49 protein-coding genes and 2 pseudogenes (1 of these 51 running past the window's edge) are annotated in these 57,671 nt (G+C 65.9%); 25 read left to right on the plus strand and 26 right to left on the minus strand.

Features of this window, described 5'->3' with window-relative positions; genetic code table 11:
- The 4 genes from OZ10_RS05780 to OZ10_RS05795 form a co-directional block, all read left to right on the plus strand.
- Positions 1-269: energy transducer TonB (locus OZ10_RS05780; protein WP_039564131.1), on the plus strand; the 269-nt coding region annotated here is incomplete at its 5' end.
- Positions 270-354: 85 nt separating this feature from the next.
- A complete protein-coding gene (exbB, locus tag OZ10_RS05785; RefSeq protein WP_005912445.1) occupies positions 355-1,116 on the plus strand; it encodes a TonB-system energizer ExbB in 762 nt (253 codons plus the stop codon).
- A gap of 46 nt (positions 1,117-1,162) precedes the next feature.
- The gene (locus OZ10_RS05790; protein WP_005912447.1) at positions 1,163-1,585 is read left to right on the plus strand and encodes an ExbD/TolR family protein; all 423 of its coding nucleotides are present in this window, start codon (positions 1,163-1,165) and stop codon (positions 1,583-1,585) included.
- A 3-nt stretch (positions 1,586-1,588) separates the two neighbouring features.
- Entirely contained in the window at positions 1,589-2,002 is a 414-nt protein-coding gene (locus OZ10_RS05795; protein WP_039411682.1) for an ExbD/TolR family protein, read from the plus strand.
- A 171-nt stretch (positions 2,003-2,173) separates the two neighbouring features.
- Here OZ10_RS05795 and OZ10_RS05800 read toward each other — a convergent pair whose 3' ends face one another.
- From OZ10_RS05800 to cls, 3 genes are all read right to left on the minus strand, one after another.
- Positions 2,174-2,941, minus strand: a complete 768-nt coding sequence (locus tag OZ10_RS05800) for a pyridoxine 5'-phosphate synthase (RefSeq protein ID WP_039564149.1) — start codon at positions 2,939-2,941, stop codon at positions 2,174-2,176.
- 10 nt (positions 2,942-2,951) lie between these two features.
- On the minus strand, positions 2,952-3,221 hold the full coding sequence (locus tag OZ10_RS05805; protein ID WP_039411678.1) for a hypothetical protein: 270 nt from the start codon (positions 3,219-3,221) through the stop codon (positions 2,952-2,954).
- Between the two features lie 72 nt (positions 3,222-3,293).
- A complete protein-coding gene (cls, locus tag OZ10_RS05810) occupies positions 3,294-4,754 on the minus strand; it encodes a cardiolipin synthase (protein WP_039411675.1) in 1,461 nt (486 codons plus the stop codon).
- Positions 4,755-4,890: 136 nt separating this feature from the next.
- Between cls and OZ10_RS05815 the strand changes: the two genes are divergently transcribed.
- Positions 4,891-5,985, plus strand: coding sequence for a PA0069 family radical SAM protein (locus OZ10_RS05815; RefSeq protein ID WP_039564133.1), 1,095 nt, complete (start codon positions 4,891-4,893; stop codon positions 5,983-5,985).
- A gap of 97 nt (positions 5,986-6,082) precedes the next feature.
- On the opposite strand, the gene OZ10_RS05820 is transcribed toward OZ10_RS05815, so the two are convergent.
- Both OZ10_RS05820 and OZ10_RS05825 read right to left on the minus strand, forming a co-directional pair.
- A complete protein-coding gene (locus tag OZ10_RS05820) occupies positions 6,083-6,784 on the minus strand; it encodes a 2OG-Fe(II) oxygenase (protein WP_039411715.1) in 702 nt (233 codons plus the stop codon).
- Between the two features lie 193 nt (positions 6,785-6,977).
- A complete protein-coding gene (locus OZ10_RS05825; protein WP_039411670.1) occupies positions 6,978-8,318 on the minus strand; it encodes an outer membrane protein transport protein in 1,341 nt (446 codons plus the stop codon).
- Positions 8,319-8,536: 218 nt separating this feature from the next.
- On the opposite strand from OZ10_RS05825, the gene OZ10_RS05830 reads away from it, so the two are divergent.
- From OZ10_RS05830 to OZ10_RS05840, 3 genes are all read left to right on the plus strand, one after another.
- Positions 8,537-9,229 (plus strand): rhomboid family intramembrane serine protease, encoded by a 693-nt coding sequence (locus tag OZ10_RS05830; protein ID WP_039411667.1) that lies wholly within the window; start codon positions 8,537-8,539, stop codon positions 9,227-9,229.
- Positions 9,230-9,326: 97 nt separating this feature from the next.
- A complete protein-coding gene (locus OZ10_RS05835; RefSeq protein ID WP_039411665.1) occupies positions 9,327-9,647 on the plus strand; it encodes a DUF1820 family protein in 321 nt (106 codons plus the stop codon).
- Positions 9,647-10,633 carry a D-2-hydroxyacid dehydrogenase family protein gene (locus tag OZ10_RS05840; RefSeq protein WP_039411662.1) on the plus strand — a complete coding sequence of 329 codons (987 nt, stop codon included), beginning with the start codon at positions 9,647-9,649 and terminating at the stop codon, positions 10,631-10,633. Before OZ10_RS05835 ends, OZ10_RS05840 begins: the two co-directional genes overlap by 1 nt.
- Positions 10,634-10,927: 294 nt before the next feature.
- On the opposite strand, the gene OZ10_RS05845 is transcribed toward OZ10_RS05840, so the two are convergent.
- A complete protein-coding gene (locus OZ10_RS05845) occupies positions 10,928-12,442 on the minus strand; it encodes a S41 family peptidase (protein ID WP_039411712.1) in 1,515 nt (504 codons plus the stop codon).
- A gap of 334 nt (positions 12,443-12,776) precedes the next feature.
- On the minus strand, positions 12,777-14,075 hold the full coding sequence (locus OZ10_RS05850; RefSeq protein ID WP_039411659.1) for a murein hydrolase activator EnvC family protein: 1,299 nt from the start codon (positions 14,073-14,075) through the stop codon (positions 12,777-12,779).
- A 97-nt stretch (positions 14,076-14,172) separates the two neighbouring features.
- Between OZ10_RS05850 and OZ10_RS05855 the strand changes: the two genes are divergently transcribed.
- Both OZ10_RS05855 and OZ10_RS05860 read left to right on the plus strand, forming a co-directional pair.
- Positions 14,173-14,829: a DUF4097 family beta strand repeat-containing protein gene (locus OZ10_RS05855; protein ID WP_039564134.1), complete on the plus strand. Its 657-nt coding sequence runs from the start codon at positions 14,173-14,175 to the stop codon at positions 14,827-14,829.
- A gap of 55 nt (positions 14,830-14,884) precedes the next feature.
- Complete coding sequence (locus tag OZ10_RS05860) at positions 14,885-16,705, plus strand: M28 family metallopeptidase (RefSeq protein WP_039411653.1); 1,821 nt, start codon at positions 14,885-14,887, stop codon at positions 16,703-16,705.
- A gap of 283 nt (positions 16,706-16,988) precedes the next feature.
- Here OZ10_RS05860 and OZ10_RS05865 read toward each other — a convergent pair whose 3' ends face one another.
- The 4 genes from OZ10_RS05865 to OZ10_RS05880 all read right to left on the minus strand — a co-directional run bounded on the left by OZ10_RS05865 (position 16,989) and on the right by OZ10_RS05880 (position 21,743).
- The gene (locus tag OZ10_RS05865) at positions 16,989-17,432 is read right to left on the minus strand and encodes a PepSY domain-containing protein (RefSeq protein ID WP_039411651.1); all 444 of its coding nucleotides are present in this window, start codon (positions 17,430-17,432) and stop codon (positions 16,989-16,991) included.
- Positions 17,433-17,667: 235 nt separating this feature from the next.
- Positions 17,668-18,765, minus strand: a complete 1,098-nt coding sequence (locus tag OZ10_RS05870; RefSeq protein ID WP_039411648.1) for a glycoside hydrolase family 5 protein — start codon at positions 18,763-18,765, stop codon at positions 17,668-17,670.
- 403 nt (positions 18,766-19,168) lie between these two features.
- Positions 19,169-20,227, minus strand: coding sequence for a glycoside hydrolase family 5 protein (locus OZ10_RS05875; protein WP_039564135.1), 1,059 nt, complete (start codon positions 20,225-20,227; stop codon positions 19,169-19,171).
- Positions 20,228-20,669: 442 nt separating this feature from the next.
- On the minus strand, positions 20,670-21,743 hold the full coding sequence (locus OZ10_RS05880) for a glycoside hydrolase family 5 protein (protein WP_039564136.1): 1,074 nt from the start codon (positions 21,741-21,743) through the stop codon (positions 20,670-20,672).
- A gap of 307 nt (positions 21,744-22,050) precedes the next feature.
- Between OZ10_RS05880 and OZ10_RS05885 the strand changes: the two genes are divergently transcribed.
- Positions 22,051-23,109, plus strand: a complete 1,059-nt coding sequence (locus tag OZ10_RS05885; RefSeq protein ID WP_039411639.1) for an NAD(P)-dependent alcohol dehydrogenase — start codon at positions 22,051-22,053, stop codon at positions 23,107-23,109.
- A 351-nt stretch (positions 23,110-23,460) separates the two neighbouring features.
- On the opposite strand, the gene OZ10_RS05890 is transcribed toward OZ10_RS05885, so the two are convergent.
- The 3 genes from OZ10_RS05890 to OZ10_RS05900 form a co-directional block, all read right to left on the minus strand.
- Positions 23,461-24,942: an FAD-dependent oxidoreductase gene (locus tag OZ10_RS05890; RefSeq protein ID WP_039411636.1), complete on the minus strand. Its 1,482-nt coding sequence runs from the start codon at positions 24,940-24,942 to the stop codon at positions 23,461-23,463.
- A 426-nt stretch (positions 24,943-25,368) separates the two neighbouring features.
- Complete coding sequence (gene gltB, locus OZ10_RS05895; protein ID WP_039564137.1) at positions 25,369-29,841, minus strand: glutamate synthase large subunit; 4,473 nt, start codon at positions 29,839-29,841, stop codon at positions 25,369-25,371.
- Positions 29,842-30,043: 202 nt separating this feature from the next.
- Entirely contained in the window at positions 30,044-30,424 is a 381-nt protein-coding gene (locus tag OZ10_RS05900; protein ID WP_039414956.1) for an I78 family peptidase inhibitor, read from the minus strand.
- A 57-nt stretch (positions 30,425-30,481) separates the two neighbouring features.
- Between OZ10_RS05900 and OZ10_RS05905 the strand changes: the two genes are divergently transcribed.
- Entirely contained in the window at positions 30,482-31,753 is a 1,272-nt protein-coding gene (locus OZ10_RS05905; protein WP_202902984.1) for a DNA topoisomerase IB, read from the plus strand.
- 80 nt (positions 31,754-31,833) lie between these two features.
- Here the strand turns inward: OZ10_RS05905 and OZ10_RS05910 are convergent, their stop codons facing one another.
- Positions 31,834-32,178 (minus strand): hypothetical protein, encoded by a 345-nt coding sequence (locus tag OZ10_RS05910; protein WP_039414950.1) that lies wholly within the window; start codon positions 32,176-32,178, stop codon positions 31,834-31,836.
- Positions 32,179-32,424: 246 nt separating this feature from the next.
- Between OZ10_RS05910 and OZ10_RS05915 the strand changes: the two are divergent.
- Positions 32,425-34,827 (plus strand): annotated as a pseudogene (locus OZ10_RS05915) (penicillin acylase family protein).
- 157 nt (positions 34,828-34,984) lie between these two features.
- Here the strand turns inward: OZ10_RS05915 and OZ10_RS05920 are convergent.
- Positions 34,985-35,854 (minus strand): NmrA/HSCARG family protein, encoded by an 870-nt coding sequence (locus tag OZ10_RS05920; RefSeq protein WP_039564139.1) that lies wholly within the window; start codon positions 35,852-35,854, stop codon positions 34,985-34,987.
- 173 nt (positions 35,855-36,027) lie between these two features.
- Between OZ10_RS05920 and OZ10_RS05925 the strand changes: the two genes are divergently transcribed.
- On the plus strand, positions 36,028-36,903 hold the full coding sequence (locus tag OZ10_RS05925) for a LysR family transcriptional regulator (protein WP_039564152.1): 876 nt from the start codon (positions 36,028-36,030) through the stop codon (positions 36,901-36,903).
- Positions 36,904-36,988: 85 nt separating this feature from the next.
- On the opposite strand, the gene OZ10_RS05930 is transcribed toward OZ10_RS05925, so the two are convergent.
- Positions 36,989-37,861 (minus strand): LysR family transcriptional regulator, encoded by an 873-nt coding sequence (locus OZ10_RS05930; RefSeq protein WP_039414104.1) that lies wholly within the window; start codon positions 37,859-37,861, stop codon positions 36,989-36,991.
- A gap of 191 nt (positions 37,862-38,052) precedes the next feature.
- Between OZ10_RS05930 and OZ10_RS05935 the strand changes: the two genes are divergently transcribed.
- The 6 genes from OZ10_RS05935 to OZ10_RS05960 all read left to right on the plus strand — a co-directional run bounded on the left by OZ10_RS05935 (position 38,053) and on the right by OZ10_RS05960 (position 44,674).
- On the plus strand, positions 38,053-38,463 hold the full coding sequence (locus OZ10_RS05935; protein WP_039414107.1) for a DoxX family protein: 411 nt from the start codon (positions 38,053-38,055) through the stop codon (positions 38,461-38,463).
- A 13-nt stretch (positions 38,464-38,476) separates the two neighbouring features.
- Positions 38,477-39,403: a pirin family protein gene (locus tag OZ10_RS05940; RefSeq protein ID WP_039564140.1), complete on the plus strand. Its 927-nt coding sequence runs from the start codon at positions 38,477-38,479 to the stop codon at positions 39,401-39,403.
- A 352-nt stretch (positions 39,404-39,755) separates the two neighbouring features.
- Positions 39,756-40,142: a BlaI/MecI/CopY family transcriptional regulator gene (locus OZ10_RS05945; RefSeq protein ID WP_039564141.1), complete on the plus strand. Its 387-nt coding sequence runs from the start codon at positions 39,756-39,758 to the stop codon at positions 40,140-40,142.
- A gap of 3 nt (positions 40,143-40,145) precedes the next feature.
- Entirely contained in the window at positions 40,146-41,873 is a 1,728-nt protein-coding gene (locus OZ10_RS05950) for a M56 family metallopeptidase (protein WP_039564142.1), read from the plus strand.
- A gap of 999 nt (positions 41,874-42,872) precedes the next feature.
- Entirely contained in the window at positions 42,873-43,439 is a 567-nt protein-coding gene (locus OZ10_RS05955) for a hypothetical protein (protein ID WP_039414115.1), read from the plus strand.
- Between the two features lie 92 nt (positions 43,440-43,531).
- A complete protein-coding gene (locus OZ10_RS05960; protein WP_039564143.1) occupies positions 43,532-44,674 on the plus strand; it encodes a saccharopine dehydrogenase family protein in 1,143 nt (380 codons plus the stop codon).
- Positions 44,675-44,935: 261 nt separating this feature from the next.
- On the opposite strand, the pseudogene OZ10_RS20555 reads toward OZ10_RS05960, so the two are convergent.
- From OZ10_RS20555 to OZ10_RS05970, 3 genes and pseudogenes are all read right to left on the minus strand, one after another.
- A pseudogene (locus OZ10_RS20555) lies at positions 44,936-45,249 on the minus strand (DUF1868 domain-containing protein); the annotation flags it as partial.
- A gap of 42 nt (positions 45,250-45,291) precedes the next feature.
- A complete protein-coding gene (locus OZ10_RS05965; protein ID WP_039564144.1) occupies positions 45,292-46,749 on the minus strand; it encodes a ribonuclease H-like domain-containing protein in 1,458 nt (485 codons plus the stop codon).
- The gene (locus OZ10_RS05970; RefSeq protein WP_039564145.1) at positions 46,746-49,241 is read right to left on the minus strand and encodes a DEAD/DEAH box helicase; all 2,496 of its coding nucleotides are present in this window, start codon (positions 49,239-49,241) and stop codon (positions 46,746-46,748) included. The genes OZ10_RS05965 and OZ10_RS05970 overlap by 4 nt, the downstream gene beginning before the upstream one ends.
- 178 nt (positions 49,242-49,419) lie before the next feature.
- Here OZ10_RS05970 and trhA point away from each other — a divergent pair, with 178 nt between their 5' ends.
- Positions 49,420-50,082, plus strand: coding sequence for a PAQR family membrane homeostasis protein TrhA (trhA, locus tag OZ10_RS05975; protein WP_039411581.1), 663 nt, complete (start codon positions 49,420-49,422; stop codon positions 50,080-50,082).
- Between the two features lie 81 nt (positions 50,083-50,163).
- Here trhA and OZ10_RS05980 read toward each other — a convergent pair whose 3' ends face one another.
- The 4 genes from OZ10_RS05980 to OZ10_RS05995 all read right to left on the minus strand — a co-directional run bounded on the left by OZ10_RS05980 (position 50,164) and on the right by OZ10_RS05995 (position 52,151).
- Positions 50,164-50,466 carry a plasmid stabilization protein gene (locus OZ10_RS05980; protein WP_039411584.1) on the minus strand — a complete coding sequence of 101 codons (303 nt, stop codon included), beginning with the start codon at positions 50,464-50,466 and terminating at the stop codon, positions 50,164-50,166.
- Positions 50,463-50,936 (minus strand): hypothetical protein, encoded by a 474-nt coding sequence (locus OZ10_RS05985; RefSeq protein WP_230582055.1) that lies wholly within the window; start codon positions 50,934-50,936, stop codon positions 50,463-50,465. Before OZ10_RS05985 ends, OZ10_RS05980 begins: the two co-directional genes overlap by 4 nt.
- An 86-nt stretch (positions 50,937-51,022) precedes the next feature.
- Entirely contained in the window at positions 51,023-51,544 is a 522-nt protein-coding gene (locus OZ10_RS05990) for a hypothetical protein (protein ID WP_052209972.1), read from the minus strand.
- 169 nt (positions 51,545-51,713) lie between these two features.
- Positions 51,714-52,151, minus strand: coding sequence for a winged helix-turn-helix transcriptional regulator (locus OZ10_RS05995; RefSeq protein WP_039411587.1), 438 nt, complete (start codon positions 52,149-52,151; stop codon positions 51,714-51,716).
- Positions 52,152-52,384: 233 nt separating this feature from the next.
- Here OZ10_RS05995 and OZ10_RS06000 point away from each other — a divergent pair, with 233 nt between their 5' ends.
- Complete coding sequence (locus OZ10_RS06000; protein ID WP_039411590.1) at positions 52,385-53,188, plus strand: SDR family NAD(P)-dependent oxidoreductase; 804 nt, start codon at positions 52,385-52,387, stop codon at positions 53,186-53,188.
- A 134-nt stretch (positions 53,189-53,322) separates the two neighbouring features.
- Positions 53,323-53,619, plus strand: coding sequence for a YciI family protein (locus OZ10_RS06005; protein ID WP_039411594.1), 297 nt, complete (start codon positions 53,323-53,325; stop codon positions 53,617-53,619).
- A 158-nt stretch (positions 53,620-53,777) separates the two neighbouring features.
- Here the strand turns inward: OZ10_RS06005 and OZ10_RS06010 are convergent, their stop codons facing one another.
- The gene (locus OZ10_RS06010) at positions 53,778-54,869 is read right to left on the minus strand and encodes an ATP-grasp fold amidoligase family protein (protein WP_039411597.1); all 1,092 of its coding nucleotides are present in this window, start codon (positions 54,867-54,869) and stop codon (positions 53,778-53,780) included.
- Between the two features lie 707 nt (positions 54,870-55,576).
- Between OZ10_RS06010 and OZ10_RS22815 the strand changes: the two genes are divergently transcribed.
- Entirely contained in the window at positions 55,577-56,035 is a 459-nt protein-coding gene (locus tag OZ10_RS22815) for a hypothetical protein (protein WP_236726830.1), read from the plus strand.
- 53 nt (positions 56,036-56,088) lie between these two features.
- On the opposite strand, the gene OZ10_RS06020 is transcribed toward OZ10_RS22815, so the two are convergent.
- A complete protein-coding gene (locus tag OZ10_RS06020; protein ID WP_039411600.1) occupies positions 56,089-57,051 on the minus strand; it encodes an aldo/keto reductase in 963 nt (320 codons plus the stop codon).
- A gap of 141 nt (positions 57,052-57,192) precedes the next feature.
- Between OZ10_RS06020 and OZ10_RS06025 the strand changes: the two genes are divergently transcribed.
- A protein-coding gene (locus OZ10_RS06025) for an AraC family transcriptional regulator (protein ID WP_039564156.1) crosses the window boundary here: on the plus strand, positions 57,193-57,671 show its 5' portion. Its footprint extends 421 nt past the window's final position; only the first 479 of its 900 coding nucleotides appear in the window; the start codon lies at positions 57,193-57,195; the stop codon falls past the right edge of the window.

Consider the following 57,671-nt stretch of genomic DNA (forward strand, 5'->3'; position numbering starts at 1 on the left):
GTGTCGATATCTCGTCCAAGAACATGAACCCGCCGAAGTACCCACCGGCTGCATTCCGTGCCGGCGTCCAAGGTGAGGTCATCCTGATCGTGGATGTGGATGCCAGCGGCAACGTGACCAACGTGTCGGTCGAAAAGTCCAGCCGCAACCGCGACCTTGACCGTGCCGCGATGGACGCAGCACGCAAGTGGAAGTTCAACGCCTCCACTGTCAACGGGCAGAAAGCCGCCGGACGTGTCCGCGTCCCGGTCAACTTTGCTCTGAACTGATCCCACGGGCCGGTCACGGCCGGCCCAGGATCCTGTCTTCCTTTCGCTCCACCCTTCATCACCACACACAACAAAGGTAAGCGTCATGCTGCAGGAATTCTTTATCGCCGCCGCTGCAGGGGGCTCCAATCCGTCGGCCGCTCTGTCGCAGATGGGCTTCGAGCACTTGATCACCGAAATGACCTCCAGCCCCGGCGACTTCGCCGTGTCGTGGGTCGTGTTGATCACCCTGATCGCCATGTCCGCCGCTTCCTGGTACTGGACTGTCATCAACATCTTCCGCGCCACCCGCCTGAAGAGCGCGGCTGACCGCGTCACCACCGCGTTCTGGGATGCCCCGAATGCACAGGACGCCATCCGTGCGATGGAAGAACAGCCGGCTTCCGAGCCGTTCTCCAAAATCGCACTGGACGCAGCCCAGGCTGCTGCTCACCACCAGCGCGCCGAAGGCAGCACCGGTGGCCTGGGTGAGAGCCTGAGCCGTTCGGAGTTCGTCGACCGCGCCCTGCGTCAGGCCGTGACCCGCGAAAGCACCAAGCTGCAGTCGGGCATGACCCTGCTGGCCACCGTCGGTGCGACCGCGCCGTTCGTCGGTCTGCTCGGTACCGTGTGGGGCATCTACGGCGCGCTGATCAAGATCGGTGCAACCGGTTCGGCCTCCATCGATGCCGTTGCCGGCCCGGTGGGTGAAGCGCTGATCATGACCGCGATCGGTCTGTTCGTCGCCATCCCGGCCGTGTTCGCGTTCAACTTCTTCTCCAAGGTCAACAGCTCGGTGATCGCCAAGTTCGACACCTTTGCCCATGACCTGCACGACTTCTTCGCCACCGGTTCGCGCGTTCGCTAATCCGGTTGTAAAGAACGCCTTCGCAACGATTTAGACGGAGCCCGTTATGGCCTTCAGTAGTGGAAACAGCGGCGGCCCGATGGCCGACATCAATGTGACGCCCCTCGTGGACGTGATGTTGGTGCTGCTGATCATCTTCATCATTACGGCACCGCTGATGTCCCACAAGGTCAAGGTGGAGCTGCCAGAGGCCAACTTGATCCAGAAGGAAGATGCGGAGAAACGCGCCGCGCCGATCACCCTGGCCGTCAAGGAAGACGGGTCGCTGTACTGGAACGACGAGCCGATCTCCAAGGAAGCCCTGGAGTCGCGCCTGTCCACCGCCGCACAGCAGACCCCGCAACCGCCGCTCAACCTGCGCGGCGACCGCACGACCAAGATGCGTACGATCAACGAGATCACCAAGATCGCGCAGGGTCAGGGCATGCTGGACGTCGGTTTCGTTGCAACCAAAGTGAAGGGGCAGTAAGCCATGGCATTTAGTACTGGTGGAAGCCGTGGGCCGATGGCCGACATCAACGTCACGCCCCTGGTGGACGTGATGCTGGTGCTGTTGATCATCTTCATCGTGACCGCGCCGATCATGACGTATCCGATCGCCGTGGATCTGCCGCAGCGGGTTCTGAACCCGCCACCGCAGACGACCGAACCGCCGCCGCCGATCGAGCTGCGTATCGACGCCAGCAACCAGGTGTTCTGGAACAATAGCCCGACGCCGGTGGATCAGCTGCAGCAGAAGATGGAAGAAGTGGTACAGGCCGATCCGACCAATCAGCCCGAACTGCGCATCGATGCAAATCAGGATGCGGAGTACGAGGTGATGGCGAAGGTGCTGGCCGCTGCGAAGAACTCGCAGATGAAGAAAATCGGCTTCATGCAGCAGTAAACGCATCCGCAAGACCGCAACACAACAGTCATGACGCGACTGCAACGCCACCGGAAACGGTGGCGTTTTTTTTATGCCTGCTGCGTGACCCGACGTGCTTGCCGCCCATCCGGCAGATTGCCCACTGATCGATCCGGGTGATGATCGAATGCCGGCATCACCCGGCAAAACTCAGGCGCTAGCGCGGGCGGTATCCAGGAGCCCGACGTAGGCGCGCACGGTCGCATCCAATCCTTGATACAGCGCTTCGCTGATCAGGGCGTGGCCGATGGACACTTCCAGCACGCCCGGGACAGCGGCGAGAAAATCGCCAAGGTTGGCTTGCGACAAGTCATGCCCGGCATTGATGCCCAGCCCGGCGGCGCTGGCGCGCTGCGCGGCACCGGCGAACAGTGCGAGTGCTGCGTCCGCCTGCCCGGCCGCATGCGCGGACGCGTACGGGCCGGTATACAACTCGATGCGGTCTGCACCGAGCATGGCGGCGCGTGCGATGTCCGGGTTACCCGCGTCGACGAACAGGCTGACGCGGCTACCGAGATCCTTGAACGCGGCGATCAACGCGGCAAGTTGGGTGGTGTCCTGCGCGAAGTCGAAGCCATGGTCGGAGGTCAGCTGCCCGTCGCCATCGGGCACCAGCGTGACCTGTTGCGGCCGCGTGGCACGGCACAGCTCCAGCAGCCCCGGATAGCCGGCGCGCGGAGGGGCAAACGGGTTGCCTTCGATATTGAATTCCACGCCGTGCGCGCGCGTGAGTGCGCTCAACGCCAGGACATCGTCGGAGCGGATGTGGCGTTGATCCGGCCGTGGATGCACGGTAATGCCGTGTGCGCCGGCTCCCAGGCAGGTGCGGGCGGCCTGCACCACGTCCGGGTCGGTGCCGCCGCGCGAATTGCGCAGGACCGCGATCTTGTTGACGTTGACGCTGAGCTGGGTGGTCACGGTCGTGCGCTCAGGCCTGCGGCTCGCCATCGCGGGCGGCGGCCAGTGCTGCGGCCTTGCGAGCCTCGGCCACCTCGCGCAGCCGTCGCAGTTCGGCCGGGTCGATCATGCTGCTGGTATCGCGCTGGGTGTCGTCCATGCGCGAGGCGAACCAGCCACGTGTCCACAACAGCAAGAGCACCAGTGCCACCAACAGCGACACCACCAGCAACCACACGTGCGGCGTACTGAACGCCAGCACCAGCGCACCTAGTGCCATAAGCAGAAACAGCCAGTGCATGACGAGCTCCCCCGATGAGTGGCGGCAGTGTAGCGCTGCGCCCGGTTCGGTTCCACGTGAGCCGGGGGCGTTTCAGAGCAGTGGCGACAGCAGCCGCGCAAAGGCTTCGGGCAGGCGCGAACGCAGCAGCGGCCGATGGCGCGCAAAGCGCACCTCCTGGGCATGTTGCAGGTCGGTGCCGATCAGGCCGGCCAGCTCGGCGGCCACTGCCTGGTCGCGGAACAGCATCGACAGTTCGAAGTTGAGGCGGAAGCTGCGGCTGTCGAAATTGGCGCTGCCGACGATGCTGACATCGTCGTCGGCCAGCAGTGCCTTGGTATGCAGCATGCGCGGGCCGTACTCGTAGATGCGCACGCCGGCTTCGAGCAGCTCATCGAAATACGAGCGCGCCGCATAGGTCACCAGGCGCGAGTCGCTGACCCGCGGCACCAGCAGGCGCACATCCAGACCGCCCAGCGCAGCCGAGGTCAGCGCCATGCGCGCGGCTTCGCCCGGAACGAAGTACGGCGTCACCAGCCAGACCCGATGCCTGGCCTCGTGGATGGCGGCGACCATCAGCCGGTGGATGGATTCCCAGGAGGAATCCGGGCCGGACACCAGCACCTGTGCATCGACCGTGCCCTGGGCGCGCGTGGGCATGTCCTCCGGCCACAACTGCTGGTCCTGGAAGGCGGCGCGCTCCTGCCGGGTGGCATAGAGCCAGTCTTCCAGAAACACCAGTTGCAGGCTGCGCACCACGTGGCCCTGCAGCCGCACATGCAGGTCGCGATAGGCATCGCCGCGCACCTGCTCGTTCTCTTCGTCGGTGACATTGATGCCGCCGGTGAAACCGACCCGGCCATCGATGACGATCACCTTGCGATGGGTGCGCAGATTCAGCCACGGCCGTTTGAACGGCTTGAGAAATTGCGAGGGATGGAACCAGGCGGTTTCCACGCCGGCCTCGCGCAGGCTGCGCAGCGCCCGGCGCGTCATGGCCGACGAGCCGATCGCATCCAGCAGCAGGCGGACCTTGACCCCGGCGCGTGCACGCTCCATCAGCGCGGCGCAGATCGCGGTGCCGCTGTGGTCGGGCTGGAAGATGTAGTACTCCAGGTGGATGTGGTCGCGGGCGCTGCGGATCGCCTCGATGATGGCGGCATAGGTTGCCGCGCCATCCACCAGCCAATGCACTTCGGTGGCGCTGCTTGGCGCAAGCCCGGTGGTGGACTGGGCGATCTTGGCCAGCTCGGTGCAGTCGGCATCCGGCGGGCAGACGCTGCTGTAGCTTTCCATGCCCGAGCGCGAGCGGCCGCGACGCAGGCGCTGCCGCTTCACCTTCTGCGGGCCGAGCCAGTAATAGATCAGCAGCCCCAGGTACGGCAGCGCAGCCAGCGACAATACCCAGCTCAGCGTGGCCACCGGCTCACGCTTTTGCAGCACGATCCAGCCGGCGATCCACAGCAGGTAGAGCACGTAGGCGGCGAGGAGGAGCGCTTCGAGGTGGGGAATGGTGGCCAGCCAATCCCACGCGCCCTGGACCAGTGCGAGCATGTGCGGATTCTACGGGGCGTACGCTGCGCTGCGCTGACCGCGGCGCCAACGCACCGTGCGGGCAGTGGTCTGAAAGCTTCATCGTGTTGAACGCCCGGTCGCGGCGGATGAGACACGACCGCCCTACGATGGCGCGATGGCAAGCGCAATCAAGGGCCGCGGTGCGACCGGCCACCTGCCCGGACGGTTCGAGGTCACCACACCGCAGGCCGTGGACGACGGTTGGCACGTGGACGACAGCGAAGAGTTCGCTGCCGGCGTGTTGCGCACGCAGGTCACCGAGGAAACCGCGCGCAGCATCATCAGCCGCAACCAGTCGCCGGACATCGGGTTCTCGCAATCGGTCAATCCGTATCGGGGGTGCGAGCACGGCTGCAGTTACTGCTTTGCGCGACCCTCGCACGCGTACCTCAATCTATCGCCCGGGCTGGATTTCGAGACCAGGCTGTTCGCCAAGACCAATGCGCCGGATCTGCTGCGGCGCGAGTTGTCGCGACCGAGTTATGTGCCCAGCCCGATCGCGCTGGGCATCAACACCGATGCGTACCAGCCGATCGAGCGCAAACGCGCGTTGACGCGCCGGTTGATCGAGGTGCTGTGGGAGACGCGGCATCCGTTCACGCTGATCACCAAGAACGCCTTGGTCACCCGCGACCTGGACCTGCTGGCCCCGTTGGCGCGCGAGAACCTGGTCAACGTGCATTTCTCGGTGACCACGCTGGACCCGCATCTGTCGGCCAAACTCGAACCGCGTGCGTCCGCGCCGCATGCACGTCTGCGTGCGATGCGCACGTTGCACGAGGCGGGCGTGCCGGTGGGGGTGATGGCAGCGCCAGTGATCCCGTGGATCAACGACCATGAGCTGGAAGCGATTCTGCAGGCCGCCGCCGAGGCCGGCGCCAGCAGTGCCGGCTACGTGCTGCTGCGGCTGCCACACGAAGTGGCGCCGTTGTTTCGCGACTGGCTGCAGACCCATCACCCGCAGCGCGCGGCGCACGTGATGAGCACCATCCAGCAGCTGCGCGGCGGCAAGGACTACGACAGCAGCTTCGGTACCCGCCTGCGTGGGCAGGGCGTGTATGCGGACCTGCTGGCGCGCCGTTTTGCGCTGGCCCACCGTCGCGCCGGTTTCGATACGCGTGAGATGCCGGCGCTGGACTGCAGCGCCTTCCGCCGCCCCGCTCCACCGGCCAAGCCGGTGCCGCAATCGCCGCAAGGCAGTCTGTTCTAGGGGCGGGGAATCGGGATTGGGGAATCGAGAATCGGAACAGCAAGAGCCGCGCTGCTGCGAATTGCTGTTGCGGTTGCGATTCCCTACTCCCGATTCCCTATTCCCCGCCGTACAAGGCCCCCGCCGACTGGAACAGGATCCAGCTGGTGGCGATGAACTTGTCGCCGCCGACCGGGCGGTTGCCACGGTGGGTATGGGTGAAGGCGGTGGGAGCGATCAACAGGCTGCCGGTGCGCGGGCGCGCCTTGCGCTGCTGGAACAGGAATTCGGTTTCGCCCTGCTCGAATTCGTCGTTGAGGTACAGCGTCCACAGCAGGTGCCGGTGCAATGTGTCGGCACTGGCATCGCGTGGATACAGCTCGCAATGCCAGTACGGGTAGCCGCCCTGATCGGCGGCATACCACTGCAGATTGATCGCGCCCGGACGCAGGCAGGTGCGTGCCAGGTCGCCCAGCGCCTGGTCGCTCATTTGCGCGATGTCTTCGGCCACCAATCGATGCGGGGTGCCGTCGGCGGTGGTGACCTGCAGCATCAACGGCGAGATCAAGGCCTGTGGATAGTGCCGCAGATAGCTCAGCACCCCGTCGAAGACCGCCTGTTGAAGGCGCGCTTCGACGTCTGCCCATTCGGCGATGCCGCTGATGCGCAGGTCGCGGCTGTGCTTGAGGTCTGGAAACACGCCGCCACCGATGCGCCCGGGATGCAGCTGCTGGCTGTCGCGCATGCGGTGCACGATGGCCGCGCAATCGGCGCGCGAAACGGCGTTGTCGGTGACCTGGATGAAGTCGGGTTGGCTCATGCGCACGACCATAGCAATCTGCAGGACCCCTGCACAGCTCGCCTGTCCCCCCTGCGCTGCCGCTACGTGTGTCGTGTTGTATTCGTGGACGAATGACACCGGCGCACGGCCTGACGCCGCGTATGCGCGCGCATCGCGACAAAAAAAACCCCGCCGAAGCGGGGTTTTTAGCATCCAACGCGGGTTGCGACGATCAGAACTTGTAGTTGACCGATGCAGCCAGGATGTTGCCCTGCACATCATAGGTACCGGCCAGACGGTCGCCGGTGGCGCTGACCGTGTCGCTGGTCGGGTCGCTGACGAACAGGTGGGTGTAGCCGAAGTTGTACTCGGCCTGCTGCGACGGACGCCAGCTCAGACCCACCGACAGCCACTTGCGGCTGTTGTCGGGCACGCGCACGTCGCGGTGTTCGGCAGTGGTCGGGGTCTGGTCGAACGCTACGCCGCCACGCAGGGTCAGCGTCTCGCTCATGCGGTAATCGGCACCGATCGAGGCGAAGGTGGTGTCGCGGTACGAGAAGTCCAGCACGGTGTTGGGCTGGTTGGAGGCGAAGTCCAGCGTCACCTGGTCGAACTTGCTCCAGGCGGTGCGGGTGACGTCGGCCATGATCGACCACTGCTCATTCACGTTGTGCGTGAAGCTGGCGGTGGCGCTGGCCGGCAGCTTGACGGTGGCGCGGCCACTGGTGTCGATGAAGGTGCCTGGGGCGGCACGTGCGAACACGGCCGACGCATTCGGCGGAATGGTGAAGTCGACATCCGCGCCGGTGATCTTGTGCTCTACCTGCGAGCGGTAGCTGAAACCGAGGTGGGTGTTCTCGTCGATGCTGAACAGGCCACCGAGGGTGAAGCCCACTTCGGTGCTGTGGCCCTTCATCCTCAGCGAGCCGTCGGCGTTGCCCGGTGCAAAGCCCGGAACGCGCGAACGCGCCAGGATCGAGCCGGCATCCACTGCGTTGCCCAGTTCGATATCCAGGCGCTCGGCGAACACCGACGCACCGAAGGACACGTACGGGTTCACGTCGTAGGAGAACGCCACGTTGAAGTCGATTGCCTGCAGCTCGGTCTTGGTGCCGTGGTAGCGGCCGACCCAGTCACGGTCGTAGTCGGTCTTGAAGCCGAACGGCACGGTAAGCGAAGTGCCCAGGTGCATATTGTCGTTCTCGCCGAACGGCACGTGGAAGTACATCGCCGGGACCGGCGCGATCATGCCGGCATCGCCGCCGTTGCCGCCGGACACCGGGGCGCCGTTGGCGTAGGTCGCGGTGTCGGGCTGGAACTTGGCCGAGAACTGGATGGCGCTGACGTCGGCCTGGAACAGGCGGCCGTCGAGCTGGCGCATGCCGGCCGGGTTGTTGACGATGATCGAAGCATCGTCCGCGGCGCTGCCCGAGCCTGCAAAGGCGCGGCCCAGGCCCTTGGCGCTGTTTTCCTTCAGCTGAAATGCGGCGCCGTGCGCCTGGCCAACGGCCAGCACACCGGCAATCCCAACGGCCAGCAAGGTGGCGCGGCTAAGAGTGGAAGCGGTAGACATAAGTTGTAGCTCTCCGGATAAGGACTGCAATGGTCGGTTCAGCGCCCGCGCCCAGCACCAATCCAGTGCCTGGAGCGCGCCGGAGACCCCCCCCCGACATACGACGCCGTACGCAGTATACCCACGACGATTAACCGAACAATAACGACCGGCACGCTGAACGCGCCGGTGGGTTAGGGCTGGGTTCAGGACGATGGACCGGCTATTGTGCGTCTCCGATGTTCGTCTCCCTCCCCTCCCGCAAGAAACCCACCCCACGCTGGGCGGTGCCTTTGCTGTTCGCCGCGGTATGGCTGGCCTATCTGTGGTCGATCAGCCGCCCCGGTGAAGCGCGCAATACGCTGTGGCTGGACTGGGGCGCATTGTCCAGTGGCGTCTCCAACCTGGGCGACTGGTGGGCGACCCTGCGCGACGGCAGCGTGCTGCGGCTGTTCACGGCGCTGTTCCTGCATGCGGACTGGTCGCATCTGCTCGGCAACCTGGTGTTCCTGTTGATCTTCGGGCTGCCGGCCGAGCGCATCCTGGGGCCGTGGCGATTGCTGCTGCTGTTCCTGCTCGGCGGGGCCGCGTCCAACCTGGCGGCGATCTTTGCGATCGGCACGCCGGACCGGGTGATCATCGGCGCTTCCGGCGCAGTTTCGGCGCTGATCGGCACCTATCTGGCGCTGTTTCCCGGCGCCAAGCTCGGCGTGGTGCTGCCGCTGGGCGTGTTCCTGGAATTCATCCGCGTGCCGGCACCCCTGTTGATCGGGGCGTGGGCGCTGCTGCAGGTGGTGTTTGCCTACATCGGCCCGGCCTTCGGCATGGTGGCGTGGTCGGCACACATCGCCGGCTTCGTGTTCGGCATCGTCTACGGGCTGTACGTGCGTGCGGCAATTGCGCGCCGCCTGCGCAAGCGCCACGGGTTCTAGCGCAACGCGCCCCCACGTGCGTGTCGGCGCGCTCAGCGCACGGTTGCCGACCACCTGGCGCTGCATGCACTGCAATGGCGCGCCTATAATCGGGCGCATGCCCAAGCCTCTGTACAAAGTCACCTTCCTCAATCACGGCAAGGTGTACGAGCTCTATGCGCGTGAGGTCACCGGCAGCCATCTGTGGGGCTTCAACCAGGTCGGCGAGCTGGTGTTCGACGTACACGACGGGCTGGTGGTGGACCCCACCGAAGAACGCCTGCGCGAAGAGTTCGGCAACACCAAGACGCTGCACCTGCCGATGCAGAGCATCGTGCGGATCGAAGAAGTGGAGAAGAAGGGCCAGTCGGTGATCCGCGACGCGGCCACCGGCGACAAGGTGGTCACTCCGTTCCCACTGCCGGGTAAACCGCGCTGATGCGCATCCTGGTGCCCGACGACTATCAGGGCGCCGTGTGCCGACTGCCCTGCCTGCAGCGGATGCAGGGCCATGATGTGCAGGTGCTGGGGGCGCTGGCCACCGATCCCGACGAGCGCGCCGAGCAGCTGGCCGACGCCGATGCGCTGGTGCTGATCCGCGAGCGCACCGGCATGGATGCGGCGCTGCTGCGGCGCCTGCCGCGGCTGAAGCTGATCAGCCAGACCGGGCGCGTGGGCGCGCACGTGGATGTGGCTGCATGCACGCAGTCTGGCGTCGCGGTAGCCGAAGGCGTCGGCTCGCCGGTGGCCCCGGCCGAGCTGACCTGGGCCTTGATCCTTGCGGCCAGCCGCCGATTGGGCGAGTACCAGCGTGCCCTGCATCAGGGCCGTTGGCAGGCGCTGGGCGACCCTGGCTTGGGCCGTGTGCTGCACGGCCGCACCCTCGGTCTCTGGAGTTACGGACGCATCGGCCAACGCGTGGCCGGGTTCGGACGCGCATTCGGCATGCAGGTGCTGGTGTGGGGCGGCGATGCGTCCTGCGCGCAGGCTGCGCGCGATGGCTTTGCGATCGCGGGCAGCCGCCAGGAATTGTTTGAACGTAGCGATGTGCTGTCGCTGCATCGGCGCCTGACGGCGCAAACGCGTCACGATGTCACTGCGCAGGATCTGGCGCACATGCGTGGCGATGCGCTGCTGGTCAACACCAGCCGCGCCGAACTGATCGCCCCCGGCGCCCTGTTGGCCGCGCTGGATGCTGGCCGGCCCGGGCAGGCGGCGGTGGATGTGTTCGAGCACGAGCCGGTGCTCGACCCGCGCGATGCGCTGCTGCGACACCCGCGGGTGCTCGCCACCCCGCACCTGGGCTATGTGGAACGCGACAGCTACGCGCTGTATTTCGAAGCGGCATTCGACAACGTGCTGGCGTTTGCGGCCGGCACGCCGCGCAATCTGGTCAATCCGGACGCGCTGGCCATCGCGCGCTGATGCGGTTCATGCGTGGCGAGTGGGCTCACGTCAGCCGATGACACCGGCCCATGAGATCGGGCGGCGCAGACAGAGCGGCAGGTCTACGGGGACGTTGAGCGCGCATGACGTTCAGGCGGCGCTGTACCCATGCCGCTGGTCATCCGCGCACCATGGGGCACGCTACGAACCGGAGTGATCGCGCGAGTTGCGTGCATGTCCGGGCAGGTGACGTGACGATGCATGACATGTGCGCATTGCAGATTCCAGGCGCAGGCGGGCATCAGCCGACCTGCGCTTGCACCCGCTTGCCGCTTACTTGGCCGGTTCGACCGGAGCCGGCGTGTCTGCCGGCGGCGCGGGGTCCGCGAAGGGAACGGGCTTGGCTTTCTCGGCGGGTTCTGCCGGCTTGGCCTTGTCGGTCGCCGCCGGGCGCGGCGCTGCCGGCTTCGCCTCGGAGGCGGGCTTGGTCGCTGCCTTGGCCTTCTGGGCGGCCTGGGCCTTGGCCTTGCGGGCCGCTTGCGCCTTGGCCGCCGAGCCGGGCTGCTTGAGTTCGGCCAGCGCCGCGGTGATCGGGCCGTCGCCCGGCAACACATCGCCGGCGCTGTAGCCTTCTTCGCCCTCGTCGTCGCCACGCAAATGGCCGGGCAAGGTGGCTTCGCTGTAGTCGGTCAGGCTGGCCGGCACATCGGCGTCGCCCGGCTGCGGCTCGGGGGTCAGGAGCACTTCCGGCACGATGCCGCTGGCCTGGATCGACTTGCCGCTGGGCGTGTAATAGCGCGCGGTGGTGAGCTTGACCGAATCGCCGTTATCCAGCGGCAGCACGGTTTGCACCGAGCCCTTGCCGAAGGTGCGGCTGCCGATGATGCGCGCGCGCTGGTTGTCGCGCAGCGCGCCGGCCAACACTTCCGAAGCGCTGGCCGAGCCGGCGTCCACCAGCACCACCACGGGTGCGCCGCCGAGCAGATCGCCCGGGGTGGCGTCGAACTTGGCATCGCTGATGGAGATGCGCCCGCGCGTGCTGACGATGTTGCCCTTGTCGAGCAGGTCGTCGGCCACCTGCACCGCCGAGGTCAGCAGGCCGCCCGGGTTGCTGCGCAGGTCCAGCACCAGGCCACGCAACTTGCCGCCGGCCTGCAGTTGCTTGAGGTTCTTCTGGAAGTCGGCACCCGTATCGGCCTGGAAGGTGCTGATGCGGATGTAGCCATAGCCCGGCTCCAGCAGCTTGCTGCGCACGCTGGCCACACGGATGGTCTGGCGCTGCAGGGTCACGTCGAAGGGCTTGGGCGCCTTGTCGCGCACGATGGTCAGGGTGACCTTGCTGCCGGATTCGCCGCGCAGCGGCTCCATGGCCTTGCTGGCATCGATCGGCTTGCCGTCGATGGCCACGATGACATCGCCGGCACGGATACCCGCACGTGCGGCCGGGGTGTCATCGATCGGTGCGATCACCTTGAGCGTGTTGTCCTGCTGCTGCAGCAGCTCCACGCCGATGCCGTCGTAGGCGCCGCTGGCCTGCTCGTCGAAGGCCTCGGCGTCTTCCTTGTCGAAGTAGGTGCTGTGCGGGTCGAGATCCGACAGCAGGCCACGCACGGCGGCGTGCATCAGCTTCTTGTCTTCGACCGGGTCCACGTAGGCCTGCTTGACCGCGTTGTACACCGCCACAAAGCGGCGGATCTCGTCCAGCGGCACCTTGGAGACGGCGGCTTCATTGGCTTCCGGGTCGTCCGCAGTGGCCTGGGCAGCGGCGGCGGGACGGGCGGTCTGCGCCCAACCAGGCGACGCGAACAAGGCCAGCGACAAGGCAACGGACAGGACGGCTACGCGCATGAAGCACTCCGACAAAGAAATAAGACGCCCCGCACGACGGAGCTGACCGGATTATGCGCGAAGCAGCGGTAAATCCGCGTTGAATCGCGCGCCGGCCACGCCGGCAGTTCGACAGCCGCCAGCGGGCAAGGCAGCGCAGCATCGGAGGACGTCGGCACCATCGTGGAGACCACGGCATCCGACTGGCGCGGTGAACCTGGACACGCCGACACGCCGACACGCCGACACGCCGACACGCCAGGCACGTTGCCCGCAACAGCGATGTGTCGGTAAGCGATGTCCCGGCGAACGCCTGGCTAACGTCGTGCGTCGCGTGCTGCTGCACGCGCAAGCACTACCGCCGTTGCAACCAGCTCGAAGGATCGACCGGCTGGCCATTGCGCCGCAATTCGAAGTACAGCGCCGGCACGCCCTGCCCGCCCGAGCTGCCGACCTTGGCCACCGCCTCGCCGCGCTTGATCGCTGCGCCGGCGTCGCGCAACAAGGTGTCGTTATGCGCATACAGGCTCATGTAGCCGTTGCCATGGTCCACGATCAGGATCATGCCGTAGCCGGTCATCCAGTCGGAAAACACCACGGTGCCGTCGGCCACTGCGGTCACCGTGGTGCCCTTGGGCGCGCCGATCAGCACGCCCTTGCTGGTGTGGCCATCGGGCAAGGTGGCGTTGAAGCGCGCCAGCAGGTTGCCCGCCACCGGCCAGCTCAGTCCTCCGACCTTGGGGGCCGGTGCGGTGGCGACGACCTTGGGCGGTGTCTTGCCGGGGCGCTCGGGGCGATCGGATTTGCCACGCTTGGCCTGCGCGGCGGCGTCGGCAGCCGCGCGCCTGGCGGCGGCGCGACGTTCGGCCTCGGCCTTGGCGGCAGCCGCGCGCAGGTTGGCCAGCAGCTGTTCCAGCGATTTGGCGTCCTGGCCCAGTGCCTTTTCGCGTTCGGCGCGCTGTTTGTAGCGATCGTCCAGCTGCGCGACCGTGGCCGCCTGCTGCGAGCGGTCCTTCTGCAAGGTGGCGGCCTGGGCCTTTTGTTGCGCGCGCGCGGCATCCAGTGCCTGGCGCCGGGCGGCGATGTCCTGCTCCACCCTGGCCAGGGCATCCAGCTGCGTGGCCAGCGCCTGGATGCGCTGTGCGCGGGCGTTCTGCACGTAGCGGTGATCGGCCAGCATGCGGTTGGCATCGCCCACCGTGTCCTGCGACAGCAACACCTTCAGCGGCGCGTTGCGACCGACCTGGTCGGCTGCGCGCAGCAGCGCCGCCAGCTGCGCGCGCTGCGTCTGCAGGCCACGCTGCAACTGCGTGCGGTCCTGCTGCAGCGTGGACAGGCGCTGCTCCTGTGCGCGCATTGCCGCTTCGGTGTCGCTCAGGGCACGCGCGGTCTTTGCCACCTTTTCGTCGGCCTGGCGCAGTTGCTGGGCCGCGGTGCCGCGCTTGCCTTCCAGCGCGCGCCGATCGGCGCTGATGGTCTTGAGTTCATCGCGCAGCTGTCGCAGCTTGCGCTCGGTCTCGCGCTGGCTTTGCGCCGCCACTGCGCCGCTGCCCAGCAGCGTGCACGCCACCAGCGCGGCTGCCAGCCAATGGCGCGCGCAGCCAATGGCTGGGGCAAGCGATGGGCGCGGCAGCGGGATGGGCAACGGGGGCAACGAAAGTTCCAGTGACTTCAGGCAGGTGCGCGATTGTAGCCACCCATGGTGTGATCACCGCCACGCCCCAGACAGCCGCCACCGCGCGAGGTTCAGCATGAAGCCCCAATCTCTTCTCCTGGCGTTGTCCCTGCTCAGTACGAGCGCCTGGGCCGACGAGGACATCAGCAAGGTCAATGGCCGCATCAGCGCCGAGCCTGGCCGCAGCTACGGCGATCTGGAAACGGTCAACGGTTCCATCGAGGTGGGCGCCGGTGCGCAGACCAGGGACGTGGAGACCGTCAACGGCGGCATCCGCATCGGCGAGAACGCGCGCACCGGCGGCGTGGAAACGGTCAACGGCTCGATCACCGTGGGCCAGAAAGTGACCGTGTCCGGCGGGCTGGAAACGGTCAACGGCAGCATCCTCACCGAACGCGGCAGCCAGATCAGCGCTGGGGTGGAAACCGTCAACGGCAGCATCGGCCTGGTGGCAACCGAACTCGGCAAGGGGATCGAGACGGTCAACGGCGACATCACCGTCGGGGTGGATTCGCATGTACGCGGCGGCATCAAGGTGACCAAGCCGAACTTCGGCTTTTCCTTCAAGCCGGCGCGCAAGCCGCGGGTGGTGATCGGCCCCAAGGCCGTGGTCGACGGACCGCTGGAGTTCGAGCGCGAGGTCGACCTGTACGTGCATCGCACCGCCAAGGTCGGCGCGGTCACCGGCGCCACCGCGCGCAGCTTCGATTCGGGCGTGGCGCCCAAGGACTGACACGCTCACCACGCGCACGCTCTAAGATCGGACCTCCGTCGCACGAGGAGTTCCGATGCCCCGCAAGATCCTGTTGTGCCTGGCCGCAACCCTGGCCCTGGCCGGTTGCAAGCGCGACGCCGCCGACACGCCGGCCACACCGGCGACGCAAGCGCCGGTGGACACCGCACCCAGCGCACCGGTCAGCCGGCACGCGTTCTCGCCGGAGCTGACCGCCGGCGACTTTGCCGAGCTGGTCAAGACGCTGGCCTCGGACGACTTCGAAGGCCGCGGCCCGGGCACGCCCGGCGAAGAAAAGACCGTGACCTACATCCGCGACCAGATGCAGCGCATCGGCCTGCAGCCGGGCAATGGCGACAGCTGGTTCCAGGATGTGCCGATGGTGGAAACCACCGCCGATGCGGCCACCGCACCGAGCCTGCGCAGCGGCGAGCAGAGCCGCACCCTCGCCTTCGGCACCGACATCGTGGTCGGCACGCGCACCGGCCAGCCGGGGGTCAAGCTGGACAACAGCGAGCTGGTGTTCGTCGGCTACGGCGTGGATGCGCCTGAGCAGCAGTGGAACGATTACGCCGGCCAGGACTGGAAGGGCAAGACGGTGGTGATGTTCGTCAACGACCCCGGCTTCCACACCGGCGATGCCAAGCTGTTCGACGGCAAGCGCATGACCTACTACGGGCGCTGGACCTACAAGTTCGAGGAAGCCGCGCGCAAGGGCGCGGCCGCCGCGTTGATCGTGCACGACACGCCTGGTGCCAGCTACGGCTGGGACGTGGTGAAAAATTCCTGGTCCGGCCCGCAATACGACCTGCCGGCCAAGGACGACCCGGACCCGCGCCTGCCGGTGCAGGGCTGGATCAGCGCCGACACCGCCAAGCAGGTATTCGCCAATGCCGGTCTGGATCTGGCGCAGGCCTACAAGGACGCCAGCAAGCGCGGCTTCAAGCCGGTGCCGTTGAAGGCCAGCTGGTCGGTGGACCTGAAGAGCACCATCGCGCAGAAGACCTCGCGCAACGTGGTCGGCGTGCTGCCCGGCAGCAGCCATGCCGACGAGGCGGTGCTGTACATGGCGCACTGGGATCACCTGGGCAAGCATCCGGGCGAAAGCGGCGACAACATCTACAACGGCGCGGTGGACAACGCCACCGGCGTGGCCGGCATCCTGGAAATTGCAGATGCCTTCGCGCACCAGGACCCCAAGCCGGCGCGCTCGGTGGTGTTCGTGGCGGTGACGCTGGAAGAATCCGGTCTGCTCGGTTCCAAGTACTACGTGGCCAACCCGAGCTTCCCGCTGGACAAGATTGCCGCGGTGATCAACCTGGATGCGATGTCGGTGGCCGGGCGCGCGCGCGATGTCACCGTGGTCGGCATGGGCAGCTCGGAGCTGGAAGACATCCTCAAGCCGATCGCCGCGATGCAGGGCCGCACCCTGCACGCCGAGGCCACCCCGGAAAGCGGCTCGTACTTCCGCTCGGACCACTTCAACTTCGCCAAGGCCGGCGTGCCGGCGCTGTATGCCGATGGCGGCGAAGACCTGCGCGAGGGCGGCACCGCTGCCGGACGTGCCGCGGCCGAGGACTATGGCCGCCACCGCTATCATGCCCCCGGCGACGAATACGACGCAGCCACCTGGAAACTCGACGGCACCATCGAAGATCTCCAGGCGGTCTACGGCGTCGGCAAGGAGGTCGCCGCCGGCGAGCGTTGGCCCAACTGGTATCCCGGCAACCCGTTCAAGGCCGCCCGCGACCGCATGATGGCCGGCAAGCCAGCTGCAGGCACGGCTGCGGCGGCCGAGCAGGCCGATAGCAACGCGGACCCGACGCGCATGAGCACGCCGGGCGCGAAATCGAACGACACCGCGCCTGCCCGCTGAGTCATGCGGATGCGCTGCCGGCCCCACGGCGGCGCATGGGTGGCAAGGATCTGTGCGGCAAATGGCCAGTGTGTGCCGCCAACGCAAAGGGCCTCCCGATCGGGAGGCCCTTTTTTTACAGCGACTGCGCGCGCATTCGTCGCAACCGTTCGCAGGCTGGCGGCTCAGTCGCCGCTAACAAAGCAGCTAGGCGGCATGGCTGTCGCCTCGTGCACGCTGCACCTTGCAACACCGCACCGCCCTACCCGCTCAAACGCCTACGCGTCGATGCACATTGAAGTGCTCAGTCGTTATCCACACTGACCACATGCCCATCGTCGGGGTCGACGTGCAGCTCGACCTTCTGCCCATTGCGCTTGGCGTCGGCCTTCCACAAGCCGTCCTTGAATTTCAGGTCGTGCACATCGGCATAGCCGCCGGTGGACAGCGCGGCGCGGACATCGGCTTCGCTTAAGCGCGAGGTGGTCTGGTCGCCATAGACACGGCCGGTCACCGGGTCGATGTGGACATCCACGTCCTTGCCGTCGCCGCTACGGGCATCGGCGGTCCAGACACCGTGCTCGAACTTGACGTCGTGCACCTTGGTGTAGCCCTTGGCGGTCAGCATGCTGGTGACTTCGTTAGAGGTCAGTGCCTTGGCCGGCTTGGCGGCCTCCTGTGCGACGGCGCCTTGCGAAACGAGCGCCAGTGCGCCGATCAGTGCGGTGGTCATCATGCGATGTGCCATGAGAGGCTCCTGCTGTGAAGTGCCGCCATGCTCGCCGCGTGCAGATCGTGACAGGGTGAAAACCCGGCCTCTTCCATGCGGGGAATTCAGTTAACTGACATCTTCGCGGGCTGTTTCACCTGCCCTGCACTGTCGATTTACATCGTCGCGCCCGGCGGACTTGCCGAGCGGGTTTCCGTCAATCAGCGCTCCCAAAAAAAAGCCGCCTTGCGGCGGCTTGATGACACTGGTCTGGTCAGCGTGTTTTGCCCGCAACCGGTACGCGGGCAGCAGCAACCGGTGCGCGCGTGGCGCGTGTCGCCTGCGGCGAGAGGATGGTCATCTGCGGTTTGTCGGTGCCGTCCTTGTTCGGATGCACGTTGTAGGCGTACGACAGGTTCCACCACGAGCCGGCGGCCCACCAGGTCCAGCCCAGCCACACGTCCGCATTGCTTTCCATATACCCGAGCATGCCGCGTAGCGCCTCGTTGCAGACCGCGTTGTTGGCAGTGCCGAATTCGCCGAGGAAGCCGCGCTTGCGATTGATGCGCAACCATTCGGTGAAGTTGCGCAGGCGCTCGGCGCCGATGGTGGAGCTGACGCAGACGCTGGAGGTGCCGCTGGAATCGATATCCAGGTATTGATGCACCTCGAACGCATACCGGTTGAGCGGATCGTAGATGGAGGCCAGTGCGGTGGCGTTGGAATACCCATCGTTGGTCGGCGAATACCAGCTGTGAGCACCGGTCCACAACGCGCCGGGCACCAGGATCAGATTGGTGGCGCCGGTCCTGCGGATGGTATCGATGGCAGCCTGCGCCGCGCCCGCCCACTCGCTGGCGGAGATATTGTTCGGCTCGTTCATCAGCCCGAAGATCACCGCGTTGTCACCGTTGAATGCCAGCGCCAGGCGCCGCCACAGATCGGTGAACGTGGCCACCGGAACTTCCGGTCCGCCGATCTTGTAACCGTAATACTTGGCGTAGTTATGGATATCGATCACCAGATACATGCCCGAGGCCTTGGCACGCGCCACGGCCTGCTGCACCAGCGCCAGCTGTGCCGGGTCCAGCTCGCCGCGCGCGCTGGGTTGCAGGCGTTCCCACAGGATGGGCAGGCGGATCGTATTCATGCCGACACCAGCGAAATACGTGTAATCGCTGGCAGCGGCGTACATATAGTCCTTGTTGAGCACGCCGGGTTTTTTCGATGATGCGAATTCGGCGCCGGACAGGTTGACGCCGGCATACGTGAGCACGCGCGTCTGCGCGTTGGCCAGCGGCAGAATGCACAGCATGGAGAACAACAGCGCGCCACGGATCAGATTGCGCAGCGCAAGAGGCACAGCAGACATGGAACAACTCCTTCGACGGCGGGGGCGATGCGTGCGACCCGCTGTGGACGATTTGCGCGAGGTGCGCCGCATCTGTCCCTTCCAATGCATCTGCTGTGCCCCAAATGCCTAGCTGAGTAAGTGTGAATTAAATGTGAAGTAAATATGTGCACTGGGTCGCAGTCACAGATCTCCAATGGCCTGGGCGTGATAGCGCGCTGATACGCCCGCCGCCTTTGCAAGGCAGTCGAGCGCCCTCGCCGCTGCGGTGTCGGCGCGAATCGTCGAGATAACGTCGTATGGATGCGCTTGCTGCCGATCGCATGGCGCCGGTGCACTGGCGCCATGACGCTGCCATGCGGCTGGCGCACGGTGGAGGCGAGATGCTGCAGATCACGGCGGTCCCTCGCACCTCTGCGTGGGACTAAGGGGTCTTGGTCACCCGCCTGGCATGCGGGCTCAGGATCGACATCTGTGGCTTGTCACGTCCCTGCGCGTCCGGATGCACGTTGAAGGGGTATTTGCCGTTCCACCATTTGCCCGCAGCCCAGAAGGTCCAGCCGGTCCACACATCGTTGTTGGTTTCCATGTACTTCAACATGCCTTCCAGCGCGGCATTGCAGGTGACATTGTTGCCGGTGCCGAATTCGCCGAGAAAACCGCGTTTTTTGTTGATCCGCAGCCACTGGGTGAAACTTTCCAGGCGTTTGACGCCGATCTCCTTGCTGACGCATCCGCCAACGGTGCCGCTGGAGTCCGTATCCAGGTACTGATGCACTTCGATCGCATAGTGGTTGAGCGGGTCGCGGAGAGTGGCGAGCGCCACCGCGTTGGATTGCCCGGCCACTGTGGAGTACCAGCTATGCGCGCCGGTCCATAGCGCGCCCGGCACCAGGATCAGGTTATTGGCGCCGGTCTTGCGGATGGTGTCGATGGATGCCTGCGCGGCGGCAGCCCAGGACTGCGGGTTGATGTCGTAGGGCTCGTTCATCAGCCCGAAGATCACCGCGTTGTCGCTTTTGAACGCAATGGCCAGGCGTCGCCACAGATCGGTCAGCGTGGCGATGGGCACCTTCTGCGTGCCGACCTTGCTGCCGTAGTACTTGGCGTAGTTATGCACATCCACGATCAGGTACATCTTCGCCGCCTTGGCGTTGGCGACGGCCTGCCGGAGCAACGCCAGCTGCGCCGGATCCAGTTCGCCGCCGGCCTTGGGTTGCAGACGCTCCCACAGGATGGGCAGGCGAATGGTGTTCATCCCTTTGCCGGCGAAATAGCTGTAATCGCCGGCTGCCGGGTACAGGTAATCGACGTTGAGCACGCCGGGCTTTTGCGAGGACTTGATTTCCGCGCCGGAGAGATTGACGCCGGCATACTTCAGGCCGGTCGCGCCTTGTGCATGCGCAAACGGCATGGCAGCGAGCAATAGCATGGGTAGCACGCAGCGACGCAGCGCATGCGTGTGGGAAGTGAGGAACAGCATGGGGGAACTCCTGAGACCGACAGAGGGCGATGCGTCGCGCCGTTTTGGACGCGCGTGCGCGACGACGACGCATCCGTCACAACAGTAGGCGTATGCGCCTGCGCAAACTACGGATGCGAGGTATCAGGCTGCGAAGCTGTGCAGTCAATCGCAGTTACGCGGCTGTCGGCGCGTCGATCCGGTCGATGCATCGCATGGATTTGGATGTGCGCCTTGATCGCCGCACGGCGGCGCAATGCGGCGATCGATCCGGCGCCAGCGAGCGCTGTGGTGTTTGCGTGGTGGCGCGGGAAAGTCACCTGCACTGGTCGAGGTGATCGGTGTGGCGCTGCCGCAGCCACGAACATCGCCATCGCGGCAAGGTCCTCGCAGTGCAACGTTGGCGCAAAAGAAATGGCCGCAGCTGCGCGCTGCGGCCACCATCCCGTGCAAGCGAGGCCGGTTACTTGCCGGCGCGGCGCGCGTACTTGCTCAGGATGCGCATCTGCGGCTTGTCGCTGCCGTCCTTGCCCGGCTGCACGGTGAACGGGTAATCCGGCTTCCACCACGCGCCGGCAGCCCACCAGGTCCAGCCCAGCCACACGTCGCTGTTCTGTTCCATATAGGTCAGCATGCCTTCCAGTGCCTTGTCGCAGACCGGGTTGTTGGCCGTGCCGAATTCGCCCAGGAAACCTTTCTGCTTGTTCTCGCGCAGCCACGCGGTGAAGCCGCGCAGCTTTTCTTCGCCCACCGAGTCGCTGGTGCACATCGGCTTGGTGCCGCTGTAGTCCTTGTCCAGGTACTGATGCGCTTCGAAGGCCAGGTTGTTGCCAGGGTCCTTGAGGATTTCCAGCGCCTTGGCGTTGGAGACGCCGTAGCTGGTGCTGCGCCAGCTGTGCGCGCCGGTGTACGCGGTGCCCGGCACCAGAATCAGGTTCTTGGCGCCGGTCTTGCGGATCGCGTTGATCGCGCCCTGCGCGGCGTTGGCCCAGTCCGGGGCTGAAATGCCGTTGGGCTCGTTCATCAGCCCGAAGATCACCGCCTTGTCGTCCTTGAACTCCAGCGCCAGCCGGCGCCACAGATCGGCCAGTGCGGCAGCGGGCACCTCGTTGGTGCCGATGCGCTGGCCGCCGTACTTGGCGTAGTTGTGCAGGTCTAGAATCAAGGACTGCTTGTTGGCCTTGGCAGCTTTGAGCGATTTTTTGATCAGTCCGAGCTGCGCCGCATCCAGGTTGCCGTTGAGCTCGGGCTGCAGGCGCTCCCACAAAAAGGGCAGGCGCATCGTATTCATGCCCTTGCCGGCGAAGTAGCTGAAGTCCGACGCGGACGGGTAGGTGTAGTCCTTGAACAAGGTGCCGGGCTTTTTGCGCGAGTTGAACTCGGCACCGGACAGATTGACCCCGACATATTTCAGGCCGGTGGACTCTTTTCCGGGACGGCCAGGTTCCTTGGCCTGCGCCTGCGGCAGGGCCGCCAGCAAGGTCAGTGCAAGCGCGGCATTGCGCAAGGATGGGAGTAGCGGGGGAGTGCGGAACATGGAAGCCTCCTTCGGCATCGACGTGGGTGGCCGCGGGGGGAGGGCACGGCCAGCAGGAGATGGTGCAGGGCGATCGGCTGCCCGATGAGCCTAGAAGCTTGCACGTTAGCGTGCCATTCACGCGCGCACCCTGGATTTGATCGCGCAAAAACCCGGCGCAGCGCATGATGCGCCTGCGGTAGCGTTCGCAAGAGGACACACAAGACGCACTGTCGCATGAGCGCGACGGGACGCTGTCTTAAGCTACCGCCACTGTTTTCCTGTCGCCCGCGTCTGTCGTGGGTGACGCAACGTCCCGGAGTATTCCATGAGCCAAGCCCACGCCTTTGCCGCCCGAGCCGCCGATCAGCCGCTTGCCCCGTTCGTGTTCGAACGGCGCGCGCCCGGCCCGCATGATGTGCAGATCGACATTGCCTACTGCGGCGTCTGTCACTCGGACCTGCACACCGCACGCAATGAATGGCACAACACCCTGTACCCGTCCGTTCCCGGTCACGAGATCGTTGGCCGCGTGACTGCGGTGGGTAATGCCGTGACCGGCTTCAAGGTCGGCGACCTGGCCGGCGTCGGCTGCATGGTCGACAGCTGCCGCAGCTGCGCCTCCTGCCAGGAGGGCGAAGAGCAATATTGCGAAGCCGGCTTTACCGGCACCTACAACGGCCCGATGTTCGGCGGCGGCGAGAACACCTACGGCGGTTACTCCGACCATATCGTGGTCGACCAGAAGTACGTGCTGCGCATCTCTCATTCGGACAACCTGGCTGCGGTGGCACCGCTGCTGTGCGCCGGCATCACCACCTATTCGCCGCTGGCGCACTGGAAGGTGGGCCCCGGGCAGAAGGTGGGCGTGGTCGGCCTGGGCGGCCTGGGCCACATGGCGGTGAAGATCGCCAAGGCGATGGGCGCCACCGTGGTGCTGTTCACCACCTCCGAGGGCAAGCGCGCCGACGCGTTGCGCCTGGGCGCCAGCGAGGTTGTGATCTCCAAGGACGAGGCGCAGATGGCCGCGCAGTACAACACCCTGGATTTCATCCTCAACACCGTGGCCGCGCCGCACAACCTGGACCCGTTCCTCAACGCGCTCAAGCGTGATGGCGCGATGGTGCTGGTGGGTGTGCCCGAGCAGTCGCATCCGTCACCGAGCGTGTTCAACCTGGTGATGAAGCGCCGCACCCTAGCCGGCTCGTTGATCGGCGGCATCCGCCAGACCCAGGAAATGCTGGATTTCTGCGCCAAGCACAACATCGTCTCGGACATCGAAACGATCCGCGCCGACGAAATCAACGAGGCCTACGAGCGCATGCTCAAGGGCGATGTGAAGTACCGCTTCGTGATCGACATGGCCTCGCTGGACAAGGCGGCCTGATTCGCGATTGGGTCAGGGTGTGATGCCACCATCTGCACTGCAATACAACGCAGATGGTGGCATTGCGCCAGCGGAGTAGCGCAGCCGCGCAGCGCACTGCTCCGGCATCTCGAAGCCCCCGGATTTTCCATCTGCTACGACTGCATGGCCATGCGCAGACGGCACTCTTGCGGTGCCCTTGCACTGCCGCAGCGAACTCAATGCCAGTCTGTTCCCTTTGCAATGGAGGGGGGCACGCCATCAGTCGCGACTTGTTCGCTCCCGGACACGCTGAGGCCTGCGCAGAAGCCTCGGTGCCGGCAGTCGAGATCAGCAGACAGGCAACGAGCAACTGAGAGCGGGCGCCGAATCTCAGGCCGCGGCCGGCTCCTTGACCTGCGCTTTCACTCCCAGCATCTGCACGATGCTTCCTGCCGCGTCGCGGCCTTCGGCCACGGCGGTGACCACCAGATCCGCACCGCGCACGCAGTCGCCGCCGGCGAACAGGCGTGGGTTGCTGGTCTGATAGGGCAGGCGGCCATGGCCGTCGGAGGGGGCAACGATGCGGCCGTTGCTGCCGGCCTCCACGCCTTGCGATGCCAGCCAGTCGGGCAGGGTGGGCGAGAAGCCGAAGGCGATGATCACCACGTCCGCTTCCAGCAGCGACTCGCTGCCTTCCACCGCTACCGCGTTGCGGCGGCCGCTGGCGTCGGGGTCGCCCAGCCTGGTTTCCACCACGGTCACGCCGATGGCTTCGTCGTCGGCGCCGGATTCGATCGAGAGCGGCTGGCGGTTGAACAGGAAGCGCACGCCTTCTTCGCGCGCGTTGGCCACCTCGCGCGCCGAGCCCGGCATGCTGGCCTCGTCGCGACGATACGCGCAGGTGACCTTGGCCGCGCCCAGGCGAATGGCGCTGCGCACGCAGTCCATGCCGGTGTCGCCGCCGCCCAGCACCACCACGCGCTTGCCGTTGAGGTCGGGCAGGGCGAGCTGGTCTTCCCAGCCGGCGATCGGCCGGCCATGCGGGTCGTTGCCGCTGACGATGCGGCTGTTCTGCACCAGAAACGGCAGCGCCGGCAGCACGTTTTTCAGGTCCTGCCCGGGCAGGCCGCCGTCGGTGTAGCGGTACGCACCGGTACCCAGGAACACCGCGTCGTATTCGCCCAGCAACTGCTCGATGCTGATGTCGCGGCCGATCTCCACGCCCAGGCGGAACTGCACGCCCATGCCTTCCAGGATGTCGCGGCGCTTGCCGATCACCGACTTGTCCAGCTTGAAGCTGGGGATGCCGAACTGCAGCAGGCCGCCGATCTGCTCATAGCGGTCGTAGACCACTGCCTCGATGCCGGCACGCACCAGCCGGTCGGCACACGCCAGCCCGGCCGGGCCGGCGCCGATCACCGCCACGCGGTGGCCGCTGGGCTGCACATTGCCCAGGTCCGGGCGCCAGCCCATCTTGAAGGCGGTATCGACGATGTACTTTTCCACCGCGCCGATGGTGACCGCGCCGAATTCCTCCAGCGTGCAGCTGCCTTCGCACAGGCGGTCCTGCGGGCACACGCGCCCGCACACTTCCGGCAGCGGGTTGGTGGAATGGCATAGCGCGGCGGCTTCTTCGATGCGGTTTTCCTGCACCAGTTGCAGCCACTGCGGGATGGCGTTGTGCACCGGGCATTTCCAGCTGCAGTACGGGTTGCCGCAGTCCAGGCAGCGGCCGGACTGGTACTGCGCGTCGGCCTTGTCGAACTTGCCGTACAACTCGCCCCAGTCGCCGGAGGTACGCAGCTCCACCGGAATGCGCGTGGGCATGGTCCGGGGCAGGTCGAGGAATTGGAAGGCTTGCTTGCGGCTCATAAGAAAATCCGTGGCTGATTCCCTTCTCCCGCGTGCGGGAAAAGGTGCCCCGAAGGGGCGGAAAAAGGGGCGGCCGGGCCTGTGCCCTCACCCCCGACCCCTCTCCCGCCAGCGGGAGAGGGGAGCACTGCGACGACTCTGACGATGTGCTGCCAGCATTGCGACTGCGGTCCTTCTCCCGCACGCGGGAGAAGGTGCCCCGAAGGGGCGGGTGAGGGTTGGCGGGCACGCGCCCTTACCCCCAACCCCTCTCCCGCCAGCGGGAGAGGGGAGCACTGCGACGACTCTGACGATGTGCTGCCAGCATTGCGACTGCGGTCCTTCTCCCGCCTGCGGGAGAAGGTGCCCCGAAGGGGCGGATGAGGGTTGGCGGGCACACGCCCTCACCCCGACCCCTCTCCCGCAGGCGGGAGACGGGAGCACAACTCAGGCGGCGCGCCGCAGCGACTCAGTGAGCGACTCGATGCTGGCGGCCTTGGGTTTGACCAGCCAGAACTTGCCGATGTAGTCGCGGAACTCGTCCAAAATCTGTTGCGCCCAGATGCTGCCAGTGAGCTCGCGGTGGCGACTGATCAGGGTATGCAGGTGCTGGCGATGGTTCTCGAAGCCTTCGGCGGAGACGCGGTGGATGTCGATCAGCTCGTGGTTGTAGCGGTCCACGAAGTCGCGTTCGATATCCAGCACATAGGCCAGGCCGCCGGTGAAGCCGGCGCCGAAGTTCAGGCCCACCTTGCCCAGCACCAGCACCACGCCGTCGGTCATGTATTCGCAGCAGTGGTCGCCTGCGCCTTCCACCACCGCCAGCGCGCCGGAGTTGCGCACCGCAAAGCGCTCGCCCGCGCGCCCGGCCGCGAACAGCTCGCCGCCGGTGGCGCCGTACAGGCAGGTGTTGCCCACGATCGGCGTGCTGCGCGCCTCAAAGCGCGCCCCGCGCGGCGGGCGCACCACCAGCCGGCCGCCGGCCATGCCCTTGCCGACGTAGTCGTTGGCTTCGCCTTCCAGCTCCAGCTGCAGGCCACCGGCATTGAATGCGCCGAAGCTCTGCCCGGCAGTGCCGCGGAAGCGCAGGTTCAACGGCGCATCGCTCATGCCGTGGTTGCCGTGCACGCGCGCGATGGCGCCGGACAGGCGCGCACCGATCGAACGGTCGGTGTTGTGGATCAGGAAGCGATGGTCGCCGCCGGTCTTGTTGGCGATCGCATCGGCCAGCAGGCCGTCCATCTGCGTGGCCAGGCTGTCCGGCGATTCGTACAGGCGCTGGGCGGCGCAGTGGCTGCCGTCGTAGCGCGCATGGGTGAGCAGGCGCGACAGATCGACCTTGACCCCGGCGCGCGGTGAGACCTCTAGCTGTTCGAGCAGGTCGGTGCGGCCGACGATGTCGTCCAGCGAACGCACGCCCAGGTACGACAGCCACTGGCGCACTTCTTCGGCCAGCAGGCGGAAGAAGTGCTCCACCCGCTCCGGCAGTCCGGTGAAGTAGCCGGCACGCAGGCGCTCGTCCTGGGTGGCCACGCCGGTGGCGCAGTTGTTGAGGTGGCAGATGCGCAGGTACTTGCAGCCCAGCACGATCATCGGCGCGGTGCCGAAGCCGAAGCTGTCGGCGCCCAGCAACGCGGCCTTGACCACGTCCAGGCCGGTCTTCAGGCCGCCGTCGGTCTGCAGGATGGTGCGCTCGCGCAGGTCGTTGGCCACCAGCGCCTGGTGCGACTCGGCCACGCCCAGTTCCCACGGCACGCCGGCATAGCGGATCGAGCTGACCGGGCTGGCACCGGTGCCGCCGTCATGGCCGGACACGGTGATCAGATCCGCGCCGGCCTTGACCACACCGGCGGCGATGGTGCCGACGCCGGCATGCGCCACCAGCTTCACCGACACCAGCGCGGTGGGGTTGACCTGCTTGAGGTCGTAGATCAGCTGGGCCAGATCTTCGATGGAATAGATATCGTGGTGCGGCGGCGGCGAGATCAGGCCGATGCCGGGCTTGGCGTAACGCAGCCGGGCGATCAGTTCGTTGACCTTGTGGCCGGGCAGCTGGCCGCCTTCGCCGGGCTTGGCGCCTTGGGCGACCTTGATCTGCAGCACCTCGGCGTTGACCAGGTACTCCGGGGTCACGCCGAAGCGGCCGGAGGCCACCTGCTTGATCTTGGAGCGCTTCTCGGTGCCGTAGCGGGCCGGGTCTTCGCCGCCTTCGCCGGAATTGCTGCGCCCGCCCAGCCGGTTCATCGCAATGGCCAGTGCTTCGTGCGCTTCGGGCGACAGCGCGCCCAGGCTGATTGCGGCGCTGTCGAAGCGGCGCAGCACATCGGCCGCGGGGGCGACCTCGTCCAGCGGGGTGGGGGTGTCGGCACGCTTGAGCTGGACCAGGTCACGCAGCGTCGAGGCCGGGCGCGAATGCACCGCGTCCACGTACTTCTGCCAGTCGCCGGCGTCGCCGGTACGCGTGGCGCGCTGCAGCGTCATGACCACGTCCGGGTTGTACATGTGGTACTCGCCGCCGTGCACGTACTTGAGCAGGCCGCCCACTTCCGGCTTGAGCTGGTCGTTCCAGGCGCGCGCAGTGAGTTCGCGCGCCTCGGTGTTCAGCCGCGCCAGGCCCACGCCGCCGATGCGGGCGGGGGTTTCGGCAAAGCACAGCTCCACCACGTCCGGGTCCAGCCCGACGATCTCGAACAACTGCGCGCCGCGATAACTGGCGATGGTGCAGATGCCCATCTTGGAGATGATCTTGGACAGGCCCTTGTAGATGCCCTTGCGGTAGCGGCGGCCGATCTGCGACTGCTCGCCGCCCTTGCTCAGCTGCAGGATGCCGCGCCGGCCCAGGTCGAACAGCGTCTGGTAGGCCAGGTACGGATACACCGCGGTGGCGCCGAAGCCGAGCAGGCAGGCCATGTGGTGCGCATCGCGCGCGGTGCCGGTTTCGATGATCAGGTTGACGTCGCAGCGCAGGCCCACCTTGCACAGGTGGTGATGCACCGCGCCGGTGGCCAGCAGCGCATGCGCCATCGGCCGGTCGGGCACCGGGTAACGGTCCGACAGCAGCAGCATTACCGCACCGGCGCGCGCTGCGGCCTCCACTTCCTGGCAGATGCGTTCCAAGCCGGCCTTGAGGCCTTCTTCCACGCTGTAGGACAGGTCGATCAGGCGGTTGCGCTCGACGTACTGCTCCATCTTCAGCAGCTGGCGCAGCTTGCGCTGGCTGAGCACCGGCGAGTTGAGGATGACGTGGTTCACCGTCTCCGCGCCGGCGTGGAAGATGTTGGTCTCCTTGCCGAGCTGGGTGGTGAGCGACATCGCGATGCCTTCGCGCAGCGGGTCGATCGGCGGGTTGGTGACCTGCGCGAAGGCCTGGCGGAAGTAGTCGTACAACGGCCGGGTCTGGCGGCTGAGTACCGCCATCGGGGTGTCGTCGCCCATCGAGCCGGTGGCTTCCTGCTCGGTTTCGGCCAGCGGGCGCAGCACCTGTTCCACTTCCTCGGTGCTGAGCTGGAACAGCTTGTGGTAGCTGCGCAGGGTCTGCTCGCTGAAGGGTTCTTCCACCAGCGAAGGGTCGATCAATTCGGTCTGCAGGTAGGTCACGCCCTGCTGCAGCCATTGCTTGTACGGCGCGCGCGCGCGGTTGATGCGGTCGATGGCGTCCGAGTCCAGTAGGTCGCCGCGCTTGAGATCGATCGCCATCATCTCGCCCGGGCCCAGCTTGCCCTTGCGGGTGATGCGCTCGGCGGGCAGTTCCCACACACCGGCTTCGGAGGCCACCAGGAAGTGGCGGTCGGAGGTCAGCATCCAGCGGGCAGGGCGCAGGCCGTTGCGGTCCAGCATGCAGGCCGCGTAGCGGCTGTCGCAGGCCACGATGCCGGCCGGGCCGTCCCACGGCTCGGTATTCAACCCGTAGAACTCGTAGAACGCGGCCAGGTCGGCGTCCTTGAACTCTAGCGACTGGGTCGCCGGCGGCACCAGGATGCGCAGCGCCTGCAGCAGGTCCATGCCACCGGCGATCAGCAGCTCTAGCATGTTGTCCAGGCTCTGCGAATCGGAGCCGTGCATGGAGATCACCGGGTCGAATTCGGCGATATCGAAACGCGGGGTCTGCCACACCTTGCTGCGCGCCTGCGCCCAGCGCCGGTTGCCTTCGATGGTGTTGATTTCGCCGTTATGCGCGAGCAGGCGGAATGGATGCGCCAGCGGCCAGCGCGGCAGCGTGTTGGTGGAAAAGCGTTGGTGAAACACAATCGCGCTGGAGGACAGGTCGCTGCGCTGCAGGTCCGGGTAGAACGTGCTCAGCTTGTCCGGCAGCACCATGCCCTTGTAGCTGATGCCATTGGGCGAGAGGGTGGTGACGTAGAAGTTTTCGACCGCATGCAGCGCCTGCTCGGCGCGGCGGCGCGCCAGGAACAGCGCCAGGGTGAAGCCGTCTTCGGTCTGTTCGGCGCCGGCATCGACAAACACCTGTTCGATGCGCGGCAAGGTGTCGCGTGCCAGCTGGCCGCACACGCTGTCGTCGGTGGGCACCACGCGCCAGCCACGGAACTGCACGCCGGCGCTGTGCAACTGCGTTTCCAGTTCGGCGCGACATCGCGCGGCCTCGGCCTCGTCCAGCGGCAGGAACACCACACCGGCCGCATAGCGCGTGCCCAGGGTGATACCGGCATCGCGTGCCAGCCCGCGCAAGAACGCATCGGGTTTGCGGATCAGCAAGCCGCAGCCGTCGCCGGTGAGCCCGTCGGCCGCCACACCGCCGCGGTGCGTCATGCGCGAGAGCGCGGCAATCGCGGTGTCCACCAGCGAGCGGGAAGGTTGGTCGTCCAGCTGGGCGACCATGCCAAAACCACAGGCGTCGCGCTCATCGCGCACGCTGTTGTAGAGACCGTAGTCGTGGAGCCCTTGGCGAGTGCGGGGGGCCATGTGTGCCTCGTTGCGATCTAGGAGAGCGGCGACGACGTTGCAGCGCTCGATCCGTGGAGCGTTTCGAAGAGGTCACCGGATGATCGACTAGACCACAGTTGATGCGGTGCCGCAATACACCGTTACAGCTGCAACGAGGCCGGCTGAAAGCCCTCGTGCCAGCTGGCTTGGCGCCTGTCCGGCGACAGGCGCCAGGGCGTGCTCAGCCGCAGCGCACCGAAGCGATAGTGTTCTTGGCGTCCACTTCCAGATTGAGCCGCTCGCCGTTGAATTCCATGGTGGTCATCTGACCGGGCTTGAGCACGCGCACCGACTTGGCGCCCGCATCGCTGCGTGCCTGTTCGCTCACCGCATCGGTCAACGCCTGACCCACCAGCGATTGCACCTGGGTGGCATCGCAACTGCCGATCGGCGGGGCGTCCGGCGCGGCATCCGGCGCAGGCGCAGAGGCCTGTTCGGCCGCATGCTGGGCAGTGGCGGTGACCGCTTCCTGCTCATCGGGTTGCGGCTTGTTGCAGGCGGTCAATGCAGTCAGCACGACCAGGGTGCAGGCCAGGCGGGCAATAGGCAGGACAGCGCGCATCGATGACTCCAGCAAAGGGGGATGCCCCAAGCATAAGCACAAAGTCGCGCGACGGGCATCGCATGCCCACACGCCGTTGTCGTTGCGTTGACGCGGCCTAGTCCCGCCCGGCCCAACAATCGGCGCCAGTCCCTCGACGTGTGCGCAATGAAAGCCAAACGTGTTCTTCGCAATGCCACCGCCACGGCCAGCACCGTCGGCAAGCTCGCCAGCGTCGCCACCGGTGCGGCGGTGGCCAGCGCGGCCGTCGCCACCGTGGCCGCCGTCGCGCAGGCCAAGGCCACCGCGCGCGCGGCCGGGCTGATCTATGTCAACGACCAGCAGCCCGGCATCAGCCGGCGCAAGGCAGGCAAGAGTTTCAGCTACCGCAGCGCCGACGGCGATCGCATCGCCGATGCCGACACCCTGCAGCGCATCCGCTCGCTGGCCATCCCACCGGCATACACCGAGGTGTGGATCTGCGCCAAGCCCAACGGGCATCTGCAGGCCACCGGCCGCGATGCGCGGCGGCGCAAGCAATACCGCTATCACGCCGATTGGGCGCAGGTGCGTGGCGAAGGCAAGTTCGAGCGCGTGATCGCTTTTGGCACTGCATTGCCCAAACTGCGGCGGCGCCTGCGACGCGATCTGGCGCTGCCGGGCTTCCCGCGCGAGAAGGTGCTGGCGGTCGTGGTGGCCTTGCTGGCCGACACCCTGGTGCGCGTGGGCAATGCCGAATATGCGCGCAGCAACCGCTCCTACGGGCTCACCACGCTACGCAACCGGCACATGGAGTTTCTCAAGGGCGGGCGTGCACGGCTCAAGTTCCGCGGCAAGAGCGGCCAGGATCACGAGATCGAGGTGGACGACAAGCACCTGGTCAAATTGATCCGCGAGTGCCAGCAGCTGCCGGGGCAGTCGCTCTTCCAGTACCGCGACGACGATGGCCAGTTGCAGCCGGTGGACTCGGGGGAGGTCAACGACTACCTGCGCGAGGCGATGGGCGAGGACTTCACCGCCAAGGATTTCCGCACCTGGGGCGGCACGCTGGCGGCGCTGCAGCGCCTGGCGCGGCTGCCATTGCCCGAGCGCAGCAGCGAGCGCGCGCTCAAGCAGGTGCAGAACGATGTCATCCGCGAGGTGGCCGACGCGCTGGGCAATACGCCGTCGGTGTGCCGCAAGGCCTACATCGACCCCTGCGTGTTCGAAGGCTGGCGCGCCGGCGAGCTGCAGGCCATGGCCAATGGCGTGCGTGGCGAGCGGCAATGGGAGGCGGCCACGCTGAAGTTCCTCACCGCCTCACGCGCCAAGCTCAAGACAGCGACAAAGGGCGCTTCCAAGCGCAAGTGAGCGGGAGCGGCCCGGGACCGAAAAGCCGCGATGCTTTTCGATTCCCGATTCCCGATTCCCGATTCCCGATTCCCGATTCCTCAGCCGCAATACACCGCCGTGATGTTGTTGGTCGGGCCGGTTTCGATGCTCAGGTGATCACCGCCGCTTTCGCTGGCACCCTGCGCCGGGTCGGCCAGGCCGCTGGCGGTGGTGCCGCCGGTGGTGCGTTCGCCGCGGCGCACGCTCACCTGCAGGCTGTCGCTGTCCACGCGCGCGCGCTCGATGGTCTGCGCGGCTGCGGCCAGGCCCACGATGCCGCGGACCTTTTCGATATGGCATTGGCCGGAGATGGCCCCATCGATGGGCTGCACCTGCGCGACCTGGTTGGAGGCACAGGCCGAGAGCAGCAGCACGGCGGCGAGCGGGGCGAGGGTGCGAATCATCGGGCGTCTCCAGCGGAAGAATGGCGCAAGCGTGAAGAACCCGTTGTTGGTGTGGCATGAAGATGCTGCGCCACCTTCTTCCAGATAGCCTGCCCAGGCTCGCCAGCTGTCATCACTGCATTGAGATAGGTGGGCCAATGATCGCCCACGGCGATTCGCTTGCGACGCTAGCGCTTCCGGTGTAGCGCGCCGCACCATGCTGCGACAGGCGCAGGCTGCGATGCGTCACCAAAGGGGATCGGTAGCATGACCATCAACGCGTTGCTGTGTGCACTGTGCCTGGCCTGCAGCGCGCTGGTGCCGACCGTTGCGCGCGCAGCGCCCTTGCCCCGCCAGACCACCATGACAGTTGCCGGTCTCGAACAGCCGGCGCAGATTCGCGTTGATCGTTGGGGCGTGGCGCATCTGTATGCGAAGACCGACAACGACGCGTTCTTCGTACAGGGCTTCAACGTGGCGCGCGACCGGCTGTTCCAGCTGGATCTGCTGCGTCGCAAGGGCCTGGGTCGGCTGTCCGATGCCTTCGGGCCGGCGTACGTCGAACAGGACCGCGCCGCGCGGCTGTTCCTCTACCGCGGCGACATGGCGCGCGAATGGGACAGCTACGGGCCCGACGCCCGGCGCGATGTCGGCCGCTTCGTGGCCGGCATCAACGCCTATATCGCGTGGCTGGACGGCCACCCGCAGGCGCTGCCCTACGAATTCGGCAAGCTGGGGTACCGCCCGCAACGCTGGGCGCCGGAGGATGTGCTGCGCATCCGCACCACCGGCCTGAGCCGCAACGTCAAGAGCGAAGTTGCGCGCGCCAATGTGGCCTGCAAGGCCTCACTGGCGGTCGATGCGGTGCGCCTGACATTGCAGCCGGCCTGGACCACCGCGTTGCCGGATGGCCTGCACCCCTGCCTGCCGAAAGACGTGCTGAAGGTCTACGAGCTCGCAACGCAAAGCCCGAAGCTGAGCGCCGACACGCCGCTTGCGGCAATTGCCGCAAGGCCTTCGACCATTGGTGAAGAAGCTTCCGCCGAAGGCAGCAACAACTGGGTCATCGCGCCGCAAAAATCCGCCACCGGCCATGCGGTGCTGGCGGACGACCCGCATCGGGCCTACAGCGTGCCCAGCCTGCGCTACTTCGTGCATCTCTCCAGCCCCGGCCTGGACATCATCGGTGCCGGCGAGCCCACCGCGCCCGGCATTGCGATCGGGCATAACCGCACCAGCGCGTTCGGCCTGACCATCTTCAATATCGACCAGGAAGATCTGTACGTCTATCGGTTGCGCCCCGACGACAACGCGGCGTACTGGTACCAGGGCCAGTGGGAGCCGCTGCGTACCGAGCACGAACGGATTGCCGTGCGTGGCGCAGCCCCGGTGACGGTGGCGCTGCAATTCACCCGGCATGGGCCGGTGATCTATACCGATGCCGAAAGACATCTGGCGTACGCGCTGCGGTCGGTATGGAGCCAGCCCGGCGCCGCGCCGTACCTGGGTTCGCTGCGTTATCTGCGCAGCGCCTCGTTTGCGCAATTCAAGGCCGCGCTCGCGCACTGGGGCGCGCCGTCGGTCAATCAGGTCTACGCAGATGTCGAAGGACACATCGGTTGGGCCACTGCGGGCATGACGCCGCGCCGCGATCACGGCGATGGCTTGCTGCCGGTGCCTGGCGATGGGCGGTATGAGTGGAACGGTTTCTGGAACAACGACGCGCTGCCCTCGTCACAAAATCCCAAAACCGGCTTCATCACCACCTCCAACGAGATGAACCTGCCTAAGGACTACCCTGTTGCGCAGCGCAAACTCGGCTTCGAGTGGGCCAACGACGCACGTCATGCGCGCATCACCCAGGTGCTCTCGCAGCTGCCCAAGGTGACCTTGGAGGATTCGGAAAAATTGCAGAACGACCAGGTCTCGTTGCCGGCGCAGCGCCTGGTCGCGCTGCTGAAGCCGCTGCAGTCGCAGGACCCTGCAACAAGCGCCGCACTCGCGTTGCTGCGCCCATGGAATGGCGAGGTCAGCGCAGCGTCTGCTGCCGCAGCGCTGGAAGAGGTCTGGTTCAGCCGCTACCTCGGCGATGCCTACAAGGCGCTGCGACTACGCCCGTCAGAAGCCGCCAGCTTCGGCGCGCCCGATGCCGCGGCCATGCTGGATGCGCTTTAGCATCCCGGCGCCGCGTTCGGTGCCACGCCTGCAGCGCGCCGCGACCAGCTGCTGCTGGAGTCGTTGCGCAGCGCGTACCAGGCATTGGTCGCACTGCAGGGCCCCGATCCCAGCCAATGGCAATGGGGAACATTGCACACCAACAAGGTTTCGCATGCGATGAGCGCCGTGGCCGGCGCCGACCGTACGCTGCTCGATGTCGGCCCGTTCGCCAAGGGCGGCAGCCCGTATACGCCCAATCAATCCAGCTACGACCCGGTCGATTTCCGCCAGACCATCGGCCCTTCTGCACGCCTGATCATCGACCTGGGCAACTGGGACAACTCAAGAGCCATGAACTACCCCGGCCAGTCCGGCGACCCGGCCAGCCCGCATTACCGCGACCTTGCACCGCTGTGGCTGCAGGGCCGCTACTTTCCGCTGCTGTACACGCGCGCTGCGGTGGATGCGGCAACCGAACAGGTCTTCGATCTGGTGCCGGCGCAGGCGCGTTGACGGTGTCGATCGGCGGATGTTGCGCAACACGCGTGGTGAAAACCGGATTGCGCTGTGAAGCAACGCTGCCGCGCTGCAGTGTCATGGCATGCAGCGCGGCCTCTTGCGCACGGTGCACAGCAAGCGCGCAAGGTGCGCGCGTGCTGTGCATTAGCGATCACGCCCACGCCGTCGCTTCGCGCACGAAGTCTGCATAGCTGCGCAGCGGGCGCCCCAACATGGCCTGCAATGTTTCAACCGTGCCCTCGGCCGCGTGCATGCCAAAGCGCTGGATGCCGGCCATCATCAGGCGCATGTCATAGGCCAGCCAGGACGGACCGTAGCTAGCCAATTGCGCTTCGAAGGCCGCTACGTCATCGCCGGCGTAGGCGATCTCACGGCCGAGCGCTGCGCTCCACACCCTGGCAGCATCCGCGCCGGTCAGCGCCTGCGGGCCAACCAGGTCGAGCGTCACACGCGGCAGCGGGCCGTCTGCGCGGTCGCGGCGCAGCAGTTCGATCACGGCGATCTCGGCAATGTCGCGTGCATCGATCATGGCGATGCCCTTCGCGCCGATCGGCATCGGGTAAACGCCGTAGTCGGTGATCGTCTGCTGCACCATGCCTTCGTTTTGCATGAAGTACGCCGGACGCAGGATGGTTGCGGGGATGTCCAGGCGTTCGATCATGCGTTCGACGCTGTGCTTGCCGGTGAAGTGCGGCACGTTGGTGAACTTGTCGGCGTGGATCACCGACAGATAGACGATGCGTTCGATGCCCGCTTCCTTGGCCAGGTTCAAGGCGATCAGTGCCTGCGTCACTTCGTCGGGGGTGACCGCATTCAACAGGAACAGGGTGCGCGCCGATGCCAGTGCCGCGCGCATCGACGCGACGTCGGTGAGGTCTGCCACCACTTCGGTGACACCTGCCGGGAAGGAGCGCTTGCCCCGTTGGCGAACCAGCGCTGTGACCTGTGCGCCGGCATCGGCCAGGCCTTGGGTGACGAGGGAACCGACAGTGCCGGTGGCACCGGTGACGAGAATGCTCATGGTGAATCTCCTGGTGTGATGTGAGAAATGACGGGGTCAGCGCGACTGGCCGGCGGGAGGAGTGGTGCGCGTTGCGGTGTGGCCGGTGCGTCGCGGTAGGGAAACCATATGCCGTTGCACCGACAGTACGAAGACGCCAAGATGTGGACGACCCGTCTCAAATGTGGAACACCATGGATCTCAATGCCCTGATCGATTTCGCGCTGGTCGCTGCCAACCAGGGCCTGGGCAAGGCCAGTCGCGCCAGTGGCCGCTCCAAGGCGACGTTGTCGCGACGCATTGCCGAGCTGGAAGAGCACCTGGGCGTGCGGCTGGTGGAGCGCAGCCCGCGCGGCCTCAAGCTCACCGAAGCGGGGCAACTGCTGATGGACCGTACCGAAGTGCCGCTGAGCGAGGTGGCCGAGGCCATGGCCGCCGCGCGCGAGGGCCTTTCTGTGCCGCGCGGGCGTCTGCGCGTGGCAGCACCGGCGCTGTTCTCGCAGCTGGCGATGGGCCGTATCGGCGCGGAGTTCTGCGCGGCCTATCCGGAGATCGTGCTTGAGGTAGTGGCGGAAGATCGAACCGTCGATCTGGTGGAAGAACAGTACGATGTGGCCATCCGGATCAACCCAAGCCCGGACAGCAGCCTGGTTGGTCGCTGCTTTGCCAAGGATCGCCTGGTGGTCGTGGCCGCGCCCGGCATCGCCATGCCTACCAGCAGCACGATCACACCCGTTGCCGCTGTCGTGATGTCGAGCTTCCAGCCGACTACATGGGCTCTCGATGACGGGCGCCTGGTCCTGGAGCCCATTCCAAGGCTGCGGTTTTCCTCATTCCTGATGATCCGCGACGCGGCAATTGCAGCTGGTGGTGTGGCGTTGATTCCGCAGTCGATTGCATGGAACCAACTTGCGCGTGGCGAACTGGTGCAATGGGGCACGATCTCCGGCGTGGAACCGGCGCTGTGGGTGTTGCACACCTCCAGGCGTCTTGCTGCACCCAAGGTTCGCGCCTTCGTGGATTTCATGTGCGACAGATATCCAGACGTATCGCTTGTGTTGAAGGGGTAGCGATGGCGCCATCGCTCGCAGGAACGCGCACCTTTGCAGTGGCGGCGCTGGACGAAAATTTCTGAAGCGTTGCCGCCACTGAACTTCAGACAGCGCCGCCGAAGCGCTCCATCAACAGATCGGTCAAGACACGGATCTTGCGCGCAGGGTGAGCGGCTGGCGCTCGAACGACATACAGGCCGGCCTCCGGAGGTGGATATCTGGTCATGACACGGACAAGTGCACCGGAGGCAAGGTGATCGGCGATGAGAAAGTCCGGCAGTGCCGCAATGCCGAGGCCGGCAAGCGCAGCGGAGGCAATCGCGGTGCCGTTGTCGGCCTTGAAGCGACCGCGTGGATGCAGCGTCACCATCTTGTCGCCGTCCATCAACCGCCAGCTTTCCGTACCCTGCAACAATGCCTCATGCGTCAGCAGTGCCGCAGGTGTGTCGGGTTCCCCGTGTTTGCGCAGGTAGTCGGGCGTGGCCACCAGGCTGCCACGCATTGGCGCCACGCGACGTGCAACCAGGTTTGAATCGGCGAGATATCCGAGCCGGATTGCGCAATCGAAGCCTTCGGCGACGATGTCGATAAAGCGATCGCTGTAGCAGGCATGCACCTGCAGCGCTGGATGCCGACTGGCCAGTTCGGCGAGCACGGGGGCCAAATGCGTGGGGCCGAACGTCAGCGGCGCCGCAATCCGCAGGCGGCCACGCAGATCGCCGGCAGGCAGGATGGTCTCGCGTGCGGCATCCATCTCGGCGCACATGCGCGCGGCGTGCTCTCGAAATGTCGCGCCTGCCTCGGTGACGGCCGCGCCGCGGGTGGTGCGTGCGAGCAGCTGTATCCCCAGTTCTCGCTCGAGCCGGATCAGACGACGGCTGACGATGGATTTGGCAAGGCCCAGGCGCCTGGCCGCTGGCGACACTCCGCCTGCGTCGGCTACCTCGACGAAGGTTCGCAGGTCCTCGAATTCCATGTGGCGTTCCGGTTTATGCGACACGGCATGTCGCTTGACGCGGCTAGCTTAGCGGCAATGGGGACGCCACAGTTTGCTCAGGGGCGAACGCACGGCCAGCGTTTCACCGAGCGGAACGCTCTGATCTCACTTCGTCCGGCACACGCCGGCCAATCACCAAGCGCAGCCCATCTTTTCTGGAGCAACATCTCATGCCTACATCCTCCCTATCCAAGCAAGCCACATCCGGGCGTGTCATTCACGGTCTGTCCTGGACCTTGCGGCTCTTCGCCGCCGTGGCGTTCTTCGCTGCCGGTGCTGCCAAGCTGGCAGGTGTTCCGATGATGGTCGAAGTGTTCGATCACATCGGTCTGGGCCAGTGGTTTCGCATCGTCACCGGTGCGATCGAAATCATCGGCGCCATCGCGTTGCTGTTGCCGACGACATTCGCTTTCAGCGCTGTAGTGCTTGCGGCCATGATGTTCGTCGCGACCGGCGTGCACCTGTTCGTCATCGGCGGTAGCCCGGTGCCGGCCATCTTCCTGATGGTGGTGACCGCGACGATCGCCTGGTTGAATCGCGCACGCGTCACGGCCGCGCTGCGCACAGTGCGCTCGGCCTGATCAGGAGCGCGCCATGAAGACGCTTTCGCTGCCGATCTCTTCCCCGCTGGCTTCTCTTGCGTCGCCGCCGCTCCGTGCGATCACCCACCGGACGCGCGGCAATGGCGCCGGTGGGCCCATCACGCGACTCATGAGCCCCTCCGACCTTGGGCAAGCCCTGAAACCGTTCGTCTTCCTCGATATCTTCGATGCGCAAGGGCCCATCATCCATACGATGTCCGACATGCCGCTGCACCCGCATTCGGGGATCGCTACCGTCACGGTGTTTACCGAAGGCCGCATGCATTACCACGACCCCGCACGTGGTCGCGGCACCATCGGCTATGGCGGCGTGGAATGGATGCGCGCCGGCCGTGGCGTGTGGCATGGCAAAGAGATGGCCCTACCAGCCGATGCTTCCTGCATCCAGGGCTTCCAACTATGGCTAGCACTGCCGGCAGCATTGGAACTGGCGGAGCCGCAGAGCCACTACATCCAAGCGCAGCACATGGCCAAGGTTGGGCCAGCGCATGTGGTGATCGGTCACTACGAGGGCGCACAAAGTCCGGTCGATGCTCCCGACGGCATCAATTACTTATTGGTGACACTGAAGCCCGGCGAGCGCTGGACCTATAAACCGCCCGCCGGTCACCTGGTGGGGTGGTTGGCCGTTGCCAGCGGCACGCTCGATGCCGGCACACCGCTGCAGCGCGGCGACCTGGTGGTGTTTGCCGACGACGGCGCACCCATCGTGCTTGAAGCACGTGGCAGGGCTAGTGCCGTCTTCGTGCTTGGCTCGGCGATTCCACATCCGCACGCCTTGCACCTTGGCTATTACTCGGTGCACACCAACGCACGGGCCCTGGCCATCGGTGAAGAGCGCATCCGGGCGCTCGGAAAGAAAATGAAGGATGCAGGCGACAGAACCACGGCTTCCGGAACGATCCCGGTCTTCAGGTAAATGCGGGCATTTCCGCTCATACGCTGCGAAGCGCCGGTATCTCTCGCCGGCGAGTCACACGGCTACACGGGCGTGCACATCGCGATGCAGTTGACGAGCAACGGATGCCGGTACCCGATGCTGTCGCCGAAGTTGGGCCAGGCGCTTTGCGTTGATGCTGGTACCACCGCTTGAGCGACGCGGTGGCCTGCTGTTCAACAACATGGCCGAGGCATTCTCCGCTCGGCCGTTGCGTTCGGCCTAATCCGGCAGCCGCAGCCGCAGCCGCACCTCCGGCCCCCTGCCATCCGACCTATTGACGACAGCTGTAGTCACGGCTACGGTAGCGACAACTGTAGTCAGGGAGAGCGGCATGCGCGGCAAGACCATCGGGGACCAGGAGCTGGCCCTGCTGCAACACATCGAAGAACAGCGGCATGCCAGCGTGGGCGAAGTGGCGGCCGCCTTCGGCGAGCCGCGCGGGCTTGCCCGCTCCACGGTGCTGACCATGATGGAGCGCCTGCGCACCAAGGGCTTTCTGCGCCGCAAGCAGGTAGACGGCATGTACCGCTACAGCGCCACCGCCGGCCAGGACGATGTGGTGCGCGGTGCGGTGGGTCAGTTTGTGGAAAAGACCCTGCAGGGCTCGGTGTCGCCGTTCGTGGCGTGGATGTCGCAGCGCGTCGACGTCAGCGACACCGAACTGGCCGAACTCGAAGCGTTGGTCGCCAAGCTGCAATCGCAGCGCAAGGAGGATTGAGTCATGTCGCCCCAGATCGAAGCGGTGTTATGGAAGCTTGGCGCCACCAGCATGCAGACCGCGGTGCTGGTAGTGGTGGTGTGGGTCTTGTGCCGCAGCCTGCGACGCCTGCCGGCTGCGACCCAGGCCTGGCTGTGGTGGCTGGTGGGCGTGCAGGCGGTGGTGGGCCTGGTGTGGAGCAGCCCGGTGCAGTTGCCGGTGCTGCCGGCGCACACCGTGGCCACTGCAGTGGGCACCGCCGAGGCGGTGGCGCCGGCGGCAACCGCCGCCGCTGCGGCATCGACGGCGGCCACCGCCAGTGCCACCGCGCAGGCCATGCACCTCAGCACCTGGTCGCCCTGGGCGGCAGGGGTGTTTGCGCTGTGGCTGGCCGGCGTGCTGGTGGTTTCGGCCGGCACGGTGCGCGCCTATCGGCGTAGCCGCGCATTGGTGCGTGCGGCGACGCCTTGCACCGATACCGCGCTGGTGCAGGCCTTGCACATGGCCGCCGAGGCGCATGGCTTGTCGCGCCCGCCCGCGTTGCGCTTGTCCTCGCAGATCGATTCGCCGCAGTTGATCGGCCCGTGGCAGCCGGTGTTGCTGCTTCCGGCCAAGCGCCTGGCGCAGATGCCCGACAACGACCTGGACATGGCGCTGACCCACGAGCTGATCCACCTGCGCCGCCGCGACCTGTGGTGGGGCTTGCTGCCGTCGCTGGCCCAGCACCTGTTCTTCTTCCATCCGCTGGTGCACCTGGCCGCGCGCGAGTACGCCATTGCCCGCGAAGCGGCCTGCGATGCCGCGGTGGTTGCCGGGCACCGGCATTGCCGCCATGACTATGGACGGTTGCTGCTGCAGTTTGGCGTGGCGCCGCGCCCGCTCGGTGGCGTGGCAAGTGCGTCGCCTTCGCTCCTGAGCTTGAAGCGCAGGCTGCTGCTGCTGCAGGACACCAGCGCCTTTCCGCGGCTGGCCGCCGCTACCATCCTGGCCACGGTGGCCGTCTGCGGGGTGATGCCGCTGCGTCTGGTCGCCATGCCGGTGCCGGCGCCGTCCCCCGGCATGCGGCCGGTTGTGGTAACGACCCCGGCAGCACCACGCGCTGCACGCGCACAGGTCAGCAGCGCTGCAGGCCCCGCGGATGCTGCAGCGCCGATGAGCGCGTTGCCTGCACCCGCGCTTCCGGCGGCGCCTGCGCACGCCGCTGCCCCTGCCGCGCACGGTGTCATCGCCGATGTGCTGGGCGCCGAGCCGCTCCACGACGAGGATGCAGATCCAACGCATAGCGGCTGGAATCTCGACCTGGACCGCATCCGCCGCGATGCCACGCGCGACGCGCAGGCCGCGCTGCAAGATGCACTCGCTGCCAACGACCACGACCAGGAACTGCAACAGGACCAGATGCAGGCCGCGCAGGACGCATTACAGGACGCACGCGAACAATTGGCGGCGTTGGGCCCGGAACTGGCGCAGGCCAAACAGGACGCGCAACAGCAGGCGCGCGAAGCCGAGCAGCAGATCCGCGACATGGCCCAGCAGCATCGCCAGGCGCAATACGCGTACGCCGCTGCAGTGCGACAGGCGGCTGAGGTGTCCCGGCAGCAGGCCGAGATGGGCAAACAGGCCGCACGTCAGGCCCGCGCCGAGGCTGCGCGCGGGCAACGGGAAGCCGCGCAGGCGCAACGCGAGATGGCGCAAGCACAGGCGGACGCCGAACAAGCGCAAGCAGAGGCAGAACAGGCGCAGAACAACTAGCAGCCATGAACCTGGCCACCGCGCTCACCGTCGGGCGGGTACGGCCGGTGACCGGGGTCGGCATGGACCAGGTGCCTGCTCCGGTTCCGGGCGCAGCCTGCTGAGCGCACCATCGCACCAGCTGACGGCCGCGCGCAGCGTCTTGCCGGCCGCTGCAGGTAGCGAGGCGACGCAGCGACCGAACATTAAAGAGCCAACCGTTGTGGGGTCGTTGCAGACCGCGCGTCACCTCAGCACGGGTCTCTGGTAGCTCCACAGCGGCAACGCGTGGCGTGCAGCCTCACTCCAGTTCCGGCCGTACACGGCCGGCAGACAGGCGGCCGCAGTCAGCACGTCCTGACGCCAGGCACCCGCCGACGCAACGCGCTGGCTTCGCGTCGGGAACAGGCAGCACCCGCATCACCAAGGGCCCGCCACAGCCCGGCACTCCTGCGTAGCGACGCCTGCAGCGTCGGCAACGCCGTGGCCGCGTGATCGCTGTTCCATCCGCCTGCGTGCCCTGCGCAGGCGGCACCCAACTCACTGTGCCTCTCGTGGAGATCTCACATGATCCAGACCACTGTTCCAGTGCTGTGCCTGCGTTCGGCGTTGCTGCTGGCGCTTGCTGCAGCAACCGGCCCCGCCGCGATCGCAACCGCCTCTGCGGCACCTGCGGTTGCCCTCGTACGCACCTCCCTTGCTGCGCCGTTGCTGGCTGCTCCCGCCAGTGCTTCGATAATGCCGGTTGTTTCCATCGCGCGTGTTTCGCCTGTGGGCAGCGCAACGGCTGCACTAGCAGTAGCTGATATGACCTTCGCGCAGGCCTCGTCTTGTGCCTCTGCATTGCGCGCGCCTGCGATGTCTCCAGTCGCACCGGTCGCATCCGCGTCGCCTGCAGCTGCATCAGCAACGCCCGCGGTTAGAGCAGTTCGCGCGTTGCCAGCTGCGCCTGCACCGACAAGGCCGATTGCATCCCCGGCAGCGGTTGCACCAGCAGCACCCGCACGCCTGCCTGCAAGCGTGAACAGAGCCTGCGGTAACGCGGCCGCAAGCATCCCGTCCGAAGGCGACGCCTACGTGTTGGTGCACGGCAATCGCGAAGTGATGCACGGCACGCCCGATGATCTGCAGACGGCACGACGCTACGCAGGCAATGGCGCGCGCGTGCTGTGGTTTCGTGCCGATGGGAAGCAATACCTGGTGCGCGATCCAACCTTGTTGCATCAGCTGGGCGTAGCGCATCTGCGCAGCGAGCAATTGGCCGACGCACAGGCCAAATTAGCCGCACGCCAGCACACCTTGAGCGAACGGCAAGCCGCACTCGCCGCGCAGTTGTCTGCACAAGCCGAACCGCGCCAGCTGCAGGCTTCGACCAGCACAGCATCGGCGGCTGCATCCAGCTCAGCGCAGCACGCTGCCACGCCCGATGCATTGCAGGCGTTGGCGCAGCAGCAACATGCCCTGGCGCAACAGCAGGCCGTGTTGGCGAGCAAGCAGGCCGGTGCTTCCAGGCTGGCGACGCGGCAAGCCTTGAAGGTGTTGCGCGAAGCATTGAGAAGCGGCCGCGCGACGCGCATCGCCGGTTAGCTGCACTGCGCCACGCCGCGCGTGCAGATGCAGGTGCATGTAACACGGTGCGCTCGCCGATACTGTGCATAGACACAGACGGCGAGCAGGCGATGACGTATCGGGTAGTGGTGTTGGGCGGCTTCGGCCACTTCGGTGCACGCATCGTGCGTGCGCTGGCGGCAACGGCGCGGATCCATGTGATTGCAGCCGGGCGGCATCCGGGCGATGTGGCGACCAAGTGGCCGGGTATCGCACCCGGCAGCATCTCTACCTGCCGCCTGGATATCGATGCGCACGACTTTGCCGCGCAACTGGCCGCCACCGGCGCCGATGCGGTGGTGCACACCGCCGGCCCGTTCCAGGGCCAGGACTACGCGGTGGCGCGCAGCTGCCTGCAGGCCGGCATGCATTACATCGATCTGGCCGACGGCCGTGCGTTCGTACGTGACTTCGCCGGCGCGATGGACGCCACTGCACGCCAGGCGCAGCGCGTGGCGATCAGCGGGGCCAGCACCTTGCCGGCACTGTCCAGCGCCGTGATCGACGCACTGCTGCCGCGCTTTTCGGCGCTGCAGGAGATCCGCATGGTCATCGCGCCCGCGCAGGGCACGCCGCTGGGCCTGGCCACGGTGCGTGCGGTGCTGTCGTACTGCGGCGCGCCTTTCCACTGGTGGCAGGCTGGCCGCTGGCAGCAGGTGGTGGGGTGGGCACGGCCCACGCGCGTGCGGTTCGCCCAGCTCGCCCCACGCCTGGCGGCGCCTTGCGACGTGCCCGATCACGAGCTGTTGCCGCAGCGCTATCCCGGCGTGCAGACCGTGCAATTCCGTGCGGCGCTGGAAGTGGCGTTCCTGCAGCGCTGCCTGGCTGTTGTCGCATGGTTACGCCGCTGCGGCCTGCCGTTGCCGATGCAGCGCCTGGCCGAGGTGTTCGCGCACGCCGCGCGCTGGTTCAACCGCTTCGGCACCGACCTGGGCGGCATGCGCGTGGAGCTACGCGGTACCGGACAGGCCACGGCCGAGCAGGGTGCTGCGCATCCACTGCAGCTGCAATGGGACCTCACCGCGCCCATGCTGCATGGGCCGGAAATTCCGTGCTTCGCGGCGGTGTTGCTGGTTCGCAAACTCGCCGCTGGCCAGCCGCTGCCGATTGGCGCGCATGCCTGCATGGGGCTGCTGACGCTGGGCGACTTCGAGCAGGAGTTTGCTGCCTGGCAGATGACCACCGAGGTGTCGGAGGCGGGTGAGGGCATCTAGTGCAACGCCGTATGCGGTGTCTGCCAGCGTCGGCACGTGATCGATCACGTGCAACATCAACCTGCGCGCGCGCGTTGGAGTGCCTGTGCTGCCAGCGCGGAGTGGGGGCAGGGCGGGGAAGCACCGCAGCTCCCGCACTGCAAAAATCGACGGACGTGCTTGGATCGAGAATGTTGGCCTAACCAAGCGAGATTGCGCACCCTCACCCCAACCCCTCTCCCGGTGGGAGAGGGACTAAACGGCATCGCTGCATTCCGCGCATCAAACTTCCCGCACTGTCCGAAATGCATCCATGTCGCAAACGTACAAATGGAAATGCGGGACGGTGATCGGGCGCGCTGCCGCGAGTCGCTTGAGCCAGTCGCGCACTGCAGCACGGTAGTCCGCCTGCTCCGCGGCATCGAGTGTCTCGCACAGGTAGGCGAGTGAGATATGGAACTGGAAGTGGGTGTAGTCGGGCGCTGCAGCCGGGGCAGGTTCATCAACGCCTGACGTGCAGTCTCCAACCGTTGCGCGGTGCGCGCGTCCGCAGGGTGCAGCGGGATCAGCAGGTTATCGTTGGTGCCGATCACGGCACGCAGGCAAAGCGGTGCCTCAGCGCGGTGTGGCATCGATGCCTACACCGCGTCCATCAACGGAATCACCTCGCGGTCCTGCGCCTCGACCGCCACCAGGCGTTGCATCAGCAGCGAGAGCGTCACCACATCCTGGTGGTTGTGGTCGGCCACGCGGCGCAGGTTGCGCGCGCTGCCGCCGCGCAGGTAGCTCAGCCAGGCGGCGGGGGCTTCAGAGCCGGGCAGGTCGTCCTCGCGCACCACGCGCAGCAGCTGCCGCTCGATGGTGGCCAGCTTGCAGTTCTCCCAGGTGCCGCGATACCGGCGGCGGGTGGGGAACAACAGGTCCACATGGTCCAACGCAGAAATCGGGTCGCCGCGCCGCGCCAGGCGGTAGCGTGTCTTCAGCAATGGTGCGTCATAGCAGCGGCCGTTGTAGCTGGACAGCACCGTGCGCGGTGTCAGCCAGGTGCGGAACAGGTCGAGCATGGCGCTTTCGGCGGCCATGGTGGACATCATCAGCTGGCGCACGCGCAGGCCGCTGCCTTGCATGGCATCGGTGCACCACTGCGCCACGCCGATCATGAAGGCGCGCGTGCCGGTGCCGCCGGCCAGGCCGGTGGTTTCGGTGTCGAAGAACAGCAGGTCCAGCGGGTCGACCGCATCGTCGCGTTTGGCAAACGCCAGCGAGAGCGCCTCGCACGGAATGGCCTGCGGCAGAAACGCTTCGATCAGATGCAGGCCAGGCGCGATCTCGGTTCCCGGCAGGTGCCGGTCGTTCGATGGCGCGCGCACGGGTGTCTGCGCCGACACCGCACGCTCGCGCATGCCGATCATCTTGCGCAGGCCGGCAATGTCGGCGCGTGGTTGCGGCGGTGGTGTCGGCGCCATGGGTGTTGCCGACGGTGTCGCTGCGCTGCGCGCCATTGGCCAATGGCGTGCGATCTCCGTATCCACCGCGTTGATGGCATCGGCGTCGGCAGCCGATGGCAACGCCGGCTTGTGACGCACATCGTGCTCCACCCACGCAAACACCGATGCGTCACGCGCAGGCGGTGCCGTAACCGGCGACTGCAAGGTGCGGCGCGTGAGTGCCGGTGCGGTGCGCGCTTCGTGCGGGCGAGCGGCCGCGGCGTCATGAGGCGTCGCGGCTGTATCGCGCGACGGCAAGCGTGCAGCGGGTGACGCGGTGCTGGAGACCGCTGCACGCTGCGCACGTGTCGGCATCACCGCATCGTCCTTGCGCGATGCAGGCGTCAGCCCGCCGACCTGACGGCGCAGCAGGCGCAGGCGTTCCGCGCTCACACCCGGAGCATCACCGGGTGCAGGCGGCATGCCCTGCGTGGCCGCGCCGGAAGCCGGCTGCGTGACCTCACCGACCCGTGCGGCCTCCACTTCCTTCGCACTTGATGCCACTGCAGCTTGCAGTGCATCGCCGTCGGCACCCGCCGCAGGCGCACGCACATCCGCATGCCCGGCCTGCCGGCGCAGCAAGCGCAGCCGGTCCGCACTCACACTCATGCAAGTACGTCCAGCGCCAGGTCGTCGTCCACCTGCGTGGCATGCCGCAGCGGTGCATCCGGATCGAACAACAACGCCAACACCGTCAATGCCAGCGACTTCGGCGATTCCCCCTTGCCTTCCTCGTGCGCGGCCAGCACCGGGCCCACACACGCCGGGCAACCGGCGCTGCAATCGCAGCGCCGCACCAACTCGTCCGCGCGCTGCAGCAGCTCGGCCTGGCGCAGCCATAGCGGCTCGCTCAGGCCCACGCCGCCGGGGAAGTTGTCGTACAGGTACACCGTGGGCACGAATGCCTGCTGCAATTCCACCGTGGCCGCGTCGCCTTCTTCCACGCCGCGCAGCTGCCCGCGCCCGGTCTGGTCGGCCACCGCAAACCAGGCGCCGTCGCCGTTGCCCACGGCCTTTTGCAGGTCGCGCGCATCGGCCATCACCGCCACCGTGGCCACCACGTGCAAGGCATAGGCCGCGCCCAGGAATCCATCCAGTGCATCCTGCTTGGACGCAAACGCCTTGCCCAGGGTCGCCTGCGGCAACTGCCACCACACCGCCGTGGTGTGCAGTTCCTGGTCGGGCAGATTCACCGGCCCGTAGCCGATGTTTTCATGCGTGTAGTAGCGGATCTTCTTGTAGCCGGACACGCGCCGCACCACATGCACTTCGCCATGGTGCGAATCGCCGCGCCCGGCCACGCCACCGTCGAAGCGGTCCAGCACCTTGAGCTTGGTGTAGTCGATGCTGTCGGTGTAGTAGTCCACGTGCGTGCGCGTCACATACGCCTTGCGGCCTTCCCAATCCAGCCGCTCCACCTGGTACGGCGTGCTCTGCACCATGTGGATGGCGCCTTCGTACAAGGTGAGCGCGGCGGCCGAATAATCCACCTCGGCGATGATCTGTTGCTTGCCGTCGGTCTTGTCCACCACAACGAAGTTGCCGTCCGCCACCGAGCGCAGGCTCACCGCGTTGGCTGGGTAGCTGTCGGCAATCCATTCCCAGCGGTCGCCTTCCTGGTGGATCACCTCGCTTTCGGCCAGCGCTTCCAGAAACACCAGCGGGTCGATCGGCCCGAACGGCTCGTCTGCAATGAACGGCAATTCGAACGCCGCGCAGCGAATGTGGTCGAACAGGATCAGCGGCTGGTCCGGCGCGGTGCGCGCATGTTCGGGCGAGGCATCGGCAAAGAAATCCGGGTGCCGCACCACGTATTGGTCCAGCGGTTGCGAGCTGGCCACCAGCACGCCCAGCGCCGGTTGCTGGCGCCGCCCGGCGCGGCCGAAGCGCTGCCAGGTGGCCGCCACGCTGCCGGGATAGCCGTTGAGGATCACCACGTCCAGTGCACCGATATCCACGCCTAGCTCCAGCGCAGAGGTGGAGATGATGCCGTCGATGGTGCCGGCGCGCATCGCACGCTCCACCTCGCGGCGTTCGGTGGGCAGGTAGCCACCGCGGTAGGCGCGGATGCGCGCCGGCTTGCGCGGGTCATGGTCGAAGATGTCTTTGAGGTACTTGGTCAGCACTTCCACCATCAAGCGCGTCTGTGCGAACACCAGCGTCTTCAGCCCGCTCTTGATGGCGATGCGCGCAATGCGGTTGCTCTGCGAACGCGCCGACGCACGCAGGCCCAGGTCCGCATTGACCACTGGCGGGTTCCACAACAGCACATGCTTGTCGCCGGTGGGTGCGCCGGATTCGGTGATGGCATGCACCTGCTCTTCGATCAGGGCCTGCGCGTGCGCATGCGGGTTGCCGATGGTGGCCGAGCACAGGATGAACTGCGGGGTGGCGCCATAGAACGCGCAGATGCGCTTGAGCCGGCGCAGCACATTGGTGACATGGCTGCCGAACACGCCGCGGTAGGTGTGGATCTCGTCGATCACCACATAGCGCAGGTTCTCGAAGAACTGCGCCCACTTGGTGTGATGCGGCAGGATCGCCTGGTGCAGCATGTCCGGGTTGCTCACCACGATATCGCCATGCAACCGGATCGCCTGCCGCGCATCGCCGGGCGTATCACCGTCGAAGGTGAAGGCCTTCACCCCGAGCTCGCCGGCGCGGTTCAATTCCAGCAGTTCGGCCACCTGGTCCTGCGCCAGCGCCTTGGTCGGGAACAGGTACAGCGCCTTGGCGCCGCTGGTCATCGCCGCGCTCACCACCGGCAGCGTGTAGCACAGCGACTTGCCCGAGGCGGTGGGCGTCACGATCGCCACATGCTCGCCGCGCTGGGTGGCCGCCCACGCATCGGCCTGGTGGCTGTAGAGCTGGCTGATGCCGCGCGCGTGCAGGGCATCGGCCAATGCGCTGGGCACATCGTCGGGAATCGGCGCGTAGCTTCCCTCGCGCCCGGGAAGGGTGAAGCTGCCGGTGATGCGGTCGTGGTAGCGGCGCTCCAGGCGTTCGGTGAGCAGTGCGCCGTCGCGGCTGGGGCGGCCGTCGGTGGTGGCCAGCGCGCGTTCGGCGGTTTCGGTGCGGGGAGCGAGGGCAAACGGAGGCATACGGCAAAGGCTCCCAAAGCGGGAGATCAAACAAAAAGGATGTCTCAGGGTATGAGACCGGCGCCCGCGCGCCCAGCCTGCCTCACTGAGCGGATTCAGCAAGCCGGGTATCCTGTTGCCCCCACTGCGTCATGGCCGCCTTGCATGTGAGTGGGCTCCCCCACCTCGAAGAACCGCCGTGCCCGTGTCTGCCAACGTCACAGCTCCGCACTACAAGACCCCTGCCGCCCGCCGTGCCGATGTGATCGTGCATGCGGCCGGCCTGTTCCTGGCCATTGTTGGCGGCACCTGGATGGTGTGGCGCGCGCACGCCAGCCAGACCATGGTGGTGGCCACCTGCGTGTATGCGCTGGGCCTGCTGGTGATGTTTGCCTGCTCGGCGGCCTACAACTTCGCCCCGCCGCAGCGCCAACCGATGCTGCGCAAGTTCGACCACGCCGGCATCTTCGTGATGATTGCCGGCTCGTACACGCCGTTCTTCCTGGTCGCGCTCGATGGCAGCTGGCGCTGGAGCATGATCCTGAGCGTCTGGTGCGTGGCCTTGTTCGGCGTGTTCGCCAAGCTGTTCCTGCCCGGCATCGCCAAGGGCTTCTGGGTGGTGATCTACCTGTTGCTGGGCTGGGCCGGCATCGTGGTGATCAAGCCGCTGCTCGCCGGCCTGGACAGCACCGTGCTGTGGCTGATTGCCGCCGGCGGCGCGTTCTACACCGTGGGCGTCACCTTCTACGTGCGCAAGTCGCTGGTCTACAACCGCGCCATCTGGCACGCCCACGTGCTGGGTGGCGCGCTCTCGCACTGGTGCGCGATCTGGTTGTGCCTGCAGCCCTTGGGTGGGGTGTAGCGCGCTGTCGATGTCGTCGAGCAGTCGCGTATGCCCATCGCTCGGTAGCATCGACGCGTCATGGATCTATTGATCGCCTGACTACGTCGGCTTCCAATCAGAGCGCGCAGGTACGAGGGCAAGGATCAGCACATCGTCGCCGTCGCGTGTGTAGATCAAGAGATATCTGCCGTCCTGGCAGGTGTACAAACGCGTTCCCGGCAGTGGCCCAGAGTGATAGGTGGCGGCACCATCCAGCGCGTCGCCCTCGGTTTCGATCCGGTCGTCCTGTTCACATGCGGCGAAATAAATCTGCGGGTCGGAGATTTCGATCGCGCGCGCCAATGCTGAAGCGAGCAACGCGGTGCGCGCATCCAGCGCGCTCTGCTTCCAGGCCACGCTCACGCACGCGTGCCCTTTGCAGCCAGGGCTGCCTCAAGCGCCGCACGGTGTTGCGTCTTGAGCGTCTCCATCTGCTGCTTCGCCTGCGCGCTGGAGAGTGCGGGGCGGGGGTCGGCCAGGGCATGCTCGGTCTGGGTGCGTAGCGACACCGCATAGCGTGCATCCAACTCCTTGACCTTCATCGCCTCGGAGCGGTCAGGCCGGCGCTTCGCATTGCCGCCCTCGGCGTCCCACTGCGCAGCGTCCACGTGAAGCACGTCCAATGGCATGCCCATCTCGCGCAAGACCTTCAACGCACTTTCGAAGCTGCCAAACCGGCGCGGCGCATTCGCCTTGGTGGCCAGCACACGGGTCTGGTCATGGGTCTGCAATTGCACGGTCCAGGCACCGGCTTCCCCGATGACCGATGCGTGCCTGACCGCACTGGCGTCGACCAGGGCACGTGCGGTCGCAAGCTTGACCAGAGTCGTCATGGCGTTATCCAGTTAACGATTAGGTGGTAGCCACTTTATCATTGATCTGGCGCGCCAGCTAACGGTTGTCAGTCAGGCTCACACCCTCACAGCTTGGTCTTCATCACCGCTTCGAACGCCGTATCCGGCGCGATGCTGTCGGAGAGCACGACCACCGAATGCAAGGTGCCCTTTGCCTGCACGTTGTATTCAAAGCCCACCGGCTTGCCGCCGCGGCTGAACACCTCGATCTCGCTGTACTCACCGAGCCGGCCTTCATAACTCTCGCGCTCCAGCCCGTGCTCCTTGGCAAAGGTGCCGGCGGCGCTGCGTGCGCCCTCCCACACCGCGTCCTCGTAGCTCATCGGCTGCAGCAGGCTGATCATGTGGGTCGCGCAGGCGTTGGTGCTGGTCACGCCATAGCCATCGACCTCGCCCAGCAACGGGATCTTGCGGACATCGCGTTTGGGCGTGGCGGTGACGGTGCAGCCAAGCTGCTGCAGCTCGGCAAGGGTGAAGTGCTCGGACTCCGGGCGCGGCGCGCTGGGGGTGGCCGTGCCACCGTTGCAGGCAGACAGCAGGCCCAGACAGGCGAGCGGCAGGAAGCGGCGTAGGGAAACGTGCGACAACGGTGACGTCCTTGTAGTGATTGGAAGTGCGGCGTGGCTGTCCTCGACATCGGCGCGCAACATGACGCCAATGCGTCACGCAGTCGCCCAGGTCGGGGCAGCCAGGGCGCGCGAGGGTAGCGCGTCAGGCGTCAACGCATGCTGAGAGCCATCAACCACGCCGCCGCGCTTACTCCGGCATCACCATGCGGATCTCGCGTGTGCCGATCTCTGCACCGGTGACTGCGTCGATGGCGACCGGCTGCAGCTCGGTGCCGGTTTCCGCATCCAGAAAACGCAGCAGCTTGCCCTCGCCACGGTGTTTGCTGCCCCACGCGCCGATCATGAACAGCACCGGCAGGTAATCGCGCCCTGCCTGGGTCAGCACGTACTCCTCGCGCGGCGGGCGGGTGGAATACAGGCGCTTTTCCAGCAGCCGCTCCTCGGTCAGCGTCGCCAGCCGCTTGGTCAGCATGGTCGGGGCAATCCCTAGGCTCTGCCGGAACTGATCGAAGCGGGTCAGCCCGGAATTGGCGTCACGCAGGATCAGCATCGTCCACGCATCGCCCAGGAAGGTCAGGCTGCGTGCGATCGGGCACAGGCTGTCCGACGCATTTTTTGAGTTCATATCATTTCCGTATTGACTCACTATCAAATCGATACTAGCATGCGGCGCATGGGTAGTCCAACCGCGCGTTTCAGGCAGGTGACGGGCGCCCAGGCCGCGGCGGCAACCGCGGCATCTATCCGCATCAACGCACACCGCAATGCAGGTCAGCGTCAGGCACCGCGCAGCTGCACGCCGATGGCTGGCGACGTTTCTCCACCTTCCCTAAACCGCATTTCTTCAGAGACACCACGATGAAAAAGACAGTGCTGATCACCGGCGCATCCTCAGGGTTTGGCCTGTTGCTGGCCACCAACCTGCATAAGCAGGGCTTCAACGTCATCGGCACCAGCCGCGAGCCGGAAAAGCACCAGGCCAAGCTGCCGTTCAAGCTGCTGCGCCTGGATATCGACGATGACGCCTCGATCCAGTCGTTTGCCACCACGCTGTTTCAATCGGTCGACCGCCTGGATGTGCTGGTCAACAACGCCGGTTACATGGTCACCGGTATCGCCGAAGAAACCGCCATCGACGTGGGCCGCCAGCAGTTTGAAACCAACTTCTGGGGCACGGTCAAAACCACCAACGCGCTGCTGCCGTATTTCCGCAAGCAACGGAGCGGGCAGATCATCACTGTCAGCTCCATCGTGGCGCTGATCGGGCCGCCGAACCTGTCGTATTACGCGGCCTCCAAGCACGCGGTGCAGGGGTATTTCAAATCGCTGCGGTTCGAACTTGCCCAGTTCAATATCAAGGTCAACATGGTGGAGCCGGTCTGGTTCAAGACCAATCTGGGCCATAACGCAGTGCCTGCCGCCGGCAACCCCATTTCCGACTACAACGCTTACCGCAGGCAGGCCAATGCAGCGACCCAGAAGGGAATCGACACCGCAGAAGCACCGGATGCCGTGGTGGACACCATCCAGAAGCTGATCCAGGCCAAGGACCCCAAGTTCAGCAACCCGGTCGGAAAGATGACCGGCATGATCCTGTTCCTGCAGAGTTACTTGCCAAAGATGTTTGAAGGCGCGATTTTCAAAAGCATCAAAACAGCCTGAGTGCTGTGCGTTACATGCAACGCCAATCCAGCTGCTGATTCAATTAAGTAAACCGCGCAAAACCCCCGTGTTATCACCCGATCAACGGCTTTGCTAAAGCCGTGACGCATCCCCTTTGCCACGAGTACACCAGAATGAAAGCGTATTTCTGCAAATTCATCCCGCCGCGCGCGGACTTTCTGGCCACCATGTCGGATCAGGAAAAAGCCCTGATGCAGCAGCATGCCGCGTTTCTGGACCAGCGCCTGGCCGAGGGCGTGCTGCTGGCGCATGGCCCGGTCATCGATGAAACCGGCGGCTTTGGTCTATCGCTGTATCAGATTGCCGACGACCAGGACATTGCCGCCATCACCGCACAGGACCCGATCATCAAACACGGTGTCGGCCAGTATGCGCATCACCCCATGCTGCATCTGAAGGCGCGCGGATAAAACGCCGCGCTGCATATGGCACGCTCAAATCGTCATCGCAGCAGCGCGTTGCGGTGACGAGCGCGCCGCGCATGCAGCAAGCAATGCCAGGCAAAGGCGTGCTGCGCTCAGGCCACGCTGTCAGTTGCCTGCCGCCCGAACGGGGCGGGCGAGCGCTCTCACCGCACCGGCACCCGCGCGCTGGCGCCCAAACCCTGCGTGGGAAACGCCGCTTCCACCGGCGCACGCCGCTGCACCCACATGTCGCCCATCATCCGGTCCAGCCCGCGGTCCAGGCCGGTGACCAGCCCCGCACCCGGGGTAAAGGTCAGCTCGCCGAAATAGACCTGCCCGTGCTGGATGTACCAATCCACCCGCACGTAATCGAAGTCACTTGCCAGCAGCTTGCTCAGCTCCAACGCCTGTTCCAGCAGCGCCGGCGCGCAGGGCGGTGCGCGCCCGTCGTCGCGGATGCGGTGAAAGGCCTCGTGCAGGTTGCCCACAAAGAAGGTCATGCCCAACTTCGGCGTGTCGAAGCGCCCGTAAATCACCTGCAGCACGTACTGAAAACTGCCGTCCACCTGCCGGAACATGTGGAACTTGTAGTCCACCGGCACCTGCTGCGCATCGCCGATGTACTGCTCCACCAGAATGCGCGGCGGAATATCGCGGTAATGGATCTCGCGCACCTTGTCGGAGAAGTCGGTCTGCAGCCATTGGCCGCAGCGCTCGATGATGCGGCGCTTGTGCTGCGCATCGGGCTCATCGCGCACTACCTCCACCATCGCCGCGCCATGGTTGGCCTTGATCACGGTCTGCCGCCACTGGGGCAGGCGCAGCAGCTCCTGCGGGTCGGTGCTGTCCAGCAGCAGCGGGATCAGGTGCGCCTCGCCGATCCTGGCCGCCACATACGGGCGCACCGCAAACTTGTCTGCCAGCCGCCGGTACAGCGGGTAATCGCCGTGCACGCACTTGCGGTAGAGGATCTTCTCGTTGAAGCACTTGGGCGCGTACAGATCCGGCAGCCGGCCGAAGGTGTGCAGGTAGTACAGCCGGTCCTGGTGCCGCCAGGGCAGGGTGCGCAGCAGGCCGCGCGCGCCCTTGCGCAGCAGGCGCTTGAGGCTGATGGCGTCGGTGGCCGGCGCAGCTGCGCCAGGCAATGCGGCCGGGCGGGCGTCACCTGCAAGCCGCGTCAATCCCGGCAGCAGCGCAGCCCACGGCTCACCTGCTGCCCCAACCCGCGCTCCCAGCGGCTGCGTCTGCAGCCCCATCCCGTTGTCCATCGCCAGATCCCTCTTCTCGTCGTTTAGTGAGACGCAGGTCACAATTAAGTGTGATGCTAGTCACGGTATACGGGAAAAGTAAGAAGAGGGTTGCGAAACGTCTCAAGCAGACCGATTTCGCAAAGATCAGTGCGTTTTAGGGCTTAAAGACGGGCTTGGCGGCTGCTGTCGCGTCCGCTTTGCTGCGTTGCGGCAGCCGCGCGAGCCAGGACGACGCAGCCACGGCCGGGCGCCGCTTGGGCACAACGCTGGTCAGGGGCGTAGGCGGAGGTCGCGGAACTCAAATGGCGGCGTGCGCTGCGCCGCGATGGGGAGGTGCACCCAGGGGAAGTGCCAGGCGTTGAAGGCCAGCGCAGGCCCGCACTCAGGGGATGCAGTCGCATCGCGGCCCAGGATCAAGCAACATCAGGCGATACCACTGCAGCCCGCAACGGATGGCCCATGCACGTCACCAAACTCCTGCCCCTGGCAGCGCTGTGCCTTGCGCTTGCCGCCTGCGCAGACAAAGACCAGCCCGCACAAGCCGATAAGGCGCCCACATCGGCGCGGGCAGCAGCCAGTCCCACACCGCCCAAGGCAACGCCGCCGCACTACCGCCCGACCAAGCGGTCAACAGCAGGCCGCCCGCTGTAAGCCAGCAGGCAAGGCGCTATCTCTGCCCGCAGGGCCCCAATGCCTGCCCGGCCGGTGGGCCGTTGATCGCCAACTCCGATGCAGAGGCGCAGTGGCTGCTGCGCCACGGCTACCCGACGGAGCACGAACTGGCCCGCTTGGAAACCCTGACGCTGGATCAGCTCAAGGCCGAGTCGCAGGCAGGCAACCAGCCCGCAACGGTGATCTACGGCAAAAAGACCGCGCTGGCGGGCCGTTTTTATCAGGGCATCGACATCCTGCGGCGGGCCGCGGTGGCGGGGAACCTGTATGCGTACTACGGGCTGTCGGACGTGTACGTCAGCGACACCGCAAACAAGAACCTGGTCGACAGCCTGGCTTACCTGCGTCTGGCCTATCTGCTGGGCGATGCAAAAGCCTCGGCCGTCATCGCATCGCGTGGCCTGAGCAGTGTTGAAAACGTCGTTGCCGACGAGCGCGCCGCCTCACTGCACAAGACGTTTTCCAAGTATCAGCGCCCCTCGCCAAGACCTTTGGAATAGCGTTTATCGATGCCAGCAGGGCGGGGGAGAACCCGCCCTGCATGGTTGACAGCTCAGACCCACTGAGGCATCTGATCTTCGGTATAGCGACCACCAAAACCGCCTGTCGGCAAGATGTCCTTGATAAGGGCCAAGTCCTTGTCGTCAAGAATTAAATCGGCAGCTGCCGCATTTTCATCTACACGCGCTGCATTACGTGTCCCCGGAATCGGCACGATGTCATCGCCCTGGGCCAACAACCAGGCGAGCGCCAATTGTGGCGCGGTTGCGCCTTTGCTCTGCGCTAAAGCGGTGAGCTTCTCGACTGCATCGAGATTCTTCTCGAAATTTCCGGGCTGCCAGCGTAGATCAGTGCGGCGCATATCGTCTTCGGGATAATCAGACGCCGGTTTGACGCTGCCTGTGAGGAAGCCGCGCCCCAGGGGAGAATAAGCGACGAAGCCGATACCAAGCTCTTTCAACGTAGCGAATAATTGCTCCGCGTCCCGTTCGAACAGCGAAAATTCTGTCTGTAGCGCCGTGATCGGCTGAATGGCATGCGCACGCCGTAATGTCTGCGGACCCACCTCACTCAGGCCGAAGTGCTTCACCTTGCCTTGTGCGATCAGTTCCTTGACCGCACCTGCAACGTCTTCGATCGGCACCTGCGGGTCGAGCCGGTGCTGGTAGAGCAGATCAATACGATCGGTCTGTAGGTGCCGCAAGCTGTTCTCGACCACCTCGCGGATGTGTTCGGGCCTGCTATCGAAACCATACTCGCGGGTAAAACCGAACTTGGTCGCGATCACGACGTCGTCACGGAAGGGCTTGATGGCACGGCCAAGCATCTGCTCGTTGTCACCCCAGCCGTAGACCTCAGCTGTATCGAAGAAAGTGATGCCCTTCTCGAACGCGTGGCGGATGGTCGCGATGCCCTGCTCGGCATCGCTCTGGCCGTAAGCAACGGAAATGCCCATTGCGCCGTAGCCAATCGCCGACACCTGCAGACCAGTGTTTCCCAGCTTTCTCAAATGCACTTTGCGCTCCTGAATTGAATCGTCTCTAGAACGATTCCAGCTTAGCCAGCATCTATGCCGCTGTAGTGCATGAAGCTGCCGAAAGCTTGCCTAATCCTGCCACCCCTTGTCGCCAAGCATGTAGGTGGGCAGCATGGGCACATGACTGATCTCCACCAATTACGCGCACTTGCCGAGCGCTATGCCACCAGCAGCGCAAAGGAGTTGCTGCCCCGGTTTCGCATTGGCGGGCTGGCTCCGTCGCCCACACCGGTGCCCATGCTGTACGAACCCACGATTTGCCTGGTCCTGTCTGGTTGGAAGCATGTCAAGGTCGGACATGAGAGCTTCAACTATGGCGAGGGGCAGTACCTGATCACGGCGGTTGACATGCCCGTCATGGCCACCATCACTGTCAACCAAGAGTCCGGTGATTACCTGGCAATGGGACTGGATCTCGATCCATATGTGATGGCAGAGCTGGCGTTGGAGATGGGCGTAGAGGGCGACCGCGCAGACGTGGGCAACTTCTGCGTTGCGGACGCTGATACGTCTCTATTGGACACCTGGCGTCGCTTGTGTGAATTGCTCGAACGCCCGCAAGAGATCGCGTTCATGGCGCCACTGGTCGAAAGAGAACT

The organism is Xanthomonas cannabis pv. cannabis, from assembly GCF_000802365.1.
In the GTDB taxonomy this organism is placed as follows: Bacteria; Pseudomonadota; Gammaproteobacteria; order Xanthomonadales; family Xanthomonadaceae; genus Xanthomonas; species Xanthomonas cannabis.

Bases quoted from the DNA above. Each gene is read 5' to 3' on its own strand.
- OZ10_RS05830 (WP_039411667.1), top strand. From the start codon at position 8,537: ATGTTCGTCTCCCTCCCCTCCCGCAAGAAACCCACCCCACGCTGGGCG.
- OZ10_RS05795 (WP_039411682.1), top strand. From the start codon at position 1,589: ATGGCATTTAGTACTGGTGGAAGCCGTGGGCCGATGGCCGACATCAAC.
- OZ10_RS05910 (WP_039414950.1), bottom strand. From the start codon at position 32,178: ATGATTCGCACCCTCGCCCCGCTCGCCGCCGTGCTGCTGCTCTCGGCC.
- OZ10_RS05855 (WP_039564134.1), top strand. From the start codon at position 14,173: ATGAAGCCCCAATCTCTTCTCCTGGCGTTGTCCCTGCTCAGTACGAGC.
- OZ10_RS05965 (WP_039564144.1), bottom strand. From the start codon at position 46,749: ATGAGTGTGAGTGCGGACCGGCTGCGCTTGCTGCGCCGGCAGGCCGGG.
- OZ10_RS05875 (WP_039564135.1), bottom strand. From the start codon at position 20,227: ATGCTGTTCCTCACTTCCCACACGCATGCGCTGCGTCGCTGCGTGCTA.
- OZ10_RS05790 (WP_005912447.1), top strand. From the start codon at position 1,163: ATGGCCTTCAGTAGTGGAAACAGCGGCGGCCCGATGGCCGACATCAAT.
- OZ10_RS05960 (WP_039564143.1), top strand. From the start codon at position 43,532: ATGACGTATCGGGTAGTGGTGTTGGGCGGCTTCGGCCACTTCGGTGCA.
- OZ10_RS05815 (WP_039564133.1), top strand. From the start codon at position 4,891: ATGGCAAGCGCAATCAAGGGCCGCGGTGCGACCGGCCACCTGCCCGGA.
- OZ10_RS05805 (WP_039411678.1), bottom strand. From the start codon at position 3,221: ATGCACTGGCTGTTTCTGCTTATGGCACTAGGTGCGCTGGTGCTGGCG.
- OZ10_RS06000 (WP_039411590.1), top strand. From the start codon at position 52,385: ATGAAAAAGACAGTGCTGATCACCGGCGCATCCTCAGGGTTTGGCCTG.
- OZ10_RS05835 (WP_039411665.1), top strand. From the start codon at position 9,327: ATGCCCAAGCCTCTGTACAAAGTCACCTTCCTCAATCACGGCAAGGTG.
- OZ10_RS05890 (WP_039411636.1), bottom strand. From the start codon at position 24,942: ATGAGCCGCAAGCAAGCCTTCCAATTCCTCGACCTGCCCCGGACCATG.
- OZ10_RS05930 (WP_039414104.1), bottom strand. From the start codon at position 37,861: ATGGAATTCGAGGACCTGCGAACCTTCGTCGAGGTAGCCGACGCAGGC.
- OZ10_RS05880 (WP_039564136.1), bottom strand. From the start codon at position 21,743: ATGTTCCGCACTCCCCCGCTACTCCCATCCTTGCGCAATGCCGCGCTT.
- OZ10_RS05925 (WP_039564152.1), top strand. From the start codon at position 36,028: ATGGATCTCAATGCCCTGATCGATTTCGCGCTGGTCGCTGCCAACCAG.
- exbB (WP_005912445.1), top strand. From the start codon at position 355: ATGCTGCAGGAATTCTTTATCGCCGCCGCTGCAGGGGGCTCCAATCCG.
- OZ10_RS05995 (WP_039411587.1), bottom strand. From the start codon at position 52,151: ATGAACTCAAAAAATGCGTCGGACAGCCTGTGCCCGATCGCACGCAGC.
- OZ10_RS05840 (WP_039411662.1), top strand. From the start codon at position 9,647: ATGCGCATCCTGGTGCCCGACGACTATCAGGGCGCCGTGTGCCGACTG.
- OZ10_RS05885 (WP_039411639.1), top strand. From the start codon at position 22,051: ATGAGCCAAGCCCACGCCTTTGCCGCCCGAGCCGCCGATCAGCCGCTT.
- OZ10_RS05860 (WP_039411653.1), top strand. From the start codon at position 14,885: ATGCCCCGCAAGATCCTGTTGTGCCTGGCCGCAACCCTGGCCCTGGCC.
- OZ10_RS05935 (WP_039414107.1), top strand. From the start codon at position 38,053: ATGCCTACATCCTCCCTATCCAAGCAAGCCACATCCGGGCGTGTCATT.
- gltB (WP_039564137.1), bottom strand. From the start codon at position 29,841: ATGGCCCCCCGCACTCGCCAAGGGCTCCACGACTACGGTCTCTACAAC.
- OZ10_RS05870 (WP_039411648.1), bottom strand. From the start codon at position 18,765: ATGTCTGCTGTGCCTCTTGCGCTGCGCAATCTGATCCGTGGCGCGCTG.
- OZ10_RS05900 (WP_039414956.1), bottom strand. From the start codon at position 30,424: ATGCGCGCTGTCCTGCCTATTGCCCGCCTGGCCTGCACCCTGGTCGTG.
- OZ10_RS05825 (WP_039411670.1), bottom strand. From the start codon at position 8,318: ATGTCTACCGCTTCCACTCTTAGCCGCGCCACCTTGCTGGCCGTTGGG.
- cls (WP_039411675.1), bottom strand. From the start codon at position 4,754: ATGCTCGCACTGGTCCAGGGCGCGTGGGATTGGCTGGCCACCATTCCC.
- OZ10_RS05920 (WP_039564139.1), bottom strand. From the start codon at position 35,854: ATGAGCATTCTCGTCACCGGTGCCACCGGCACTGTCGGTTCCCTCGTC.
- OZ10_RS05970 (WP_039564145.1), bottom strand. From the start codon at position 49,241: ATGCCTCCGTTTGCCCTCGCTCCCCGCACCGAAACCGCCGAACGCGCG.
- OZ10_RS05945 (WP_039564141.1), top strand. From the start codon at position 39,756: ATGCGCGGCAAGACCATCGGGGACCAGGAGCTGGCCCTGCTGCAACAC.
- OZ10_RS05820 (WP_039411715.1), bottom strand. From the start codon at position 6,784: ATGAGCCAACCCGACTTCATCCAGGTCACCGACAACGCCGTTTCGCGC.
- OZ10_RS05985 (WP_230582055.1), bottom strand. From the start codon at position 50,936: ATGACGACTCTGGTCAAGCTTGCGACCGCACGTGCCCTGGTCGACGCC.
- OZ10_RS06010 (WP_039411597.1), bottom strand. From the start codon at position 54,869: ATGGGGCTGCAGACGCAGCCGCTGGGAGCGCGGGTTGGGGCAGCAGGT.
- OZ10_RS05845 (WP_039411712.1), bottom strand. From the start codon at position 12,442: ATGCGCGTAGCCGTCCTGTCCGTTGCCTTGTCGCTGGCCTTGTTCGCG.
- OZ10_RS05940 (WP_039564140.1), top strand. From the start codon at position 38,477: ATGAAGACGCTTTCGCTGCCGATCTCTTCCCCGCTGGCTTCTCTTGCG.
- OZ10_RS06005 (WP_039411594.1), top strand. From the start codon at position 53,323: ATGAAAGCGTATTTCTGCAAATTCATCCCGCCGCGCGCGGACTTTCTG.
- OZ10_RS05865 (WP_039411651.1), bottom strand. From the start codon at position 17,432: ATGGCACATCGCATGATGACCACCGCACTGATCGGCGCACTGGCGCTC.
- OZ10_RS05950 (WP_039564142.1), top strand. From the start codon at position 40,146: ATGTCGCCCCAGATCGAAGCGGTGTTATGGAAGCTTGGCGCCACCAGC.